We start from the raw sequence: 57,671 nt of genomic DNA, 5'->3' as shown, positions 1-57,671 counted from the left end.
TGCCAAGTTGGGGTTTATGTATCAGCATGCCGAGTCGCAGAAATATCAAAATCTCAGTGGCAACAGTTTGCTTGCCAGCATGGAGATCCCTTGGCAGCAATACAGTTTCAAGGCGCAATATCTGTATGACAACTCAGGCAATGGCAAGGTGGCATCCAGCCTGGCTGATAAAGCCAGTGTGACAGATGCCTCCAGTTGGCAGGCGTCTTTGGGGTTGGACTATCGAGCTTCCAAAAGCACCACGTTCAGCTTGATAACCACCTATCTGGACGGCGATTTTACCGACGCAGGAGGTTATACGGAGTATGACGACAAGCTGGTGACTCTGGCGATGAAACACATGTTCTGAGTCACAGTATTTGTAGCTGGTTTCCGAGCCTTATCGCAGGCTCGGCTGGATCAACTTTTCCCGGTAACGGGATTGCTAAAATACGCCAACCCAAACCGCGGCGATTCCCCTGATGAAGATAACTCTAAAACAACTGCTGGTATTCAAGTGCATACATGCCGAAGGGCAGATCTCCCGTGCTGCCAGGAAGCTGCATATGTCGGTTCCGGCCGTCAGTATGGCGCTGAAAGAGTTGGAGTCAGCGCTGGGGTGCCGCCTGTTTGAACGCAGTGCGACAGGTTTGCTGCTCAACCCGCAGGGGGAGTTGTTGCTGCCATACGCTAACGGGATGTTGGCGTCAGAGCAGCAGGTACAGCAGTTATTTCACGCCAGTGCCAGTGGCGTATGTGGCACACTGACGGTCGGCGCCAGTAAAACTGCGGGAAACTATGTGTTATCGCGGCGCTTGCCTGTGTTCCATCAATGTTTTCCGGCCACAGGAATTCGCTTGATGATCAAAGATTCAAGCCACATAGAGAGGATGGTCTCTGAACGGGAACTGGACCTGGCCTTTGTTGACGCGAAGCCGTCGCTGGCCAATCTCTGCTGTGAGCCTTGGCTCAGAGACAGGATCTGCATTGTTTGCGGCGCCCATAATCCTCTGGCTAAAGAGGTTGTCGATACCGAACGCCTGTCGCGTGAAGTCTGGTATCTGGATGAAAGCGCGACGGTTGCCCGCGTCAGGGCTATGCAGTTACTGCACAGCGTCGGCATTGTGCCATCGCAAACCATCACCATGGGAACTCTGGGAGCTATCAAGCGCGCCACGGCCACTGGCTATGGGGTCAGTATCTTGCCCTTTATGGCGATAGATGCCGAATTGGAGCGTGGCGATCTGGTGGAGTTGGAACTGCCCGGCTGGGACTTTGAACGTAACTATTGGGTGATCCGCCGGGCCGAGGAAGTGCTTGCCCCTTTACCGGCCAATTTTCTGGAATTTATGTTGGATCAACGCGAGTTCGACGAGCAACGGCCGGCATGATCCAAACCGATTTTCAGCTGTTTGGCAGTCTTTGCCTGATCTTGGGAGGCATATTCTACACCAGCGGTCTCAACAGCCCTTTCTGGCGTCGCTGTTATCGGATCTTGCCCGTGATGGTGGCCTGTTATTTCGTGCCATCACTGCTCAACACCATGGGGCTGATTGCGGTAAAAGACTCTCAGTTGCCCAAGTTTGCCGTCGATTACCTTATGCCCATGTGTCTGGTGTTGATGCTGCTGGGGCTGGATATCGGCAGTATTTGGCGCTGTGGCGGTAAGCTGCTGCTACTGTTTTTTATCGGCAGTCTGGGGGTCTTTGTCGGGGGGCCGCTGGCGCTGTGGTTGGTGGGATACATACAGCCTGAGCTCTTGCTGCCGCAGGGGGAGGATAGCCTCTGGCGCGGCATGGCGACCCTGGCAGGTAATTGGGTCGGTGGCACCGCCAATCAGATGGCGATGAAAGAACTGTTCGGTGCCGGTGACAGTAACTTTGCGGTTTTTGTTACTGTGAATGTGGTGCTTTCAGGGATCTGGATGGCAATATTGCTGGCGCTGGCGCCCCACGAGGCCAAAATCAATCGCTGGCTTCGAAGCCGCGAGCCGCAGGCGACTGTGCTGGATACGCCCTTGCCGGAACGGCGTCTGGCACAGAGCCATCACTGGTTATTGATCTTTTGCCTGCCGCTGATGCTGGGCGGCTTGGCACACTGGGGCGCCGATTGGACGGCGGAGCTGATTGTCCGCCACTGGCCTATGGCCAGAGCTTATCACCTGCATACTCCCTTTATCTGGCTGGTGGTCTGGTTAACGACGGCCAGCGTGCTCCTGTCGCTGACACCGGCGCGGCGGCTGGCGGCCTATGGTGCCGACAGAGTCGGTAATGCCTGTCTATATCTGATGTTGGCTATCATGGGGCTGAAGATGGATATCGGTATGCTCTGGTCTTTGCCCTGGTTCTTTGTTATCGGGGCTATCTGGTTGCTGGTGCATGTCTTCTTGTTGCTGCTGGCGGCGAGAGTGTTGAGGCTTCCATTCGGTTATCTCGCCATTGCCAGTCAGTGCAATCTTGGCGGGGCGGCTTCGGCGCCTGTGGTCACCAGCGCCTATCGCCAGGCATTGGTGCCTCTTGCGGTTCTGATCGCGGTATTTGGCTACGCCTGGGCCAACTTTATTGCCTGGGCCTGCGGCCAGTGGTTAAAGCAGATTTGATTCAAGCGCCTTTATTTGGGCCACCAGTTCGCTGTTGATTGGCAGTGTGAGCCCATATTGCTCGGCGCACTGCTGCAGGTAACCGTTGATATAGTCAATTTCCGTCTTGCGGCCGTGCTTGAGGTCCTGATACATGGAGGAGTAGTTGGCGGCGGTTAGCCGTATCACTTCCTTGACTCTGGTGTGCAGCGTATCGAACGTCAGCGCTATGCCTTCCTGCTTGGCTACCTGTAACAGCTCATCGAGAATGGCGCAGATTGTTCCCTCAAACTCGGGGGCGGCCAGGGCACCGTTGTTGACTCTGTGAATGGCAGTCAGCGGATTGATAACGGCATTGACCGCCAGCTTTTGCCACAGGGCTTCGAGAATGGCATCACTCCACTGACTGCCGGGAATGGCATTGAGCAAAACGGTTTTCATCGCCTCTGGCATGGGGGCGCCGATTAGGTCACCTATCTGGGTCAGGCCGCTGCCGGTTTGGCGAATATGATTGCTGCTGAGTTTCAGCGCTCCCTGGCTGGTGGTGCCCAGGCTCAGCGGCCGGCCATTCAGCTTGGCGGCCAGGCTTTGATGGGGACCAAGCCCATTGTGCAGCAGCAGGATGCGGCAATTCGGGTGAAGTTTTGGCAGCAAAGGCTCCAGCGCCGCTTCAACCTGATAGGCTTTGACTGTGACCAGCAAGAGCTCGAGCTGCTTGAGCTTGCTCGAGTCCTGCGCCAGACACAGAAAGGATGTTTGCAGACTCTGGTCGCCAAGCTCCAGGGTATAGACTTGCTTTTCGCCCTGCTCAGCCAATGATGGGGTGTTAGCTCTTGGTAATAACCAAGGTTCAAGCCCGGCTGCGGCCAGTTGCTGTGCCAGCAGTTGTCCTATTGCCCCAATGCCGAGGATCCCCGTCTGCATCCGGGTTACTCCCTCAACATGGCGGCGCGAAAATATCTGCGATAGCCCCAGAGTGAGAAGTAGAAGAGTACGACTCCGGCCATATCGGCGACAAAGTCGGCCACATCTGCGCTGCGGTAGGGCAGACGGGATTGCACCATCTCTATCAGAATGCCGTAGCCGGCCAGGGTAGCAAACATCAAGTACCAGCGGGGGCGGAACGCCAGGTAGGTCAGCCAGGCGAGGGCAAAGAAACTACCTATATGACCCACTTTATCCAGATTAGGGATGCTCTGTGGATAGTTAGGCTTGGAAAAAACCAGGTAGCTGATCACCGCCAGGGCAATCAACAAAGCCATTTTAAACAGCAACTGTCGGTTAATCACAAATCACGCAGGGTTGGAAAGCTTGGCGAACATCATAGTCAAAATAAAGCCTGGCTGTCATCAGCAGACGTGGATTTATTCAGCTCTGCTTCAACTTAGGGTAGACTGGCGCTATTGGTTTGACTGATAAGTAAAAGGCGACGAAATGCCCTCATTCGATATAGTGTCAGAAGTAGATGCCGTTGAACTGCGTAACGCAGTGGATAACAGCAAACGTGAATTGGATACCCGCTTCGATTTCCGCGGGGTGGAATTTGCGGTGGAGTATAAAGACTTTGTAGTGACCCTGTCGGCAGAGTCTGACTTTCAGTGTAATCAGATGGTGGATATTTTAAGAACCCAACTGAGCCGTCGTAATGTGGATCCCAAGGCGATGGAAGTGGATGAGAAAGCGATTCACAGTGGCAAGATGTTTTCTTTGAAGGTCAAGTTCAAACAAGGCATCGAAGCCGATGTGGCCAAGAAGCTGGTAAAACAGATCAAAGACAGCAAGGTAAAGGTGCAGGCGCAAATCCAGGGCGACTCGGTACGGGTCACAGGCAAGAAGCGTGACGACTTGCAGGCCGTGATGGCGCTGGCCCGTAATGCCGAGCTGGGCCAGCCGTTCCAGTTCAATAACTTCCGCGACTAGTCGTTAATCTGCGACTTGAGCGTATCTTGAGCAGTATCGGCCCGCTTCGGCGGGCTGTTTTTTTGCACCAGCCAAATCAGCAGCAGCACGGGCAAGCCTATGATGCTGGCGCTGACAAAGAAATTCACATAGCCAAAGGCGTTGACCCAGGCGCCGGAGAAGCCGGCAATAAACTTGGGAAACAGTAACATCACCGAAGACAGCAGTGCATACTGAGTGGCACTGTAGCCACTGCTGGTGAGGCTGGAGAGGTAGGCGATAAAGGCCGCTGTGGCGATACCGCCGCTGAAGTTGTCCACCGAAATTGCCAGGGTCAGCAGCGGCACGTTGTAGCCCACCATGGCCTGCAGGGCGAACAACAAATTGGTGGTGGCCACCAGGAAGGCGCCGACATAGAGGATTTTTATGGTGCCGAAGCGTGCCAACAACACCCCGCCGAATGCCGAGCCCACCAGGGTCATGATCAGACCATAGACCTTGCTCAGGGTGGCGATCTCTTCCTTGCTGAAGCCCATATCCACATAGAAAACATTGGCCATGATCCCCATGACGATATCCGAGATCCGGTAGCAGGAGATCAGCATAAGGATCAGAATCGCGCTCTTGCCGTAGCGGCGAAAGAAATCGATAAAGGGCAGGGCCACGGCGCTGTAGAGCCAGGAGATAAAGGCGGCCATCCTATCTGTGCCGGCCTGGGTCAACTGCTTGGCTTCCTGCTCTTGAATAGCCCTGTCTTTACTTTTGACGCCGAAGATCAGCAACCAGAGCAGCAGAATGAGCCCCATAGAGGCCAGCGTGACTGCATCTGTATTCAAGGCCTGACTCGGAAAGTAGGATTGCAGTACCTGGGTGAAGGGTTCAGCCAGGCTAAAACAGAAATAAAGCCCCAGCAGCAGGAGTAGCAACTTGCCATGGCGCAGGATAAACAGGTTGGCCGGCGCGGCCCAGACCGAGAGTCTGGGTGCCAGGTTGGCCCTGAGTCTGTCTCTGAGGCTCGCTTCCTCTTCCCCGATAAAGCTGATATCCACCGCCGGCTCTTTGGCAAAAAGTGTCGCCAGTATGCCTATGCTCATCAAACCTGCCATTATCAGATAGGCGGTTTGCCAGCTCTGGAGATCATAGCTTTCCGGCGTGGGAGAAACCCAGGCGGCGATAGTCAGTGAGCCTGCCGTGGCTATGATCATCGCGCTGCGATAGCCCACCTGATAGGCGGCGGCCAGTGCCGCCTGCATTTTTTCCGGCGCCGACTCGATACGAAAGGCATCGACCACTATGTCCTGGGTGGCGGAGGAAAAGGCCACCATCAGCGCAAAGAGTGCCAGATGGGTGAGATCTTCCATGGGGTCACTGCCGGACATTCCCAAAATGGCGGCTATCAGTAAGAGCTGGGAGAACAGCATCCAGCCGCGGCGGCGGCCAAAGAGTTGGCTGAACAAAGGCAGGGGCATGCGATCGACCAGGGGGGACCAGGCCCACTTGAAGGCATAGATCAAGGCCACCCAGCTGAAATAGCCGATGGCGGCCCTGTCTACCCCGGCTTCCCTGAGCCAGAAAGACAGGGTGGAAAATACCAGCATCAGCGGCAGGCCGGCGGAAAAACCGAGCAGCAATAAGATGAGTACCCGTTTGTGGAAATAGATACTCAGGGCGTCTCGGGTGCTGGCAAAAAAAGATTGAGGCATGGCACGGCTTGGTGAGAGTCAAAGGCCTTAGAGTAAAAGCCCGCGCCTGCGACTTCAAGGCGTGCTTAGGTGTTTGCCCAATAAAAAATCCCCGGCAAAGCCGGGGATTGGTCGCCCGTGTCATTAAAGTGTCACCCGGGCGGGGTAGATTAACGTCTGTCTCAGGGCCTGACGCCGATACAGCCTTCGGGTATGGGGCCACCACCGAACAGGTATTCACAGCAGTCGTCCAGTTGCTGGCGCAAAAACTGGTTACCGCGCAATACCCAATCGGGCCATTTATCGAAGGCGTACAACAAGTGCCAAAATACGCGTTCGACATCCGTTTGCGCTTCCCCCTGCAAGTTCAGCTGATGCCATTCTTCCAGGGTATCCCACAGATACAATCTGACTTCATTAAATTCCAGCTTGTCGCTCAAGAATGCTTTGCCGTAATGAGCCAGTTGGGGCGCTTTCACATCGATGAACTCTTCCGGGGTCATCAGATCGCCTCCTTATGTTGCCAGGTTCAGTATAGACAGCTTTTTGATACTGAGCCGGGCCTGGATTAATTTCTTGGCAGAAGTGTGGCTTTCTTCAACAAAACCTGGGTGACAGGCACATCGGGCCAACCCAAGGTGCTGTTGGTGCCTGTCTCTACCAGCGCCATATTCTGCAGAACTTCAAGCCCTTGGCTGACTTCACCGAATACGGCATAGCCCCAGCGCCTGGAGGATGGGTCGAGCTTTTTGTTGTCGGCCACATTGAAGTAAAACTGGCGGGTGGCCGAATGGGGGGCATTCTCTCTGGCCATGGCTATAGTGCCTAGGCTGTTGGACAAGCCGTTGCCCGACTCATTGACTATCGGCTTGTCTGAAGGCAGTTCTTCATACTTGGGGCTGAGGCCGCCGCCCTGAACCACGAAATCGGCAATAATGCGGTGAAACAATGTGTTGTTGTAGTCGCCGCGCACCACATAGGTGAGAAAGTTGTCCACAGTGATGGGCGCCCGGGTGCGATCGAGCTCAACAACGATTTTGCCCATGCTGGTATCAAATTCCACTTGGGGGTAGAGATTGTCTTTTTGTATATCCAATGCCAACGCCAGCTGACTGGTCAGCATCAATACGGCTGCGAGTATCCATCGGCTCATGACCTGATTCCTTATCATAGTGTTGCAGACGGGCCGGCTTGTGAGTCACAGACCGGCCCAATAAATTACTGCTGCAAAAAGCTGTGCAGCTCGGGGTCGTTGAGTATTTCGCCGCTCAACTGGGTGATCAGCTTGTTCATGTCCAGTTCCAGCGAGGCGAAGTCGGCACCGAAAGGACCCTTGAGCAGCCCCTTGGCCTTATAACGCTTGGTCAGGGTATGGCTGCTGTTTTTCGCCAGCAGATTGATGCTGACATTGGTTTTGGCTTCAAAGCCGAAGCTGGATTCATCCACATCTGTGAGCAATTCAATCAGCTGCAACTGTACCTCTTTCCCACTGGCGGGATCGATTCGGTATCCGGCCTTGGCAAAACCTTGACGGAACAGTTGATCCAGTTGGGCCCTAGGGGGCTCGGCCGGGCTGACCAGGCGTGCGGCTTTGCCATCTTCATTGAATCGCACAATAAAGTTGGCGGTGCGGGTATCCAGGGTTTGCAGCGCCAGAGCAGGCTCCAGCGAAGTCTGTGGCGTGACCGCAGGCAGTTCAGGGCTCAGGGCAATAAAGTTGGGGGTATGACTGGCGCAGCCAAAGAGCAGCGCCGACCCCAGCATCAAGGTAGCAAGCCGTTTCATAAAAATCCGAAGCTGTAAAAAAAGGTGGCATCAGGATAACCAGATTTGAGTTTGGCTTCCAGCATCTGGCAATGGCAGATAACCGACTCTGGTTCAGTCAGGGTTCAGACAGCGAAGCGCAATATCCGCGCGTAAAACACTTACAAATCATGGGGGAATCGTATGAAGTACGTTATATTGGCAGCTGTACTGGTGATGCCGACCTTGATGGCACCGGCAGCCAACGCCGCAGAAGGCAAACATGTTATCGGGGGCAGTATAGGCCTTGGAGTGCAGAATGATGATGACATCAGCCGCTTCAATCCCGATGCCGGTAACGCCGAAGACAACGACAGCTCAGACAGCTGGGGCACAGAGCTTTATTATCGCTATCATCTCACGCCAAACTGGGGTGTTGAAGCGGGTTACCTTTGGTCCGACGCCGGTATAGTCCATGCTTTTACCTCCGGCATTACCGAGTTGCAGATGGATAGCTTCGAGGCGGCGAGAGTGTCCCTTTATGGCCGCTGGGGCTTTACCGAGCGCAACAGCTTCTATGCCAAGCTGGGTGCCGCCAGGGTTAAACTCGAATATCAATATACCAAAGACGGCGTCGGCTTCAATGACACTGAAAATGGCCTGCATGCGGCAGCCGGTTGGGAATATCGTTTCCGCAACAATCTGGGCATCAATACAGAATACGTGTATCTGAAGACGGATAACTTCGACTATCAAGGGGTATTCGTCGGCCTCAGTTACCGTTTCTGAATGACACAGTAAACCGGATAAAACCCCGTATAGCGGGGTTTTTTCATTTTTGTAACATTCAAGGCTTCAATCTCCGACGGCGACAGGGTAGAGTCAAGTTATTGCTCTAAAACACCTGTTGGGAATATGTTGGAATTGAAATCCGGGCCTTTGCCGACGACTCAATCCGGGGTTGCAACCCAGGCGGCACCTGACTCTTTGATAGATGTTCACGGCCGGCCTCTGTTTGGTCATTTCGACGGGCCGCCGAAAAGCCTGGGATTGGCAGACTTTCAGCTGTTCAATGAGATGGACCGCAGGGTTTCACGCCTGAAACAGCGTTGCAGTTATAAGCAGTTTGAGTTTATTGGCCTTAACAGCCCCAGATGGATGCTGGGCGTTGCCTTGGCGGATATCGCCTATCTTGGCAGTGGTTTCTGTTATCTGTTTGATGTGCAGAGTCGTCGCATGTATCAGCAGAATCTGCTGCGGCCTCCTGCTGGTTTTAACCTGAGCCGTTCGCCATGGCAGGGGGAGAGCCGTATGGGCGGCATTCACTTTCGGCGTGAGCAGGGACAATGGCAACTGAGTCTGGATCTTAAACTACAGGGAATGCCACTTGAGGGGGAGCTGACCTTGGTTCCCGAACCGCTCAGCTTGCCGATGGCGCTTTGCAGTCCAACCGGTTACAGCGGTTGGACCTATACCCAGAAACACAATGCCCTCAAGGTCTCCGGCCAGTTGTCCTTCAATCATGAACCCCAGCCGCTGCTGCATGCCAGAGCCGGTTATGACTTTTCCGCAGGCTTTATGCGCCGGGAAACCAGTTGGCGCTGGGCCTCTATCAATGCCGATATTGAGGGTAAGGGGTTGGGGCTAAACCTGGCGGCCGGAGTCAACGAAACCGGCTCTTGTGAAAACGTGCTCTGGGTTGATGGTGCCAGGCATTTGCTGTCGCCGGTGCATTTTGAGTTTGACCGCATGGCAGCATCAGGCGGCCAATGGCGAGTTTGGTCTGAGCGCGGCGATCTGGAGTTGGCATTTTCGCCCTTGGGGTGCCGCAGCGAAAGGCTCAACCTGGGGCTGCTTAAAAGCAATTTTCGCCAGTATACCGGGCTGTTTTCCGGTTGGGTCAAAGACTCCCTGGGCAAGCGCCATGAGCTGGTGCAGCAGAGCGGCCTGACAGAAGATCACTTTGCCAAGTGGTGAGCTGGAATAAAAGGAATAAAAATGGATTTCAATTTACTTATTTCCCACCCTGAATGGCTGCTGCTGGTATTGGCGCCGCTGTTCTTCATCTGTATGGCATTGGAGTGGTTTTTCGGTGACCGCCTCAGACGTTTGCCTGAGAATGCCCGCTATCGACCGGCGGAGGTTTTCTGTAACTTTGTGCTGGCTGGCATGCACCAGGGCGCCGATATTCTCACGGGTTTACTGCTGGCCAAACTGTATTTGTGGTTATTCGGCTGGCGTTTGTTCGACATTGAGATGAATGGCTGGACCTTTGTGCTGCTGATGCTGGGGCAGGACTTTTGCTATTACTGGTTCCACCGGGCCAGCCACAGATGCCGCTGGATGTGGGCCGCCCATGTAGTGCACCACAGCTCGGAAAACATGAATTTTTCCACCGCCTTTCGTCAGAGCCTGATGTACCCATTGGCGGGCATGTGGCTGTTTTGGCTGCCCTTGGTGATCATAGGCTTCGATCCCAACTGGGTGGTATTTGTGGTGCTGCTTAATCTGGGACTGCAATTTTTTGTCCATACCCAGGCCATCAAACGTCTTGGGCCCTTGGAGTGGATATTCAACACGCCGTCCCACCACAGGGTGCACCATGGCCGTAATCCTCAGTACATAGATAAGAACTACGCCGGGGTGTTGATCATTTGGGATAGATTATTCGGCAGCTTTGAGCCGGAGCGGGAAACCGTGCGCTATGGTATTACCAAGCCGGTGAACAGCTTTAATCCTGTGACAGTCACCTTTGCCGAGTGGCGCGATATGTTGGCGGAAGTGAGCCGCCCCGGCCTTAGTTTCAGGCAGCGTTGGCGTTTGCTGTTTGCGCCGCCGGCCAGTCAGGAGTTGCCCAGCTCCGGCCTCGGAGGATATGCTGATGGCCCTGACAGTTCCAAGGAAGCTAAGGAGTACTGATGAAGCTTTTTGTGTTTGACCATTGTCCCTATTGCGTCAAGGCTATGATGCTGGTGGGGCTTAAGGCGTTGCCGGTGGAGCGGGTCTATCTGCAAAACCATGATGTGGAGTCCAGAATAGCCATGGTCGGTGCCAATATGGTGCCCATTTTACAAAAAGCCGATGGCAGCTTTATGGCCGAAAGCCTGGATATCGTCAGCTATCTGGATAATCTGGATGGTAAGCCGGTCATTACCCTTGCCAGCCAGGCCGATGCTGTCAGCCAATGGCAGGAGGCATCCGGTTATTTCAGCAGTCGCTTGCTCTATCCCCGCAGTGTGTTGCTCGGTCTGCCCGAATTTGGCAGCCAAGAGGCGATTGCCTGGTTTACCCAAAACAAGAGCGCCATGATAGAGATGTCTTTCGAGCAAGCGCTTGCGCAAACGGCCGATTATCTTGAGGGGCTGGCTAAGTGTTGGCCGCAGCTCGACTGGCTGCAATTGCCGTCGGAGCGGGGCAATAAGTTGAGTATTGATGATATCAACCTGTTCCCCGGTCTGAGAAACCTGACCATGGTCAAGGGGCTGGTATTCCCGGCCAGAGTGCGTGCCTATATCGAAGAAGTGGCAGCGCTGACTCAAATCGACTTGTACGACGACAGAGCCGTCTGAGCGGCTTTATCTGAGTCATACAACTACACCCAAAAAGACAGGCCAGTGCTGGACCTGTCTTTTTCATTCGTTTTCACTTTAGGGCAAGTGCTACTTTAACCCGGCTTTTTCAACGCTCTCTTTGTTGATGCACTGCGCGTTGTCTGTGCTCCTGAGCACGGCTGGGCTGGCGTCGCTCCGCCTGATGGCGCTGTGGCTGAGCTCGCTGCTGATGCTGCACCTTCGATTGACTCTGAGGCTGATAGCGTCTCTGTGGCTGCTGTTGTTTATCTGCCTGTTGCCGGCGCTTTTCAGCTTGTCTATAAGTAGTGTTAGTGTGCCGGTTTGAGGCCTGTTGCAACTGTCTGTCTCTGGCCTGATGTTTAACCCGCATCGTTTTGTCGGCGGCGTTGGCACTGCTATTGGCACTCCTATATGACGGCTGCTGTGACAGCTGGCGAACTTTTTGTGGCTCGCCCTTATGCATCTTTTCCCTCTTGTCACCGGCGCGCCATTCACGGCTATTGTGTTCCCTGCGCTGCTTTAGCTCATGCTGCAACTGCTTTTGTTGCTTGTTTCTGTCCTGATGCAGCCTCTGGCTGTGGTTGAAGCTGCGGGCCTGGGATTCATAACGCTTGTGCGACTTGTTGTATACCGCCTTATTGTAGCGTTGTTGCAGCCCAGGGTGGCGATAATGGGCGCCCCGTCTGTGGTGCGGGTTATGGCTCCAGCGCTGGGCTCCCTGGCTATAGGCCAGTCTTGGCCGGTAGTGATTATAGTGTTTGTGGCGATAATCGACCCAGATCACTCTGTCATGCCAATGAAAGGCGCTGAAGAAGAAGTTAAATGAAATGCTGACCCCGGCACTGCGCCAGTAAAACGGACTGGAGTGGTAGCGTACATATCCGGGGAAAGGGTCCCAATAGATAGGCGGATAGCTGCTCCAGTGCCAGTGACCATAGACACGGCGACTGTCGTAGTAAGGGACATAGATCACCTCGGTGCGGGTCGGTGCTATCACTATCTGACGTTCGTCGCGTCTGGCGTTGAGGTTACCCAGGTCATTTAATGAGTCGGCATCCCAGGCAGCTTGTCTCAGGGTTTGAATCCCATCCATCACCCGGCCTTCATCGGCAATAAAGGCTTCGCCCAAACGGGCGGTCCAGTCCAGATCTGTGCTCATCCTATTCAACACTTCCGGAAAGGCGATAAGCGCCATCACACTGGGATCCCAATCCTGGTTCTCGGCTTCGGCCATCAGGCGTTCATTGCTCCAATGGCTGCGCTGTTTGCGCCAGCGCTGTGCCTGCACCAGTTCCAGTGGATAGGTTGAGGCGATCAGCATATGGGTCAACAAGGTGTCCGGATAGAGAGCGATAGGGGAGAGCAGCTGCATCAGCTCGGGTTCCCGGATATCACTGCCGGATTCGGCGGCCTGCAGCGCCGTAGTTGGCAGGCCAAACAGACACAGGATAAGTACACTGTGCTGCAGCCAGATTTTCAGCTTGTTCATGGTTGCCTCCTTTAGGCCGGTATGGTTACCAGCCTGGCAAGTGAGCTAACTGAGGCCTTGCGATGCAATTCCCCATCAGTGGTTTCAGGATAAGTGGCCTTTGATGAACATAAGCTGAAGGCTTTGGGATGGCTAAATGATCTCCAAGCAACTGCCTGGGGGAAGTGGGTAGTGGAACTGAGTCTTTTGAAATGGCAGGAGTACGGCTATTTCCAGACACAGGCGGAACTGTGACCGTTGAAAACAGGGACGTTTTCGTCGAGGCTACATGGACGTATTCACAACAACATCCCTGTTTAACGGCCAGCTCGTCATCCATGACTCGCGCTCGAAAGCATGTTGCTGCGCAACTCTCGCCGTGTCACAGGATCGTCTGTGCGAAAGGCGCACCGCAGGTGATTGGCGGCTGCTTAGCCAGAAGCTAAGACCTAGTTTATTGGTGAGTTCTGGCTTAAAGCCATGATAGCCGCTGTGCCAGCGGCCTAAGGTCGTGGAGCAAATGCATCCATGCACAACGGCCAGTTCGCCATCCCTGGCTCTCGCTCGTAGCCAGTCGCTACGCGACACTCGCCAAACCACACCGGGCAAGGGGCTTTGCTTGTCCAAAGCCCCTTGCATCCCCAAGGACACCCCGACGTAGCCGAAATCCCCGCTGGCTTATGAAGCAAATTGGCTACACTCAGGACTCGCATCCATGCTCGACCTTCGAGCCTCGACATCCCTGTCTCGGCTACGCCAATTTGCAACAACGCCAGCGGCGGCTCCGAAGGGGGGAATTGGTGCAATTCTGTGAGAACTAACTTGTTTGAAGTTACCTATATGCCCGCAGACATACACCTAATTCCAGGCACAGGCGGAACTGTGACCTTCCGAGCCAGGGATGGCGAGGCAGAGCTTACAGGGACGTACTCGCAGCGTGTCACAGGGTCGCCTGTGTGAAAGACGCACCGCAGGTGATTGGCGGCTGCTTAGCCAGAAGCTAAGACCTAGTTTATTGGTGAGTTTTGGCTTAAAACCATGATAGCCGCTGTGCCAGCGGCCTAAAGTCGTGGAGTTTCGCCCCACACCCGAGGAAGGGGGCTGTATCGACTCGCCCCCTTTCCAAACCCCCAACGACCCGCGACGCAGCGGAAAACCCCTTGTGCTTATGATACCAATTCGCTACCGCGCCAGACGCTCATCCCTGATTCGACTGGCGCTGCTTCGGCATCCATGCCTCGCTACGCGATTGTCATCAACGCCCTGCGGCCGCTTCGAGCGGGGGCGGTGCAATTCTGTTAGTACCGAGTAGCTTGAAATATCTGAAGTGCTTGCAGACATACAGCTCATTTCCAGGCACAGGCGAAACTGTGACCGTCGAAAAAAGGGACGTTTTCGTCGAGGCTACATGGACGTATTCACGCCGTGTCACAGGATCGCCTGTGCGAAAAGCGCACCGCAGGTGATTGGCTACAACTTAGCTAGCCGCTAGGATCAAGTTCATTGGTGAGTTTTGGCTTAAAGCCATGATAGCCGCTGTGCCAGCGGCCTAAAGTCGTGGAGCTTCGCCCCACACCCGAGGAAGGGGGCTGTAGCGACTCGCCCCCTTTCCAAATCCCCAGCGACCTGCGACGCAGCGGAAAACCCCTTGTGCTTATGATACCAATTCGCTACCGCGCCAGACGCTCATCCCTGATTCGACTGGCGCTGCTTCGGCATCCATGCCTCGCTACGCGATTGTCATCAACGCCCTGCGGCCGCTTCGAGCGGGGGCGGTGCAATTCTGTTAGTACCGAGTAGCTTGAAATATCTGAAGTGTCTGCAGACATACTGCTCATTTTCAGGCTTTAGTTCTGGTGGGACTGTGACCGTTGAAAACAGGGAAGAATGCAAACACCCAGTCAATCCTGCTTCAAAAACAACCCAAATCAGGGTTTTGTTGCCTTTGTCAAAACTTGACCTTTGGCTAATTGTTTTCAAATTCAGTACTGGGTATTGTATAACTAATTCAAACGTTTAGCTTTAGCGCTCCCTTAAGCAGAAAGCAGCAACACTTTTCCGTTTTCAGCGGAACGCAGGGACGAACAGAATTTGGACCCGTGCGGTAGCCATGGCTTAACTTAACGCTTTTTGTAGGGCCTGGGCTGTAGGGCCCTTGGTTGTTCGGCTTGAATCGCTCATGACAAGCACCTCAGAACTGATTTTTATACAGTATTATTGACGTTCCAGGAAAAATGCCGGGAATTTGCAGCTAAGTGTGCGCGTTATTTCTGTAACATTTTAGAAAATAGCATCAAATTCATAAAGTTAAAAAATAAAGCTGGTAGATAATAGGTTTGGAAACCGCGCATGCGCGTTTAGCTGCAAGGGATATTTGGACTAAATGGTATTATATCCAGCTAATACAAGCAGATAGCGATGCGCGTTTACACTCCTCTGAGGACTTAAACGCGCATGCGCACTATACAGCTGTTAAGTTTTAATGCATACATCAACATCATATTTAGGAGTAGGTAAGATATGGAAGGTTTTTACTGGCTTTCACTTTCAGAAAGCAAGATAAAGAATGACTTTGACATCATCAAGAATGATGTCATCGAAGATACAGAACTTAAAGGAGTCCTTTCTATCGAAAGTGCAGACGATCTAGTAAGGATCATCAAAGCATTTAAGAAAGCATCTATTAGTAGCTCTGAAGATAAGTATTTTAAGTCAGAAAAGCACAAAATTGGTTTTATGCTTTTAAAGCATGAAGGTTCAGTCTTTGACGAAGAACTTGGTATAAAGAAGAAACATTACCTTAATAAGGAAGTAGCAAAGGAATGGAAGCAGAAATACCAATCAATATACCATCCAGATAAGAATGTTGGCGATAGTTCTATTGATTATGCGGAGGTGACGAGCAAGATCAATAAAATCTATAACCGAATGGTGGGTAAAGCATGACGACTAACATACCATCAGTAATTTATCATCAACTTAATGGAATTGTTGAAAGGCCAGAGTTAAATAATATTGCTAGCATTGCAACAAGTGTCTTAAATCAAGGTCATGTAACTGGAATCATTAACGCGTTTTTTATCAACACTAAAATTTGTGTAAATGGTGTGCCATATATAAAAATTAATGGTCTATCGACAATATTAAGAACTGGTAACTCCGGAGCTGAAAGACCATTGATTTATCAAGGAATGCCGGGAGTTTTATCTGCAGCACAACTTATTGAAATTGATGGAGAAGAACATATATCAGGTCCAACATTGCGAGCACTTATAGATGCTAGAATTGCTTTCACGGATGGAAGAACAAAACAATACTTGCAAATTGCTATGCAGACTTATGAACGCATTATTAATCTTGCCCAAGTTCGAGACCTAAAAGAAGTATTCTTAGATGATATCCGAAATAATAGGCCTTTACTAAAAAGTCAGAGAATTGCCGAATATGGCATTACACATTGTGAGTTCTCTAATCAGCCCTTTGCAAACCGTAGTGATGTTGAATTTGCACATATTGAGAGCGTTGTAACTCAACCATTACTCGCTCTTAATATTAATAACGGCGTAATAATAATGAAAAATATTCATCGTCAACTAACAAGTATGGGTATTCATGGTTATGAAGGAATGTATAACTTTTGTCTCGCCAATGGTTACTCTACAGCTTGGGCAGACTAAAACTTAACAAACTTTTTAAGAGTGATTCGCAACGCGTGGCATTTTTACTGTGCGTTGGTTTTAGTGTTTAAGGTGGTATGCGACAGCTTCGGTATTGCGTTGCTCACACCTTAACAGGGCGTTAGCACTCTACTGAACACGATACTCTGCGACCATTCAAAGTAGGAAACATATAAATTGTTTGAGCATATTAAAAAGAGAATAATAAAAGGGCTAATTGAAGAGGTTGCCTGTTTAGATGAGAGGGGAATAGAACTGGTTGGTCATAATTATATTTCTCAGCGAGAAAACCAACCTCTCATTCACCATGGTCTAAATAAGGATTACATGCCTTCTGGCTATACAGTAGACTCATTCTCTGATGACTCTTTGATTGTTGGGGAATATAGTGCCGAGAAGGGCTACTTCGATTATTCAGGGGACAAAAGCAAACCTATTTATTCGAAAATTAATAAAGATATAGCTCATGCATTGGAGCATAAAGGTGGGTCAGGCCCAGAAAAGATATACCTCATAAGCACCCAAGAAGAAAATGCATCATTTCGTTCGAAGTTTAATTCTACCAAGATTGGGCAACAACACGCTGAGCGTCTAATAATTATTGACGCAAGGGAACTTGCTAAAGGTATATATGAACAATCGATAAGTAATCCGTCTGTTGCCGATTTTTACAAACAGTATTTTCCAGCTTTTTCTCAGAATATGGATAATTTTGAGTACTTTGGAAAATTGCCAAACGCCTGTAATGGATATGTATGCGCTGATGAGATTAGCGATGCCATAAGCTATCACTTTAAAAATGGAAACAGTGTTTGCGTACTCCACGGAATCAGCGGGTCAGGGAAGACTCAGTCGGCTATTGATTTTGTCAGAAGAAATAAAGATGTTTTTCATAATTATATTTGGATTGGAGGTGAGGATTGGAGGCCCGAATCTTCACTTAGTTCTGTTCAAAGAAGCAGGGGCGGTGCACCAGTTAATGTGGCCGGGTTATTCAATTCTGAAAAAACTATCCTTGTAATTGATAATTATGGAGCTGGTCTTGAATGCAGTGACTTTGAAGAATTGAGCTCAGGGTTTGAAAAAGGTGGGGTGGTTCTAATTACATCTCAAATTTCAGTGCCACAGAGTTCGATATATCTCTCTATTCCTCAATTCTCTATAGATAGTGCCCTCGAACTGCTAGGGGAAACAGCATCGTCAGCCTCAGAGTTATGCAGGGAATTTATATCAATATGCCGTTTTTCGCCACTAATTCTATCCATGACTAGAAAGCTATGTCATGACCAAGGAATCGATAGAGAAACCATTTATAGAGAGATTCTAGATGAGCCCGAGTTAGTAGATGATTCTGGCGGCGTTTCAATTGTAAGGAAAATCCTTTCCGGCTTACCTCAAGGCTCTCTTGAAGCGCTAAGAAAAATAGCGAATTCAGGTATAAATTCCCATGATATCGAATTTTTGAGGTACTTCATTGGTGTTCTAAAGTGTAATTCTTTGCAAAAGTTATCAATTCTTGTTCCCGAGAATACAACTGGAGTTCTCCGAGTTCATGACCTTATATCTATTGCTGTCCAGGAGGAACTAGATAGTGCGCCTTTAGTCTCTTCGATTGAAAATTTTATATCACTAAAAGCGGGCGATATGACACCAGGTGTCCTTCGACAGATACACTTATGTTCCGATTTTATATTCGAAGAACATTTACGACGAGGAGCTAGGGATATTGACTGGTTGCATTACTCTCTATTGCAGCTAGAAGGAGATGCAAAATTAGAGCTTAGTAATGAAATCCATGAGACTAAGCTTACCGAGAATGATAGTTTACAAAAAATTAAGAGCGTTATAGACGCAAAAGAAATTCATTCATATACGATTGATGATAACGAGGTGAGAAAAGACTTTTATCGCAACTGTGCCAATCTATATGGCGACCTCCTAAATAAGAATGTGTCAGAAGATATACAGCTAGAACTTCTTCACCATAAAGGTAAGTCTCTTCGACGTTCGGGAATGTATCCTGAAGCCTTAGAGTCATTCAATCAACTTATAGAATTAAAGCCTGAATGGCACGCAACTTATGGGCAAATTGCTCATCTAGGAACTCAAAATGGAGTCAAGCAAGATATAAAAGACGCTGGCGAAAATGCTATGCGTACTTTACTAGGGTTTATTCAAGATGAAGTGTTTTCAGTCCCTCTTCGCGTCTCATTAGCTGCACTGGCCAAGTTAAGATCATATAGAAAAATTGTTCAAGAGATTAATGAACAAAATGATTTGGTAAAAAAATTAGCTGATGTGATATCTATATCGGCCTTAGAAGGCCTAGATCAGTTTTATGAGGCATTTGTCTCTTTTACCTCAATGTTTGGATATAAACATAGCGTTACGTGCGTCAGAATTGCAGAGTCCATACCAGAGTTGATAGCCATCCCGCCGAGTCAAGTTGAGAGGAAGCAATGGGTAAGTGCATGTGAAGCACTTACAAATTCATCAGTGGCCGCCGAAAGGGAAAATAACCAGAGGTTTGCCAAACTATTGATTGATTCGGCTCTATTATTCGCAGACGAAATTAGTAATAGCGAACAGCTTCGCTCATATGATGCAAGATGCATTGCAAAAACATACAATCTAGGGTTTGAGCCAAAAAAATCAATAATGGCAATAATGAAAGTTGCCGAGGAAGAAGTAAATCATTGGTTACTGTACGAGAAAGCTAAAGCATATTTAGGGTTAGGAGAAGGTAACTACGAAGAAGCCTTATCCATTGCTCAAGAGTGTTTTTCTTCGGCGGAAAGTGATGTAAAAGCATCATCAAGAATATCCATCTATCATGACCTACTTAGCACTTGCTATTTGAAACTAGGTGATCATGTAAATGCAATTAGAGAGCTCCAGGAAGCAATTAATAATTGCACCAATGAAAAGTACAGGTCCGAACTGGAGCTTAAGTACAATGAACTCACTAAGTGCTAACAAGGCGCTACTGTCGGACAAATTTTACGCTTCGCTCCAAATTTGCCGCAGAGTGCAGCGTTATTTTTCAAGGAAGATATTATGAGGATTTGGCATGTCGCTTTTTTAAGCCTCCTGTTGCTAGGTTGCTCTTCGACGAATAAAACTACCTATCAACCTGTTTGTTTTCAATCCGTAGAACAAGCAATAAACATGGGTGAATCCCTGATATCTGCGGGATATTTTGAAAAAGTAAGTTACTGGGTTAACGGAGACCCCAGTATACCTGTTCGTGGGTTGGGTTTGGAATGGGATGGATTCGAACATTCAAAGTATTGTCCCAGCGGCGGGTATCCTGTCCTCATCTCTTACCTGGATAAGGATGAACTTGGGAACTCTGAAATAGTAATTAAATGGGCTCAAATAGTTTTTAAAAATATGCTTAAGGAACGAGGCATTGAAACATAACGAGTGACGGTGGCATTCCGTCAATAAGTATTTCACTAATTGTGATAGCTTTCGTCTCATTTGGGTTCGATTTTTCATCATGGTATTGAGCATAACTAACAACTTTCGCATATAGGCTATCAACGCTACTTAGGGCAGCGGTTATTTCCCGAGGAGGGATTGGTACAATTCTGCAAGAATAGTGTTGCTTGAAGTTGCTTATATTCCCGCAGACATACACCTATTTTCAAGGCGCAGGCGGAACTGTGACCTTCCGAGCCAGGGATGGCGAGGCAGAGCTTACAGGGACGTACTCGCAGCGTGTCACAGGATCGCCTGTGCGAAAAGCGCACCGCAGGTGATTGGCCGCTGCTTAACCACGTTATTTGCGCCAACGGCTGTCGGCGACACCGAGGGGGGATTAGTGCAATACTGTTAGTCCTGAGTAGCTTGAAATATCTGAAGTGTTCGCAGACATGCACCTCATTTCTAGGCACAGGCGGAACTGTGACTGTCGAAAACAGGGCCGAATTTTGTTCCCGACAAATTCGGCATTTCCTACGTCCTTGTAGGTCAGACGTTTTCGTCGAGCGCCCAAGGATGGGGAATGAATGTACTATTCCCCAATCTCAACTTCTGGGTAAAAACAGAGTGAAGCGGGCGCCACCCAGGGGAGATTGATCTATTTGCCACAGGCCTTGGTAGCTCTGCAGCAGATCTTTGACTATCGCCAGTCCTATGCCATGACCTTGTTGGTAGTTATCGGCTCTGACACCGCGCTCGAACAGCTGGGTTTTCTGCTGCTCTGTAATGCCCGGGCCATCGTCTTCGATGCAGAGGTTCAGCCCTTTTTCGCTAACCCAGGTTTTGAGGGCGACCTTGCTATTTGCTGCCTTGCAGGCGTTATCCAATAGATTGCCGAGGAGTTCGGCCAGGTCGGCTTCATCGCCGTAAAACAGGGCGTTTGTTGCCAGTTCAGCCTCAAACTTCAGCGCCTTGTCCGCATAAATCTTGCCAAGGGTTCGCAGCAGTTTGTCGGCCACGGTTCTGCTGTTCACCCCTTGGTGCCAAGCGCCGCTGCCGGCACTTTGGGCCCGCTTCAACTGGTGGCCTATGCTGGCGTTGATTTGGCTGATGGGCTCTTGGGCATCGCTCGGCAAAGACTTAAGGCTTTGCAGTACCGCCAGCGGTGTTTTCAGGCTATGGGCCAGATCCGACAAGGCGTTGCGATAACGTTGGCGTTGGCGCTGTTCGTTGCTTATCAGGGCATTGAGCTGGGTCGCGACCTGTTGCAGCTCCTTGGGATAGTCGCTGCCGAGATGTTGCCGTTTGCCTTGCTCAACCGCTTCGAGCTCGGCCCGAAAGCGCGCCAGTGGTTTGAGTGTCCACCAGAGCCAGCCACCTTGTACCAGTAACAGGAACAGCATCAATAGTCCCAGGTATTGCCAGAGCTGGCGGCTGAAGGCGCCTTGGGTTTGCTCAAAGCCGGTCTGATCTTTGATGATGTGTACGGTAAAGGGAATATCCCGGCCGTTATCCGATGCCGAGGCAAAGCTGGCGCTGAAGCTGTAACTGAAGTGAGGCTTGCCCAGGAGAAGCATTTCGCCAAAGCGGCCTTCTCCGAGTGGTGGGCTTGGAAGCTTGCCCGGAGGCGGCATACCGATAAAGGAAGGCGAATGCCATACCAGTTTGCCTTGGCTGCTGACCAGGGCGTAGAGCCCGGATTGATCTATGTTGAACTGTTTGTCCTGTAATTGATCCGGCAGAACCAGTTCGCCCTGTTCCACTTCTGCCAATGCCAATACTCCATAAAGGGCGGCGCTGAGTTCATCTTTTACCGCGTGGGTCAATTGGGCACGAAAGGCATCGCTCAGGGTCACGCCGATAAGCGGCAAGAGTACCAGATTCAACAGCAGGGCGCTGATCACCAGCCGGCCCTTGAGTGAACCGGGCAAAAGCCTGGCAGGCAAGGGTTTCATCAGGGCTTATCTCTGACAGGGAGCGCATTGAGGCGATACCCCTGACCACGCAGGGTTTCAATAAGCCCAAGCGTGCCCTCGGGATCCAGCTTCTTGCGCAAACGGCGAATAAATACCTCAATCACATTAGAGTCAAGATCAAAGTCCTGATCATAGATGTGCTCGATAAGCAGACTCTTGGAAGTGACTTCTCCCTGATGCAGCATCAGATACTCGAGCAATTTGTATTCGGAGGCGCTGAGGCTGACGCTGTGTTTGCCGAGTCGCACTTCACCGCTGCTGGTATTCAGGGTGACAGGGCCACTTTGCAGCAAGGGGCTGGCCTTACCGGCGCTGCGGCGGATTAAAGCCTTGATCCTGGCTGTGAGTTCCATGGGGTGAAAGGGTTTGGTGAGGTAGTCATCACCGCCGGCATCCAAGCCTTCCACCTTGTCTTGCCAGCCATCTCTGGCGGTGAGGATCAGCACAGGGTAATCCAGTCCCTTGGCACGCATCTGTTCAATCAGTGCTATGCCGCTGAGTTTGGGCAGGCCGATATCGATAATGGCGGCATCATAGGGATATTCCGCCGCCAGAAACAGGCCTTCTTCGCCGTCTGACGCCGTATCCAGATTGAAACCTGCCTCTTGCAAATGTTGTTTTAAGTTGGCCTGTAAGGCGGCATCATCTTCTACCAATAACAGTCGCATAAGCTATTTCCTGTCAGTTTGCCTGCAGGCGGCCGCTGCGGGCATCCACAGAGACATAGACAATTCGGCCGCTGTCCTGCAGCAGTTTGACCCGATAACCCGGGTTGCCGTTGACCTTCACAGACTGCACCCTGAGTACCTTACCGCCATAAGCCTGCTTCACCAGTCTGGCGGCTTCATCGCCACTGCGGACTTTCAGCTTGGCCTCCTGGCCCTGAGTCGTTCGTTCCGGCTTGGCAAAGGGGCCGGCATGAAGGGGCTGAGCGAAAGCCAGCGACAGCAATAGCATGCTTGCCGCGATAATTCCGCTTGAGTGATAAGCTTGATGCTTGATTTTACTGCCCCTTTTCATGGTTTTGCCCTTTTGGAAACGCTTGGCCCAGTGTAAAAGATCCCCGCGGTGGATGAAATAGCCAGCCGGGTCTTCACTCTCTATCTGTCCTCCCCCGGTTTTCGCTCAGGCCCGGTCAGTTGTACTCCTTCCAAGATGAACATCGGCTGACAGAAACCGTTCATCTCATGTTCACCCAGGCTGACTTTTAATAATGCTAAGGAAGGTGCGAATAAGTCCTCGTGGCACTCTGGCTTGCACAGCAATTGGCGTTCAAGGCATCTGACTGAAGGCATGCCGGGGCATGTCGAAGTCGGATAACGCAGAGAGCCGGTTGCTGTGAAAGCCCCGAAGGGCGTGGCTTACAGACCTGCCTGCTATGTTGTGCTTCTTGCAAAGGACTAGGGCCATTTGCTGCGAACCACGCCTTGCATCCAGGCCTGTAAGCCGACGCAGAGCACACATGGGACTTGTTCGCACCTTCCCTAAACCCGAATAAGCGCGGGATGCGCTCTGTGGAGAAGCACTATGAAATTATTATCTTACACTGTATTTAGCCTGTCGCTGTTTTTGGCTCTGTTTTGGGGGGCGCCTGCTGCCTATGCCAAGGAGCCTGTCGGCGGACAAGTCTCCATCGGCCAAAAAGCGCAGCAACCGAGCGATGAACAGGATAGCCTAGGCGCCGAGCTAAGGGCGGCACAACACAGGCAGTTGCTCAAGCAACTTCAGCAGGAGTGGCAATTTGCTGGAGCTCAAGTTTCCGGTGAGCGCATGACCCGCGAGCAGATGATCGCCAAGAAACAGAAACTGCCCGAGAGCCAAGCCGCGCCGCAGCGGATGGTCTCCATGGCGGCCCACAGCTATTACCATGAGTTCAGCTTTTATGAGGCGGCCAGCTACCTTTATGACGATTATGACTCTGATGGCTTTTATCGCAGCTTTGCGGTGCGCTTTGATGCCGATGTTTACGGTAATGATCCGGCCGAGTCTGTGCCCGTTTATGCCGAGCTTTATCTAAGCCGCAACGGCGGTGACTGGGAGCATTACTACAGCACTGAGGTGTTCTACATTCAGGGAGACAGTACCCAGGATGACTTTGAAGTGCTCACCACGTTGGAGAGCGGCTACCCCAGCGATCATTATGATGTGCTGATCGACCTCTATGAACCCGGTTACAGTGACATAGTGGCGACCATAAGTTCTTATGAAAGCAATAGCCTCTATGCCTTGCCGCTGGAGAGTCGCGAATGGGACAGAGATGATGGCGCGACCGTGATAGTCGATGCCGGTGGCAGCCTGTCAGTGGTGGCGCTCGCAAGTCTGGTACTGCTTGGCGGTTTGCGTTACAGACGCGGCCAAGTTGCCGCTTGAAATTACAAAATTTAACTACACAGGCCGGGGTCTTTCCCGGCCTGTTTCTTTCCGGGTTCCCAATGGGGGCCGGAATGGGGCAACAAGGTTTACTCTTGTTGGCCTTTTATTTGGAGGCTTGCAGGATCACAAACTTACCATTGGAGGCTATGGTCTTGCAGTTGCCGAACAGGCGCTTGAGCTTGATGTGGTAACCCAGGTGACGGTTGCCGACCACATGCAGTATGCCGCCGTTCACCAGACGCCGTCTGGCATCGAGGAACATCTGCCAGGCAATATGATCTGTGATGGCCTCTCCCTGATGAAACGGCGGGTTACAGAGCACCAGATCCGGTGCGACGCCGGCGCTCAAATGACTCAGACAGTCGTCCCAATAAAAGTGGCCGCGTTCGGCTTCAAAGCCATTGCCCTGCCAGTTGAGCCTGGCACTTTCCACGGCCATATCTGAGTCATCGACAAAGTGAATACTTGCATCGGGATAACGCTTGGCCGCCGCCAGCCCCAAAACGCCATTGCCGCAGCCCAGGTCCACCACAGAGCTAAACTCACCTTCGGGGAGGTTGGCCAACATCAAACGGGCGCCGATATCCAGTTTGCCGGCGGCAAATACATTGCTGAGATTACCGATATTGAGGCCGAATTCGCCAAGGGGCCACTCGCTGGGGGCTGGCAATTCGCGTGCCTGGCCATCGGTGAAGGCGGTAATCACCCGGGTCTTTTTCCATGCCAGACTGGCGCTGGCCTGGCCCAGATGTTTGCCAATCAGGGCCAACAAGGCTTGATTGATGGATTTGGCCTTGGCGCCAATCAATACCCGGGTACCGGCGGGAAGCATATTGGCCAGCATGGTCAGCTGCCAGGCAAAAAAGTTGAGGTTCTTGGGCAGCTTCAGCAATATGGTATCGGGTACACAAGCAGGCATTTCCCGACTGTTTAGCCAGTGAATGTCGGCATCGCTGAGATGGTTTTTCTCAAGATTTTGTCGAGCACCAAGGTGGGAAGTGCGGGCATCCGAGCTCCAGTGAATCTTTGCATCTGGGTAACCTCGGCGAATGGCGCACAGCAGGGCACCAAAACTGTCGTTGATAATAAGCACAGATTGAGGCGCCTCTTCCTCGGCGAGCTGTTTGAGCAGGTGTTCATCGGCGGCATCCCAGGCCTGGAGGTTGGATTCCTGCTCTTCGGGATAGCGGTGCAGAGTGAGCTGAATATCAGCGGCTGAGAACTGGCTGGTCATATAACTGGGCTTAAAGGACGAATTTGCGCGGATTATCGCAAATACTGGCGCTCAAGGCGATATTTGCGAAAGTCTGCCTTGGTCATTATGTAATAGAGAAGGTTTAAGCCCGGCAATAAGCCACAGAGAAACAATGCCATGAAGTTTAAAGATGAGTTCAAATATGAGTTCAAAAGAGATACAGCAGTCCTTGTTTGCGCTTGAGCCTGGGTCATCTGCTGAGTCGGCAACAGGCGTGCAGCGGTTTGAGCAGCCGCCTATGTTGCTGGTGCGCGGTTATCTCAATCCAGCCCAGCAGGATGCCATTTGGCGCGAGGCGGAGCATTATCCCCTGACTCGCCCCGAGCTTGAGATATTCGGTAAGCGTCACGCCATTCCCCGTACTCAGGTGTGGTTTGGCGATCACGGCTGTGATTATCGCTACTCAGGGTTATTGGTCAGGGCGCTTCCCTGGCCCAAATATCTGTTACGGCTAAGGCAAAAGCTGGATCGGGACTGGCAGCTTGGCAGCAACGGCGTGCTGGTAAACCGTTATGCCGATGGCCGCGACGCCATGGGCTGGCACAGCGACGATGAACCTGAGCTGGCAGAGGGGGCCGATATCGCTTCAATCAGTCTGGGCGCCGGGCGCGATTTTGATTTGAGACACAAGCAAAGCGGCGAAAAGCTGCGGCTCAGGCTTAACTCGGGCGATCTCTTGTTGATGCGCTGGCCGATGCAGCAGGAGTGGCAACATGCTTTGCCAAGAAGGCTGAAACTCACAGAGCCCAGGCTCAATCTCACCTATCGGCGGCTCAAACCGGGTTTTCATCCTCCTGGTGGTTGAAAATTGTCGGATTGATCTTTGTTCGCCGACGCAGTAACCTGCCGCCAATCCCAACAGCTTATATCAGGTTTTACCATGTCCGTTGCCCAGACCATAGAGCAGAAGTTGCGCCTTGCCCTGACGCCGAGTCATATAGAAGTCATCAACGAGAGCCACAATCACCATGTGCCGCCTAATTCAGAGACGCACTTCAAGGTGATCATTGTCAGTGAAGCCTTTGATGGCAAGCGCCTGCTGGCTCGCCATAGAGAAGTGAACCAGGCATTGGCGGAAGAACTGGCCAATGGCGTGCACGCGCTGTCCATGCATACTTATACTCAGGCCGAATGGGATGCTCAAAGCGCCGTGCCTGAGTCGCCCAAGTGCCGTGGTTAAAAGTCCTGGCTTGATAAACCGCCTCCAGGGGCTGCATTTGTGTTTTGGCGCTGTAATAATAGCGCTTTGAGACACGAAACCATTTAACAGTGCAAGCCAGCTTGCCATCCAAGGGAGAATACCCATGCCATTGTTAGACAGCTTTACCGTGGACCATACCAAGATGGAGGCACCGGCAGTGCGGGTGGCCAAGACCATGAGCACACCAAAGGGCGATACCATTACGGTATTTGACCTGCGTTTTTGCGCGCCCAACAAGGATATTCTCAGCGAGCGTGGCATTCATACTCTGGAACACCTGTTTGCCGGCTTTATGCGCGATCACCTCAATGGTGACGGAGTGGAGATCATAGATATTTCGCCCATGGGTTGCCGCACCGGCTTTTATATGAGCCTTATCGGGACACCGGCAGAAGGCCGGGTTGCCGATGCCTGGTTGGCAGCCATGGAAGATGTGCTCAAGGTACAGGATCAAAAGGCTATTCCTGAGCTGAACGAATACCAGTGCGGTACCTATCAGATGCATTCTCTGGAGCAGGCGCAGGATATTGCTCGCAATATTATTGCCGCCGGTGTCAGCGTTAACCGCAACGACGATCTCAAGTTGAGTGAGGAACTGCTGAAGCAGCTCTAATCCCACCCGGCTTACCTCGCTCAATCAAGCGGCTTGATATTTACTCAAGTCGCTTTTTTTTTGTCCGCAAATCAGTTAGTTTACAAAAATATAACATCAAATATGCGGTAACTGCTGATAGGGGATTGGGATATGAGTCAGAGGCGTGGCTTGCTTAAGGTGAGTGCAGTGGCCGGTTTGGTGAGCGGGAGTTTGGCCGGGCCGTGGGCACACGCTTCCGAGTCCGCAGCAATCAATGCCATGTACTATGACTCGGCCGAGCGGCAACTGACCGCCGGTGGCGAGCTTATCCCAACCCTGCCTGGCAGTTTCAGTATCCGCGGCGCCGGTGGCAGCGGCCATTCCGGAATGGCGATTATCGAAGACAGGGTCAATCTGGCGCCGGCACCTTATTCTGCGCCTTATCTGTGGCAACTGCCGGATCCCGATACCCTGGTTGCCAGTTCGGCCAATGCCGCCGGTAGCTTGCTCTATGGTGGTAGCGGCAGTTTTGGTGTTTTGGAAACGCAAAGCCTGGGGTTGCATGATACTCCGGGCAAGAGTGTGCGGCTTCAGGGCAATGAGGATAAAGGTTGGGGCGCCGAGGGCCGCGGTTTGATTGATGCCGATGACTATAAGGTATTGCTGCAGGCGAGCCACAGGCGCCAGCAACCCTGGCAGGAGCCGAGAAGCGCCGAGCAGGGGCAAGACGACAGCCAGACCAAGGTCCTTTTCAAGATAGCGGCCAACAGCTTGCCGGGTGCCCGCAGTCGGCAACATACTGAATTCAAGTATCAGTATTCACAGCAGCGGCAGTTTTTGCCGGGAATGGGGCTGACGGCTGCCGATTGGCAACTGAACCCTGAGTTGGTGTATGGCGCTGCCACGCAGGATAGACTCAAGAGCCGCAGTCACAGATATCAGCTGTCACACCGCGTTGAGCCTACTGCCGGCTCCCGGGTGTTTACCGAGCTTTACTACCATAGCCATCATAGCTCGCAGTTGCAGATGAGTTTTGCCAATGGCGCCTTTATTCAAGGTGACGTGCTTGAGCAACTGGCGGCCTTGGATGCCGCTGCTATCGGCGCGGTTTCATTGGTCGACTTTCGCTGTGATGATGACTTCGAGGCTATGGGGCTCCAGACTCAGGCCATTACTCAATATGGTCGCCACAAGGTGAGTTACAGTGCCCGCTGGCACAGAGACAAGGCCGAGCTGGCACCCGGCCTGGGGAGTTGGTTATGGCAGGATGGACTACTGAGTGATACTGCGCAGAGTCTGAGTGTCAGGATTGATGACAAGGCCAGTGTCTGGAGCTCGGCGGTGACGGCTGAACTCAACTGGTCGGCCGTGACTCTGGAGCTCGGCGTCGGCTATGAAGATGTCAGCTTGGAGCGCAGTAGCGAAACAGTGCCGCTTTCAGCCGCGGATTTCTCCGAACGTGAATGGTTACCCACGGCCAAGCTCAGTTGGCGCGGGGAGGCACTGAGCCTGTTCATCAGTGCCGGCAGAGCCTGGGCGGCGGCGAGCCCCGGCAACCTGGGGCAACGCTCCCAGCAAGCCTGGCAATATGAACTCGGTGGCCGCTTTGAGTCAGGTAGGCTGAAAAGTGCACTGAGCCTGTACCAGCGAGACTTCGACAATCTGCATTTTGATTGCACGGCAAATAGCTTCTGCGACCCAGCGCTGCGCCTCAATCAATACAATCTCGGGGAAGTGGATGTCAAAGGCGCCGAACTGGCGCTCGACTACAGCCTGGACTCAGGCACTGTCAATTGGCCCATGGGGCTCAAGTACCATTACACCCAAGCCAATGCGCAGCACTCGGGTTGTCTTATGCTGAGCGGACCTTGCCTCATGGCCGATAAACAGCTGCCCTGGTTGCCCGAGCATGCCTTGAGTCTTCATCTTGGGCTGGAGTGGGACGGCTTTAAGGCCAGGGCTCTGGGGATATATCGTTCAGAAGTGGCAAGCCTTACCCCTCAGGTGACGGCAAAGGACAGCATGCAACTGGATCTGCTGCTGAGTTATGACTTCAACTCAAAACATCAGCTCTATTTTCGCGCCGAGGATCTGCTCGATGACGCGAGCCCGTTACGTGAAGATGACAGTGGCTTATTGGCAAGTGTTGGCAGACGTTTACAGCTGGGCTACCGAATGAAATTTTGAAGCAGAGCCTCCCCGGTAAGGCCGGGGAGGTGAAATAAGTATTTTCGACTATTTGGTTGATTAATTCTTTAAAAATGAAAAGTATAACTTTATGAGTCAGGACAAAATCCTGCCTTTCGCCCGCTTGCCGCTATCTCCGCTTGTTCAACTCCGCTCGATTCTCTCTTGGTCGCTTTGAAAGCAGGTTAAAACACTACAATTTTCGTGGCGATAGCGTTGCAATTGGGGTAAAATGCGCGCGACCAGCGTGATTGCGATCGCATTTCTGTGATAAATCTGCGCTAGCTCAACGCTCGATTTTTTGTGTGAGAGTCGGGGGTTAGCAGGAACGCGGCGCATTGTCTTTCCTTCAAAACGTAGTGCATGTGGATATGATTACAATTAAGAAAGGATTGGATTTGCCTCTAGCAGGCGGACCAAAGCAAGTTATCCATGATGGCCCAGCCATTAAACACGTAGCTACTTTGGGTGAAGAGTATATTGGCTTACGTCCAACGATGAAGATCAAAGTGGGCGATAAAGTGCAAAAAGGTCAGGTGATTTTTGAAGATAAAAAGAATCCTGGCGTCAAATATACGGCTTTGGCCAGTGGCACAATATTAGAAATCAACCGCGGCGCCAAACGTGTTCTGCAGTCAGTCGTCATAGAGATCGAAGGGGACGAAGCCGTCTCTTTTGCCAAGTATGATGCCCAGGCTCTGGATACTCTGGAACCGCAGCAGGTTCGCGACAATCTGATTGAATCAGGTATGTGGACCGCATTGCGCACCCGTCCTTTCAGTAAGGTGCCGGCAGTGGATGCGACAGCAGCGGCTATCTTCGTGACAGCCATGGACACCCAGCCACTGGCAGGTGACCCTCAAGTTGTTATCGCTGAGCATAAAGACGATTTCGTCAACGGCCTAAAAGTACTGGCCCGACTGACAGACAAAGTCTTCGTCTGTAAAGCACCAGGAGCAGACATTCCAGCGGGCAATGCCCAAGTGGAAGAGTTTGCCGGTCCCCATCCAGCGGGTCTGCCTGGAACTCATATCCACTTCTTGATGCCTGCCTCTGCCCGTCGCAGCGTATGGTACCTGGGTTACCAGGACGTCATCGCGATAGGTCAGCTGTTTACCACAGGTGAACTGAACAACCAGCGCGTTGTGGCCATCACTGGCCCTAAAGCCAAGAACCCTCGCTTGGTACGCACTCTGCTGGGTGCCAGCACTCAGGCCCTGACCCAAGACGAAGCCGATGGCCAAGTTCGGGTTATCTCAGGTTCTGTGCTCAACGGCCGTACTGCAACAGGTCCCCATGCTTATATGGGACGCTACTTCCAGCAGTTGACCCTGATTGAAGAAGGCACAGAGAAAGAGTTCTTCGGTTGGGTAATGCCTGGAGCCGATAAATTCTCCATTACCCGTGCTTTCCTGGGTCACTTGAGTCCTTCCCGTCTGTTCAATATGACCAGCAGTACCGGTGGTTCCGAACGGGCCATGGTGCCAATCGGCAACTATGAGCGGGTGATGCCTCTGGATATTCTGCCCACTATGTTGCTGCGTGATCTGATCTCCGGTGATACCGATGGCGCCGTGGCATTGGGTGCGCTGGAGTTGGATGAAGAAGACCTGGCACTGTGTACTTTCGTATGTCCCGGTAAGTATGACTATGGTTCATACCTGCGTGACTGCTTGGAGACCGTCGAGAGGGAAGGCTTATGAGCTTGAAAGATTTTCTTGAGCGTATTGAACCGCAATTTGAAAAGGGCGGTAAATACGAGAAGTGGTATGCGCTCTATGAAGCCGCAGCGACCATTTTTTACACCCCGGGTAAAGTGAACAAGGGCAAGACCCATGTGCGCGATAACCTGGATCTGAAACGCATGATGATTACCGTCTGGGCCTGTACTTTCCCCGCCATGTTTGTCGGGATGTACAACGTGGGTCTGCAGGCACAAATCGCCCTGGCCGCCGGCTTCGGTACTCCCGATGTTTGGCAGGTGGGTCTGTTTGAACTCTTCGGTACTCAGCTGACAGCCGATTCCGGCTGGGCCACCTTGATGTGGTATGGCGCCTGTTTCTTCCTGCCTATATATGCCGTGACCTTCGCGGTCGGTGGTATCTGGGAAGTGCTGTTCGCCTCGGTTCGTGGCCATGAAGTCAACGAAGGCTTCTTCGTGACCTCAGTGCTGTTTGCCCTGACGCTGCCTGCAACTATCCCATTGTGGATGGTGGCACTGGGTATCAGCTTCGGTGTGGTTGTCGCCAAGGAGGTGTTCGGTGGTACCGGACGTAACTTCCTCAACCCAGCACTGGCCGGTCGTGCCTTCCTGTTCTTTGCCTATCCGTTGAACATGTCCGGTGACAACTCCTGGGTGGTTGCCGACGGTTTCTCCGGCGCCACTGCGCTGAGCCAAGCGGCTTCAGGTACCCTGGACTATGCCTTCAACCAGAACTGGTGGGATGCCTTCTTCGGCTTTATTCCTGGTTCTGTCGGTGAAGTTTCCACTCTGGCTATCCTGCTCGGTGGTCTGGTTATCATCTATACCCGTATCGCTTCCTGGCGCATCGTCGGCGGCGTGATGGTTGGTATGATTGCCGTGTCACTGCTGCTGAACCTGGTCGGTTCTGAAACCAACCCCATGTTCGCCATGCCTTGGTACTGGCACCTGGTTCTGGGTGGATTTGCCTTCGGTATGATGTTTATGGCCACTGACCCTGTGTCGGCTTCCTTCACCAACCAGGCCAAATGGGCTTACGGTATCCTGATAGGTGCCATGGCAGTGTTTATCCGTGTTATCAACCCTGCATTCCCAGAGGGCATGATGCTGGCGATTCTGTTTGCCAACCTGTTTGCGCCACTGTTTGACCATTTTGTAGTCCAGGCAAACATCAAGCGGAGGATTGCTCGTGGCTAGTAATAAGGATTCGTTCGGAAGAACGCTATTTGTCGTCGTTGGCCTGTGTCTTATCTGCTCGATTTTCGTATCGACCGCAGCAGTACTGCTCAAGCCAACCCAGCAGGAAAACAAACTGCTGGATAAGCAGAAGTTTATTCTGGAAGCCGCCAACCTGATCGACACCAAATCCGGCAAGGTCAGCAAAGATGTGGTTCTGGAAACTTACAAAAAGTATGTTGAAGCCAAGGTTATCGAGCTGAAAACCGGTGACGAAGTGACCGATATCAACGGCGATACCTATGATCAACAGAAAGCCTCTCGTGATCCAGCCACCTCTGTGGTGCCTGAGCATGACATTGCTTCGGTTAAGCGGATTGCCAAAAATGCCGTGGTTTATCTGGTGCGTGATGATGCCGGTAAAGTGACCAGCGTGATCCTGCCGGTTCATGGCTATGGCCTGTGGTCTACCATGTACGCCTTCCTGGCGCTGGAACCGGACATGAACACCATCCAGAACCTGGTTTATTACAACCAAGGTGAAACCCCTGGACTGGGCGGCGAAGTTGAAAACCCAAGCTGGAAAGCCAAATGGCAGGGCAAGAAGCTGTTTGACGAGCAGGGCAACATAGCTATCACAGTGACTAAAAACCCAGCCGTAGCCGAGACAGACCATGGTGTTGATGCCTTGTCCGGCGCGACCCTGACCAGTAATGGTGTTCAGCACTCGCTGACATTCTGGCTGGGCGATGAAGGTTTTGCTCGCTTTATTGAAAAAGCACGCAATGGAGGATTGAGCTAATGGCCGACAGTAAAGAACTCAAACAGGTTCTCACCGGACCTATAGTCAGCAATAACCCTATTGCGCTGCAGATCCTCGGGGTATGTAGTGCCCTGGCGGTAACCAGTAAGCTGGAAACCGCATTGGTGATGACCATAGCACTGACGGCGGTAACAGCGTTTTCCAACCTGTTTATCTCCATCATACGTAACCATATTCCTGCCAGCGTGCGGATTATTGTGCAGATGACCATTATTGCCTCGCTGGTAATCGTGGTGGATCAGGTGCTGCAGGCATACGCCTACGACATCTCCAAACAGCTGTCGGTATTCGTTGGTTTGATTATTACCAACTGTATCGTGATGGGCCGTGCCGAGGCCTATGCGATGAAGACGCCACCACTGATGAGCTTTATGGATGGTATAGGTAACGGCCTGGGTTATGGTCTGGTGCTGATGAGCGTAGGTTTCGTCCGTGAACTCTTTGGTAACGGTTCGCTGTTTGGTGTTGAGATACTCTCCAAAATCTCAGACGGTGGCTGGTATCAGCCCAACGGCCTGTTACTGCTGCCGCCAAGTGCCTTCTTCCTGATCGGTATTCTGATTTGGATAATCCGCACTTATAAGCCAGAGCAAGTAGAAGCAAAAGGGTAAGCGCGATGGAACATTATATCAGTTTGTTAATTCGCTCTGTTTTCATCGAAAACATGGCACTGGCCTTCTTCCTGGGGATGTGTACCTTCCTGGCCGTTTCCAAGAAAGTGAAGACGGCCATGGGTCTCGGGGTTGCGGTTATCGTGGTACTGACTATTTCAGTACCAGTTAACCAGATGATCTATCAGGGTATCCTGGCTCCTGGTGCATTGGCTTGGGCCGGTGTACCGGATGCCGATCTGAGCTTCCTTAAGTTCATTACCTTTATCGGTGTTATCGCAGCCTTGGTTCAGATCCTGGAAATGGCTCTGGATAAGTACTTCCCGCCACTGTACAACGCCCTGGGGATCTTCCTGCCGCTGATCACTGTAAACTGTGCGATTTTCGGTGCGGTATCCTTCATGGTTGAACGTGACTACAACCTGGGTGAGAGCCTGGTGTTCGGTTTCGGTTCCGGTTTGGGCTGGGCATTAGCTATCGTCCTGTTGGCCGGTATCCGTGAGAAGCTGAAGTATGCTGATGTGCCTAATGGTCTGCGTGGTCTGGGTATTACCTTTATCACTGCGGGTCTGATGGCCTTAGGTTTCATGTCGTTCTCTGGTGTGTCCCTTTAAGGGACACCAAGCGGCTTCCGAAATTGAACCTCTAAGGATAAGTTAATGGATATTCTTGGTATTTTTAAGTCTACTCCACTCGAGGTTTACCTCGGTGTGAGTATGTTTACCGCGATAGTTCTGATCCTGGTATTGGTGATCCTGTTCGCCAAATCCAAGTTGGTCTCCAGCGGTGATATTACTATTGGCATCAACGGTGACCCAGAGAAGGCGATTACCACTGCTGCCGGTGGCAAGTTGCTGGGCGTTTTGGCCAACAACGGTATTTTCGTGTCATCTGCCTGTGGTGGCGGTGGCTCTTGTGGTCAGTGTCGTGTCAACGTTAAGTCCGGTGGCGGTGATATTCTGCCAACCGAACTGGATCACATCAGCAAGGGTGATGCCCGTAAGGGTTGCCGTCTGTCTTGTCAGGTTAACGTCAAGTCAGATATGGAAATTGAGCTGGACGAAGAGATCTTCGGCATCAAGAAGTGGGAATGTACTGTTATCTCCAACGATAACAAGGCGACCTTCATTAAAGAGCTTAAGCTGCAGATCCCTGATGGCGAGTCTGTACCTTTCCGTGCCGGTGGTTATATTCAGATTGAAGCCCCTGCTCACCATGTGAAGTACAAAGACTTCGATATTCCAGCTGAGTATCGTGGTGACTGGGAACATTTTGGCTTCTTCAACCTGGAATCCAAGGTCGATGAAGAAACCATTCGTGCATACTCTATGGCCAACTATCCGGAAGAGTTTGGCATTATCATGCTGAACGTGCGGATTGCCACACCTCCACCACGGAATCTGAGTCTGCCTTGTGGTAAGATGTCGTCTTACATCTGGAGTCTCAAGCCAGGTGATAAAGTCACTATCTCCGGTCCATTCGGTGAGTTCTTTGCCAAAGATACCGATGCTGAAATGGTCTTTATCGGTGGTGGTGCAGGTATGGCGCCTATGCGTTCTCATATCTTCGACCAGCTCAAGCGTCTTAAGTCCAAGCGTAAGATGAGCTTCTGGTACGGTGCCCGTTCCAAGCGCGAAATGTTCTATGTTGAAGATTTCGATGGCCTGGCGGCTGAGAATGATAACTTTGTCTGGCATGTGGCCCTGTCCGATCCTCAGCCTGAGGATAACTGGGATGGCTACACAGGCTTCATTCACAACGTGCTTTATGAGAACTACCTCAAGTCGCACGACGCCCCTGAAGATTGTGAGTTCTACATGTGTGGACCTCCAATGATGAACGCAGCGGTAATTGCTATGCTGAAAGATCTTGGCGTTGAAGATGAAAACATCCTCCTGGATGACTTCGGTGGCTAAGCATTAGTTCATTCCCTGGCACTGCCTTTTGGCAGTGCCAGTTTGTAAGGGAAATTCATAGTATGCAGTTCAAGACCGCTAAGTTTACAACGCTGGCAAATTGGCTGGTCCTTATGGGATTGGCCTTTTTTGTTTCTGGTTGCAGCAGTCAGGATGAAGTGATTGCGCTCTCCGGCAGCACCATGGGCACCACTTATCATATTAAGGTGGTTAACAGCAAAGGTTTGCCGGATGCCCAGTTGTTGCAGGCTGAAATCGATATGGCACTGGAGCAGGTGAACGATCAGATGTCGACCTACAGACCCGACTCCGAGCTTTCGCGTTTCAATCAGCTCAAGCAAGGCCAGAGTTTGACAGTTTCAGCCGATACCATTACCAATATCCGTGAAGGTATCAGGTTATATAAGCTCACTGACGGCGCGCTTGATATCACCTTGGGGCCCTTGGTCAACCTGTGGGGCTTTGGCCCGGACAAACGGCCTCTGGAAGTGCCATCTGCCGAGCAGATAGCCGAGGCCAAGGCGCGGATGGGGATAGATGCCATTCAGATAGAAGGGGACCTGCTCAGCAAGAGTCAGTCCAGCGTCTATGTGGACTTGTCATCCATAGCCAAAGGATTCGGGGTCGATAAAGTGGCTCGTTTGCTGGATAAGTATCAGCCCAAAGGTTATCTGGTGGAGATTGGCGGTGAGATCAGCGTCAAGGGAAGCAAAGGCGATGGCAAACCCTGGCGGGTGGCGATAGAGCAGCCGGCGGATAATGGCCGGGCGGTGCAACAGGTGATAGAGCCGGGCACCATGGCCATGGCTACCTCGGGCGACTATCGCAACTACTATGAGGAGGACGGACAGCGTTTCACTCATATTATCGACCCTCGCAGTGGCTTTCCGGTAGAGCACAGACTGGCCTCTGTCACTGTGTTGCACCCTGAGTGTATGACGGCCGATGGTTTCGCCACTGCCATGATGGTGATGGGCACAGAAGCCTCGCTGGCCCTGGCCGAAAAGGAAAAGCTGGCCATCATGCTGATTGAAAAACAGGATGAAGGGTTTAAGGTATACTATAGCTCTGCGTTTAAAGCCTTCGTCCACTAGACTAATTGGAGCCTTTATGAGTACTTTTATTGCGGCCTTTGTGATTCTGCTGGCGTTTTTCTTGCTGATGTCTGTGGGTTATTTAATCAAGCGCAAGGCAGTACAGGGCAGCTGTGGTGGCCTCGGGGTTTTGGGTATAGAAAAGGCCTGCGACTGTGATGAGCCCTGCGATAAACGCAAGGCCCGTGAAGCGGCTGAAGAAGCCCGGCGCGAGCGTTTAACCAAAGATAGAATTATTTGAAAAAGGGCCTCTTCGGAGGCCTTTTTTTCGTCCGCTCCGCCCGTTAATTCCTGCTGTACTACACTCTGTGGCATGGACAAGCGCTCTGTAGAGGAGATATACCGATGAGCAGGGAGCCGGAAGCTATTCTCGATTCAGTGGTACAGTTGACCGAGCAGCGGCAGTTGGATTCGCTGGCCGAGAGCCTGGTGTCCACAGTATCGCAAATGCTCAGCATTGATGAGGTGTGTATCCTGGATGTGGATAAGCTTACCAAGCGTAAGGGTGGCCTGGATGGTCAGCGCAATGTTAACGGCGCCACCTTGGCTGTATCGGTCAAACTCTGTATCGAACAGCAAAGGGAGATCTGTTTCTCCAACGGTCTGCACCAAGAGTTGGCTGTTCCCATCATCATCAACGATAAACTCACCAAGGTGCTCTTGGTCAGCGCGCCTTTATTGACTGAGCAAGATATGGTTTTGCTCAGAGGTTTTGCCAAAGTCTATGAGAACTATTTCCACATTGTGGTAGAGAGTGAAACCGACAGCCTTACCAATCTATTGAACCGCAAAGCCTTTTTGCCACAGTTATACAGTTCGGTGGAAATTGCCTGTGAACTCAAGCAGGAACAGGCGAGTATGGACGCCGAAGAGGAGCTCAAGCTGTGGATTTGCATCTTCGATATAGACTACTTCAAGAAAATCAACGATACCTTCGGCCACCTCTATGGCGATGAAGTCCTGTTGCAGGTTTCGGCGCTGATGAAGCAGGTGTTTAACCCTCAGGATCTCATGTTCCGTTTTGGCGGTGATGAGTTTGTTATCCTGCCGGCGCCGCGTACCCGCAGTGCCTTGCTTAAGTTGTGTCAGGAGTTTACCCACAGGCTGGCCAAATTGCAGCAGGAGCGGTTGGGCGGGATCCGCATCTCTATGGGCATTGTGGGAATAGATCCCCGGGTTGAGCCCGGAACCTTGCTCAATCAGGCCGACAACGCACTGTATTTTGTCAAAGGCAATGGTCGCAACCAAGTGGCGTTTTATGGGCAACTGTTGGAAGAAGGCAAGCTCCAGGGGCCACAGATAGAAGATGATATCGAGCTTTTTTAATCACTTGTGCTTAAAAGCAGCTTGCTAACCTTAGTTAAAATGATAATGGTTATCTTTTGTAAGTTTGTGAAATTAAAGGTTAATTTGTAATGCGTCCCGCTTTGGGCTAGGCTGGAAACATTGACTTGGATCAAGTTTAATCAAAGCTAAAGGACGAGATAATGAAAGGTCATCCCAAAGTGGTGTCCCAGCTCAACAAGGTGTTGACCTGTGAGCTGACAGCCATCAATCAGTACTTCCTTCATGCCCGCATGTTCAAGAACTGGGGCCTGGAAGGACTCAACCACAAAGCCTACAAGAAATCGATTCAGGATATGAAGCACGCCGACAAGCTTATCGAGCGAGTGTTGTTTCTCGAAGGCCTGCCCAACTTGCAACAGTTGGACAAGTTACGCATAGGTGAACACAGCGAAGAGATGCTGGCTTGTGACAAACAGATGCTGGAAGAGCAACTGACAGTGCTGCGAGATGCCATTGCCCTGTGTGAGACTGAGCGTGATTATGTCAGTCGCGATATCCTCGAGGATCTGCTGGAAGATGAAGAGGAACACCTGGATTGGCTGGAAGCTCAGTTTGAGCTGATAAGCCTGACCGGACTGGCTAACTATCTGCAGTCACAGATTGAGAAAGAATAAGGAGACAGGTATGAAAGGCCATCAGCAAGTCATAGATGTGCTCAACAAGCTGCTGACCGGGGAACTGTCGGCAATGGATCAGTACTTCGTGCATGCCCATATGTATGAAGACTGGGGGCTGAATGAGCTCTATGAGCGGATCAAGCATGAGTCGGACGATGAAAGAGAGCATGCCGCCAAGTTGATTGCACGGATCCTGTTTCTGGAAGGCACTCCGGATGTTGCCAGTCGCGACGCCTTCACCATAGGCAAGAATGTGCAGGAGATGCTGCACAACGACTTGCAATATGAATATAAGGTTGCCGCTAACTTGAGAGAAGCCATCACCTTGTGTGAGCAACTCAAGGACTATCAGAGCCGGGAGTTGTTGGAGCTATTGCTGGAAGAAACCGAAGACGATCACATGTATTGGCTGGAGAAACAGCTGGGCCTTATCGACAAGGTTGGGTTACAGAATTACATCCAGTCCAAGATGTAACGGTATCAAAGCCGTCACGACAGGAGCCGCTATTGCGGCTCTTTTGCTATCTGGTGTTGCATTGAGCCTGAATTAAATTTGAATGCACTTGAGTTGGGCAATAAGGCGCTGAATTGCTTCGGTTTGGTGCAGGGGATTGTTTACATAGAAAATTATATTGTTTCTTGTCATTTAGTATTCAATATTGTTAACAGATTCTGATACATTGCCGGTTTCCTTAAATAAAAATATAACAAATAGGACTCGCAATGGAGCAGATAAGACGTTCTCTCAGTTTGCAACTTGTATTGGCTATCGTTGGTGCCCTGGCGTTGTTGCTGTCTATAGTGGCCGTCGTGATGGTCAAGAGCAGCAGCGACGATACCCGTGCCCGCATAGATCAGGACATATCGGCGCTGATCACCCTCAAGGCCAATGAAATCGGCAATTACTTCTACGCCAAGGGGCAGATTATTCACTCTGTCTTTGCTAACCCTGCCATCAATAACTGGTTTGCCAAATACCATAGCCGTGGCTCAGATCTCAGTCTCGATCCCGGCTATCAACAGCTGGTGGATTACTTCCACTTTTTCTCCGAGCAGGACAAGGAGATCAAGTCGGTGTTCTTCGGCTCGGCCAATACCTTCGAGTACTTTGATCTCAATGGCCGTTACGATGGCGATCCCGACTACTACACCAACAAACGTCCCTGGTGGCAGGAAGCGATAGAAAAAAATGGTTTGTTTGTCGGCGACCCGGCAGTGGATGCCAACGACGGCTCAATCTCGGCCACGGTCAAGACTGTAGTCAAGGATGCCAATGGTCGCCTGATAGGCATAGGTGGTATGGATATTCTCATCGATACCATAGGTAAAAACCTGCTGGCGCCAATCAAATACCGGGGCGAAGGCCAGGCGTTTTTGATGACGGAGCAGGGAAAGCTGGTGTACTTCCCGGGTTTTAACCAGGGGTTTCCCGCCGGCTCTGATGCGGCCGTTATTGACAATCTCAGCGGCGACAATCAGGGCTTCAGTGAACTGAAACGTGAAATGCAAACCCGGGATGCCGGTATTGCCGAAGTCACTTATCAGGGAGAGTTGCAGCGAGTGAGCTACATTGCCATTCGCGGTGATTATCCCAAGGTGCGCTGGTATTTGGGGTTCATGTTGCCCAATGAAGTGTTTCAGGCACCTGTGAAGCAAAGCCTTTGGCAAACCAGCCTGGTCTCAGTGGGGATTATTTTACTGGTGGCGTTAACCGTTTTCCTGATGATGTTGCCGTTTCGGCGTAATCTCAATAGCCTGCTGCACACCATGGAAGATATCGCCGAGGGTGAGGGCGACTTGTCACGCCGCATTGAAATCAACCGCGCCGATGAACTTGGGCGTCTCGGCGCGGCATTCAACCGTTTTGCCGCCAAGGTGCAGAGTCTGTTGCTGGAAACCCGTGAACTCAGTGGTCGGGTGGATAATGGTGTTGCCGCCGCGGCTGAGGTGTGTGACAACGCACTGGCCTCTGTCAGTGCCCAGAAACAGGAAATTGCCTCAGTGGCCACAGCCGCTACCGAAATGGCCCACACAAGCCAGGAGATGGCGACCAGCGCCCAACGAGCCGCCGAGTTTTCCGAGACGGCGTTGTTGCAGTCCAGAAACGGCGCAGATGTGGTGCAGCAGGCCAGTCAGGGAATGCACTCACTTTCCACTCAGGTCAACCAGGCTGCGGGGGTTATTCGGGCGCTCAGAAGCAGCTCAGAGGAGATAGGCGAGGTGCTCAGTGTGATCCGCGCCATTGCCGAACAAACCAATCTGCTGGCACTCAACGCCGCCATTGAAGCGGCTCGCGCCGGCGAGCAGGGAAGGGGCTTTGCGGTTGTGGCCGATGAGGTGCGCACCCTGGCATCCCGCACTCAGGACTCCACGACCAATATTCAGGGTATTATCCAGACTCTGCAGCAACAGGCACAACAAGCCGAACAGGTGATGGAAGCCGGAGTCAGGGAGGCCAACCAGGGCCAAAGCCTGACTCTGGAAGTTGAGCGGGCACTGACAGAAATAACCGCGGCAGTGGATGCCATCCAGCTGCAAACCATGGAGATCACTGCGGCGATAGGCCAGCAGGCTGTGGTGGCCGAAGAAGTGGCCTGCAACATTGAAAATGTTCGTGGCCGCTCCGATGAATCCCTGAGCGCCAGCGAAGAGCTGTCACATCAGATGCAGGCATTCCAACAGTTGGCCACGGCTCTGGGGCGCAACATAGGTCAGTTCCGCATCGATTAAGACGAGCTTTAAATCCATTAAGGAGAGCCCTGGCTCTCCTTTTTTGCTCTCGATTGATCTGCTTTTTCGTTATCCTGGCTTGTTAACTGTGTTTTTATACAGTACTCTGTTTGTGTCCGGCTCGACCGAGCCCTTTGAGATCCGGAAAGCAAGCTTGAGAAAGATCATACATATCGACATGGACTGCTATTTTGCCGCGGTGGAGATGCGTGATTTTCCAGAATATCGTGGCCGACCTCTGGCCGTCGGCGGCAGCAGTGACAGACGCGGGGTGATAAGCACCTGCAATTATGAGGCGCGTAAATTCGGCGTTCGCTCTGCTATGGCCTCGGCCTATGCGTTAAAGCTTTGCCCGGAGCTGCTGCTGATCCCCGGGCGCATGTCTGTGTATAAGGAAGTCTCGGCAGAGATCCGGGCCATCTTCGCCCGCTATACCTCACTGATTGAACCTCTGTCGCTGGATGAAGCCTACCTGGATGTATCCGATAGCTCATTATACCAAGGCTCGGCCACCCTCATTGCCGAGGCTATTCGCGCCGATATCCTGGCGGAAACCGGCCTGACGGCTTCGGCAGGTATCGCCCCGGTCAAGTTTCTCGCCAAGGTGGCATCGGATCTCAACAAGCCCAACGGCCAGTATGTGGTCACGCCACAGGCACTGCCTGAGTTTGTAAAAAACCTGCCGCTTATCAAGATCCCCGGCGTCGGTAAGGTCACCGCTCAGAAGCTGGCCGATATGGGGCTGCATACTTGTGCGGATGTACAAAAGGTGCCGCTGGCCAAGTTGCAACAGCGGTTTGGAAAGTTTGGTACCTTGCTTTATGAAAGGGCTCAGGGGATAGACGAGCGTGAACTGACCATCAACCGAGAGCGCAAGTCTGTTGGGGTAGAAACCACGCTGGCAGAGGATATTCATACCCTGGCCCAGTGTCGCCAGGTAATGCCACAGTTGGTGCAGGAGTTGGCCCGCCGTCTGGAGCGCGGAGCCAAAGACAGGCAAATTCATAAGCTGGTAGTCAAACTCAAGTTCAGTGACTTTAAACAGACCACTATAGAAACCCGCTCGAGTGAGTTATCTGTGCGCCTGCTGGATGAATTGCTGACCCAGGCACTGCAAAGAGCCAACGGCCGAGGCATCCGTCTGCTGGGGGTGGCTGCCGGGCTGGTCAGCCAGGATGACAGCCACTCACCGGCAGAGGAAGCTTTGCAGCAGTTGGACCTGGCTTTCTAATCCCCAATTGACGGTTTGCACTCAGCGAGGGGATAAACAAGCTCCATTTCTGTTCCATATGGGCTCTCTATAGCAGGTTTTCAGCGTATTTCGACTCACAAGCATAGCTGGCGATACCTTGCCACTGTCGCAGTGTAAGTCTTACTGTATATACGTAATTATAAGCTCGATACAAGCTTTCTGTTGAACCCCTACAAATTTCAAATTCTAAAAAACCAAAATCTATTTTTAATAGATTTCTATATTAGAGTTAATGGGCTCTACTTAGTTACGTTTTGAGATCTTTGTAATAAGTTTTAAATCGATTTGATGTGGTGATGGTTTTATAAGAAGCATTTAACTTGCTTGATGGGAAATATTCTTTGAATTTTCGCGTTTTCTTGGTGAGTGTTTCTGTTTGTATCCTTCTTAACTCTTTGAGCTTTCTGAGTAACACCTGAAGATTGGTAATGTAAAAGTTAATTATTTTAATGTTTGGTTTTTGTGGTAGGTTGTTTGGATAACAAAAAGTTTGCTTTAAGTTGGCTTAACCCGTTTTTTTTGGGACTATTGATAATAATTAAAACATGGAGTGTTTTATATGAAGTACGGGCTCCCCATTTCCCTTTTTTTGCTCTCTATTGCTACCCAAAACAATGTATTTGCTTCATCCAGCGTCCCTTTAAGTGGCTCTTTTCGGGTTAGTGAGCAAGGTGCGGCAACATATACCATCCCCATAGATACTCCCGCAGCCAGAGGCAAGTTAAAGCCCGCCGTAGAGCTGAGTTATTCATCAGGTGGCGGAGAAACCATTATGGGATTGGGGTGGGGGCTTCAAGGGCTTTCCGCCATCAGCCGCTGCCCAAAAACCATTGAACAGGATGGCTATTTACAAGGTGTAGAGCTTACCAACAAGGACAGTTACTGCTTTGACGGTGCTCGTCTGGTTTTAACCGCCGGAACCCATAGTCTAAATGGCGCCGAGTACCGTAAGGAGCTGGATGATGCCTCTGTGGTGACTGTGATTGGCCAGGCGCCTGGCGGCGGTCCAGCGGCCTTCAAGGTTGAAACCAAATCGGGAGACACCTATTTCTATGGCGATGTGGATGAGGTTTCCGGGAAGCAGTTTCTGGATGTGAATGGCACCTCATCATCCGGAGATGGTTATCGGTCCGTATCTCAAAACAACAGTGATGTGATTTATCATTGGAGTCTGAAGGCCATTGAGGACTCCGTAGGTAACTACATTAGTTATCACTATGAAAACACCGCTGGTGAGCAATACCTGAAAAGCATCGATTATGCCGGGCACAGCAATGGTGAGGCTCCCTATAATCAGGTCAGATTTATCTATACCCCCCTCAGTTACCCTAAGTATGGTTATTCCTATGGCACCTCTGTTGCGATAAAGCAGCAACTGCAAAAGATTGAGGTGAGGCTGGATGACGAAGTCGACAAAACCTATTACCTGACGTATCACAAGGCGACTTCCAGTGATAAGCATGATTACCTTGAGCAGGTTAAAGCCTGTATTGGTCAAACCCAAACCGACTGCAGTACACCGATAACCTTTGAGTGGGACAGACAGGCGAGTGCGTCTGCTGGCCCTGCTTATCAGCCCTTTTCCGGCAGACGGGCGTTGAGTATTCCGTCCGGTAACAACGACACCGCCAAGTTTTTTGATATGGACGGTGACGGTTTATCAGATATCGTTTATGTACGGGACGGGCGTTGGTACAAGCGTGGTATTCAGTCGGGTATTGAACAGGCGATGGCCTCGACCGGTGCCGGTAAGGCGGCTTATGCCCAAACCATAGACTATGATGGTGATGGCCAGCGTGACTTGCTGGTGGCCAACAGTGAAACCACCAATTGGCAAATTCTGTCTTTTAAACCCTCCACTTATCAGCACACTGTGTGTGAGCCAAATGGCCGTGGTACTCAGCTATGTGAGGATGTTGAGCGTGTGGTGAATTACACGCTCAAGGATTTGGGGCTCAAGGCTATCGGGCTTGAAGGCAAGGCGCTGGTTGCCGATGTTAATGGTGATGCATTGGAGGACATCATCTTCATCGATGGTGGCGCCATCAAGTGGTATCGCAACTTGGGAAATGGAAGTTTTGCTGCGGCGCAAAGTCTTTATAGCTTCCCCAGTACTGAAGTTGGGCACAACACCAGCGTTCACCAGTGGCATTCCAGTCGAGGTTTTGGCAGCTCCTTTATGGATATCAACGGTGATGGACTCACCGACTTTATGTTGGAGGTTAGAGAGCGGGAAGCTGTGTGTATCTCCGGTAGCGGCAAAGTGATTTCGGGAGTGACCGAAAACGAATGCCGGATGGACATCAGAGGTACTTGGTCTGTCAGTGATTACGAGTATTGGAATCTTTATGTCTCGACCGGCTCCAGTTATCAAAGACGGCAGAAAATTTACCGGGGGCCATACAATAATATCAACATCGCCAATACCCTACGCAGTGCCGATTTCAATGGTGATGGCTTGTCGGATATTGCCTATGTCCATAATAATAAATGGTTTATTCAACTGTCAGATGGCAATGGTTTCTTGCCTCGAATCGATACGGGCATTACCACTTCCGATACTCAGAAGTACAAAACCTATTTTATCGATATTGCGGGTGATGGCAGAGCCGAAATGGTGGTTCAGCATACGCTGAATCAGGCACTGGTGTATCACTCCAACCCCGAGTTAACTTCATGGACCACTTATGGCGCAATCAATGACCTGTCCGATCAACCATTAAATTTCGCGGATATTGATGGTCGTGGAAAGCTGGATATTGTCTCTCTCAGTAACGGTCAATGGCAAAGGTTAACCCATAAAAGCCATGCATATCACAATACCATCAAGGGGATTACCGACGGATTTGGAGTCAAGACCAGGGTGACTTACGCGCCGCTGACGGAAAAGTCTGCTGGCGAATACAGTGTCTATAAGACTCAGGCATCCAGTTATCTGGACAACAGTCGTAACTTCTCCCTTATTCCGCCGCAAAAAGTCGTCAAGCAAGTTGCCACCGAAACCGGGGATAGCAGCCAGGTTTCCGTTAACTATGAGTATGGCGGCTTGCTGATTAACCGTTTGGGGCGTGGTCCAGCCGGTTTTGAGTTATTACGCACCATAGACAATCAGACTCAGGTGGTGACCGAGACTATCTATCATCAGTTGTTCCCGCAAATAGGTTTGCCCCTGGCAACCAAACAAACCTATCAGGGAAAAACATTGTACTCGGCAATCAATGAATACAGCTTTCAGCGAGGCAATGACGGCATTTACCGCCGGGTTGAAGAAAACGTAGTGGAGCGCACCTCGCAATATGGCAGCGATGGGGTGGTAAGGGAGTTAACGCAGACAAACACCCAGACTCAGTTCGACGACTGGGGAAATGCCATTGCCATTAAAGTGGATGTAACTGACCTTGAAGCCACTCAATTGGTTTCAAGGGTCGAGACGGTTAACCAGTATGACGGTCATGGTGGCGGCGAAGCCAAGGGGCGACTGAGTCATACCAGGGTGACTAAATCACGCTTTAATCAGCGAGAGCAGGTTCAGGCGATAGTGACCGAGAGCGCATTCAGCTATTACGATAACGGTTTGCTGATGAACTCAACGGTATCACCAAATGACAATCGCTACAAATTGACTACCGGCAAAACCTATGACATTTACGGCAACACCCTGACCGAGCGGGTCACCGGAGGCGTAGATGCCGCCGGCAACACCCAGCAGTCGAGACAGATGAGCTATTTATTCGATGCCAGAGGGCGTCTGCTCAAGACAGTGACCAACGCGGCAGGCGACAGCAGCACCTATACCTACAATGGTCAGTCGGCAGACCAGGTAACGGGTAAAATCACTCAAATTACCGTGACTGATGCCAATGGTCGCAAACTGACCAAAGACCATGACAAGTGGGGAAGGCTGGTGCGGGAAGTCACTCCGGATGGTGTTCCAACAAGCTATCAGTATGCCACCTGTGATGCCGGGTGTTCACCTCTCAGTCATGGCCATTTGGTTACCACCAAGACCAAGGCCGGTGCGCCTCAATCCAAAGTCATCACAGATAAATATGGCCGTGAAGTCGGTAAGCAGAAGCAGGGTTTTGATGGGCAATGGATTGTTACTGCAACTAGCTACGATGCGCAGGGAAGGCCTGTCAGACAATATGAACCCGCTTTTGCCGGTATCAGTGCCTATTACACCGAAATAGAGTACGACCACTTTGGTCGGGTCATCAACCAAACCAATCCCAACGGCGGCGTTTCCAGTATTCAATATCTGGGATTTGAGACGCTGACGATAGACCCCAATGGCAAGCAAAAGCGTGCTATCTCCAATGCCATGGGTGAGCAATTTAAAGTTGTTGATGATATCGGCAACGAACTGGAGTTTGTCTATGATGCCAGTGGCAAGCTGGTGAAAAGTTTTATCACCTCAGCCTCGGGACAAGAGCTGCTGCGCACCGAGGCAAGCTATGATGCCTACGGCCGCAAAATCAGCACCAAGGACATTGATAAGGGACAGTGGCGCTACACTTATAACGCCTTTGGCGAAATGCTGTCACAGACCAATGGTAAATCCCAATCCAGCTTTATCTACTATGACATTCTAGGGCGTAAAGTCAGGCAAACTGAGCCAGATGGCACCTCTTGCTGGACCTATGGTAACAAAGGCAGCAAAACTGCCGGTTTACTTATTACGGAAACCCGTTTCGACACCGTTGTGTCCAATTGCTCTCAAACCGGCTGGGTACACAGCAAGCAGAGCGGGTATGACAGTGCCGGCCGGTTGGCCAGCAGCAAGACAAGCATAACAGGTAGTAGCTATGAGCATCGCTTTAGCTATGACAGCCATGGCAGAGCGGCGACTCAGACATACCCCAATAACTTGCTGACGGTTGTCAACCACTACAACGCTCAGGGATACCTTTTCAAGCGTACCGACCAACAAACAGGTAAGGCATATCAAACTATCACCGAAATGAATGCCCGAGGTCAGGTGGAGCAGGTGCGTTATGGTAATGGTGCCCAGGAATCAACCGTTTTTGATGCAACCACTGGCTGGGTTAGCGGTATCAATTTGACCACTGCTGGAGTAACAGCCCATCAGCTTGACTATCGTTTTGATACCGTGGGTAACCTGGAGTACCGGCAGCACAGCCTGTCTTCGGCTCCGGCCACATTCAGCGAAAACTATCACTATGATGATTTGTATCGCTTGTATGAACGTACCGTCAGCATCCACTCCGGTGGTACGAGTCTGCCATCAGACTTTAAAGCCACCCATGAGATGCAATATGACGATTTGGGCAATATCACCTTTAAAACCGGTGTTGGTGATTACCGCTACGATAGCGCCAACCCCTATCGTCTGGCCTCCATTGCCAACACAAGTACAATTGCGGCCAGCAAATCCTGCCCGGCAGGTTATGCTTTCAACAGCAGCAAAACCAGTTGCCTCAAAACGGAGACAAGAGCGGCCACTGCGGTATGCCCTGTCGGCTATAGCTGGAATGGCAGCAACTGCCAGAAAGCCATCTCATCGCCTGCGACTCCTGTTTGTCAGGCAGGTTATTCCTGGAGTGGTAGTCAATGCCTTAAAACAGTATCCAGTCCGGCAACCGCCGTTTGTGCTGCGGGTTACAACTGGAATGGCAGTACCTGCCAGAAGACTGTGACATCACAGGCAACCGCAACCTGCTCAGCCGGATACACCTACAACAGCACTGCTAAACGCTGTGAGAAGAAGGTGGTTTCCAGTGCTGCCAAGACTTGTCCGGCTGGTTATAGCTATTCCAGTGCACAAGATAAGTGTACTCAAACCAGTACTACCTGGGCTAAATGGGTATGTACGGGAAGTGGTGGAGGAGGTAGAGACCCCAAGAGTACTATCCCTGAGTTCAGTACCCGTGCCCAAGTCTGTGATTGGAAATGCCCTTCGGGTTATAACAATGTGTGGCCTGGTGGAGAGCAGTGTAAGAAAACAGAGCTGGCGAATTATACCTATACCTGTCCAACAGGAAGTACGCTTTCAGGCTCCAGCTGCACCAAATTGCAAACCCAGAGTAATGGCTGGTCATGTCCCGCAGGCAGTACCCTGTCCGGCAGTAGCTGCAACAAAGTAGTGACCCAAAACAACACTTGGTCATGCCCGGCCGGCAGTACCTTATCGGGTAGTGTCTGTAACAAGAATTATACTGCAGCGCCTAGCTGGTCCTGTCCTGCTGGAACTGCGCTGTCAGGAACCAACTGCACAGGTACCCAGACAGCCAGCCCCAGTAGTTGGAGTTGCCCAAGTGGTTGGTCGGTTTCCGGTAGCAGTTGTCGCCGTCAGCTCAGTGCCGCAGTGATCTATTCCTGTCCGGCCAATGGTGTGCTCAATGGTTCAAGTTGCCTGATATCCGATGGGCCATCACATACCATGACCTATGACAATAATGGCAATATCACCCAGGATGGCAGTCGCCGTTTCACTTACAGTTCTTACGATTTGGTCACCAACATTACTCAAGGTGGGGAATCAACCCGCTTTAAGTATGATGCCAACCGGCAACGCTTCGAGCGTTACGACGTTAAAGTTGAAGCGGGAGTGACAAGCTATCTCACCACCTTATATGTCGGGGGGTATGAGAAAGTCACCCGTAGCGGCGGCAACAAACCGGCACTCACCGAGCAAAAATTGTATGTCGGCAATTTGGTGATAACCAAGCGTAGTAATAACACTGTTGACGAGTTTTACCTGCACAAAGATCATCAAGGCTCAACCACGACGATTACCAATAAGTCCGGTAATGTGGTGCAGCAGTTTACCTATGACCCTTGGGGTAAACAAACCGCCGCCTATAGCCATTCACTGTTGAATGATTATATCGCGCCAGCTGCATCCAAAGGTTATACCGGGCATGAAGGTATAGATAACCTGAATCTTATCCATATGAATGGGCGTATCTATGACCCCACCATAGGACGTTTCTTGCAGGCCGATCCGCATATCCAAGCGCCAACCAATACACAAAGCTATAACCGTTATAGTTATGTTTTGAATAACCCGATGAGTTATTCCGATCCGAGTGGGTTCTTCTTTAAGAAGATAGGAGAATTCTTCAAAAAATTCTGGAAACCGATTGTTGCCGTTATTGTGACTGTTGTTACATATGGCGCAGCATCGGGTTGGGTTGCTGGTTGGGGGGCTACTTGGGGGACAGCAGCAACTACAACCAGTGCCGCATCTTTGACAACAGCCGGAGCCGTCGCAACCGGTGCGATAGCGGGAGCAGCCGGAGGGTTTGCTGGAGGAGCGTTTGCAACCGGTAGTTTGAGAGGGGCACTAAAGGGGGCTTTTTCCGGAGCGATAGCCGGAGCAGCAGGAGGATACGCCAACTTTGGGAGTGTTGGTGGCTTTGGCGATGCATTCAACCGTATCGGTGTTGTTGCTTTGGGAGGATGTGCTGCAGGAGCCGCATCAGGTGGGAATTGTAGTCAAGGTGCTAAATTGGCGGTTATAGCTCAAGGCTTGAAAATTGCTATGGATAAGTACTCAGGATATGAATCATCATGGAATACCTCAAAGGAGAACGCTGTTATTAAGCTCGAGGGTACAGGTGTTGAAAATGCCAATGTTAGCAACACTGGAACGTCGGTAGAAGTCAAGGTAGGATCTGATGCTGTGAGGCGTGGGCTTGTGGGATGGGATGTGTCAACACTCAATGCAAAAGACCTTGAGGTATTGAAAAGCTCACTGGCTAAACCTCGAATGGACTTTTTTGACTGGTCACCAGCGGAAAACAGGGTGATATTTGACACTTCTAATGTGAATTACTGGATGTCGGAATATTCACCTGTACTACTATGGTCTTCAGAAAACGTCGGTGGTTTTAGAGCCTTTTCCGTATTCCACGATAAATGGATGGCTAAATGGAATATACAAAATAATCTTATCTTGGCGACAACAATTCCTCCCGCTATAGCCGCTCAGTATTATGCTTTGGGGCTAGAGAATCACCGTTATTATTTGACTAATCAGGAATGAGGGCCGTAATGCGAAATATATTTCTGACTATGTGTTTTCTTATGGGCTATTGGTTACAAGGATGTGCCTATTATGTCTATGATACTCATACCGCTTATGGCCTGAACAGGGTTGATACGGAGGAGTACTTAGGGCCAATAGATACCGGCTACGACTCTCCGATCACCAGCCCGGTACTTAGTTTTGATAATGGTGTGCAAGTTAAGTTCATGATCCCTGGTATATATAATCATCCACGAAAGAAAACGGGTATTGACTATCTGGATGATATTAACATAGAGATTTTTATAACATCACGAAAAGCAGGGATTTCTCTGGATGTACAAAATATGGTGTTGGACCAGTATCGAACCGGCAGAAAGACTCCCCTTCGATTCCTAGAGAAGAAACGTTACCCAAGTTTGGAGAAAGGGAAGGAAGGGGTATTGGTTTGTAGATATTCTGATTCCGAAGAGGCTTTCTCTGATTTTTATCAAGGGGAGCGTATCGAGTTGCCCTATCGAGAGACTGGCTTAAGTCTGGTCAAAGTCGGAGTGCTAATAGTAGACCCTGATATACTCTGTGGTGAATTAGTTGCTATGAATATCAATTTTGTCGGAGATGATGGATACTTCACTATTAATCTGCCATTTATAGATGATTCAGGGAGAAAGGAGTATACGGTGTATTTTTATCCGGTGGGAATACGATACACTATGAAGTAAACCATTATGATTTAGTTTTAGGTAATTAGTTGTCTTTTGAGGTGTAGAATGAAATTTAAGCTGTTATTGATTTTTTGTGTGTCTATGCTGTTTGCTGGATGTGCTTCTGTACCTACTGAAAGTACTGAAGTTACAAATAAAGCTAAACAGTTTACTACTCCTTCTGATGGGCATGCCGGTCTGTATATATATCGGCATGGCAATCTAGGTGGAGCGCTGAAGAAAGATGTTTTTGTTGACGGTGACTGTATTGGCGAAACAGCCCCTAACATTTTCTTCTATCATGAAGTTAAGGGAGGGCAGAAGCACACAATATCCACGGAGTCTGAATTTTCTCCTAACGACTTAGTACTAGAGACAGAGACTGGCAGAAACTATTTCATAAAACAGTATATAAAACTCGGGGTTTTTGTTGGTGGTGCTGGTCTAGAGCATGTTGAAGATAAAAAAGGGAAGGAAGTTGTAACTAAGCTTGACATGGCAAAGAAAGGTCGATGTAGTAAATGATCGCTGAATAGCATGTATGTTAGTTAGGGCAGGAGGCTTATTTTAGCTGAATTTGATATGCTTATTCTAATGGCAGAGTGCTGGGAACATTTTTGTGCATTTTAATAAGTGAAAACAGGACAGCCAGATCTTTTTGATGTTTCGCACAGCCTTGACTAGGCTTTGAAATACCCATCAAAGCTCAGTCAAGGTTGGTTATGACCACAGCCCGTCGCCAGTTGATAGATGCTGAAAGTACGCCCTTTTACCACGTGATTAACCGTTGCGTCCGAAGGGCGTTTTTGTGTGGTGAAGATGCACTGTCGGGGCGCAGTTACGAACATAGGCGTGGCTGGATAGTGGATAAAATCAGGCAGTTGTCGTCAATATTCTGCATCGACGTTTGCGCTTATGCGGTCATGAGTAATCACTACCATTTGGTGCTCAAAATCGACCTTGCTACGCAACAATCGTTGTCGCCATTTGAAGTCATTGAACGTTGGACAGGGCTCTTTAGTGGCAATCCTGTGGCGGCAAAGTTCCTCAAGGGCGATAGTCTCTCAGAAGGTGAGCGAATACTGTTGGATACACTACCCAACAAGGTGTTATAGTCATGCGCTTCTTGTTACTAATTGTTGTTCTTTTGAATCAATTTGCTTGTGTGGCAATTGAAAGCAAGTCAACTTCAGATTTTTTTACGCCATTGATTTTTTCTTGCTTAAATGCATATGCAGCAAGTGGTGATGGGAAGGATATAGAAGAAGTTGATCGTGTATATGTAGTTTATGTTGATAGTGATGAATTTGTAGATGTATTTTTCTCGCATGGAGATACAGGTTCATTTGAAGATAGAAAAGATGATTATAAAGGTATTTTGTCTTGTAGCGGTGTTTTAGATGATGGGTTCAATATTTATCGGCTTCGCAATCCTCATATGTCGGAATATTTTATTGATACACGGGGTGTAGGTAATGGTGTCATCAATGTTGACACTTGTGGAGTCGCTAAGGAGCGCATGTATTTTTTTGAGTCTGGAAAAGTATTCTACCAAGGTGAGAAAATTTTTTATTGCCATTGAAAAATGAAGATACTTAACCTTAATGGCGAATAAAATGGAAAGGAATAAAAATGAGGATACCTAACTTTAATATCGCGTTAGTTAGCCTCCGACTATTGATACAGCGTCTTTACACTTAATGTAGACACCAATTTCGTCTGGATTATGTGGCATTAGCTCACCACAACTAAACAGTAATCCAATGATGATTAAGGGGTATTTTAGAGGTTCCTGGTATTTTATGGTGATAATCTTGAGTTTTGGACATCACTAGCGGCGTTTTTTGGCACCTTTAACGCGGGTTATCATACTCTATAAAAAGGATTATTTTCGTTTGTCTAGCTTTACCGTTAGTTTGGTGATGCATTTGTCCGAATCATTCGTCCAGCCTTGTTTTAAAGCCTTCTCTGTAAGTTCAAGAGCACTTTCAAGCTCCCCTTCCTTTTCAAGAATTATCGCCAGTTGTTTATAGCCAAGATGAGAAGGCATCATTTGCGGAGTGTCATAGCCAACAGGTGTATGGCCTAACAGTTCCTCAAATTTCTTCATGTTCATGCCATGTGGTTTAGGCGGCTTTTTGAAAGCACTCGCAGCTTGGCGTGAAATGGATATTTGTAGCAAACAAAGCTCTTTTGCTTTGTTGTAGTGCGCTGGATTCTGTCGAAGGCGGTAGTGATGTTTAATTAAGCCAGTTAGTGCTAAATGAATGTCTTTGTAATTTTTCCTTGGCTGGCTAAGAGCCTCTTTAACTGCTTGCTCGGTTTTGTCCCTAATGATGTCTTTAGCATCATCTTTAGCTACACATGCCAACACATCCAGAAAACAGCACTTATCTGTTTCACAATACGATTTGCCAACCAGCTTTGCATAGAGATAACGTGCGCCAGACGGGTAACCCATTGGCTGATAGTCGCGTGAGATTTGGTCACGTTGAGCAGGCGTTAGTGCTGTGTTCCACCACTCTTTTAGTTCGTACTTATCGAGAATATCCATATTCGGTTTTACAGTTGGTGACGAGTAGTCAACTATAAGGCATTTATCGATGGGAAGAGAGAGGAAAGGATAGTGATAAAGGCTATATCCCAGAAACAACAAAGGCTTAGCTAAATTGAGTTAGCTAAGCCTTCGAAAAAGTGGTGGCCCCTCCCAGACTCGAACTGGGGACCTAACGATTATGAGTCGTGTGCTCTAACCAACTGAGCTAAGGGGCCAGCTTAAGGTAATCGTCATCACCAGAAGCGGGACAGAGTATACGAAGTTTAATCGTGCTTGTCACCCGTGTTTTGCGCATTATTGATGTCATTGCTTTCAAGTGGTTATCTGTTAATCAGACTCGAGGCATAACGACAATAAAAAACCCCGCGTAGCGGGGTTTTTGTACAAAAGCTTGTTTACTCGTCCAGGAAGGACTTGAGGATTTCCGAGCGGCTCGGGTGACGCAGCTTACGCAGTGCCTTGGCCTCAATCTGACGAATACGTTCACGGGTAACGTCGAACTGCTTGCCCACTTCTTCCAGGGTGTGGTCAGTGTTCATGTCGATACCAAAACGCATTCTGAGGACCTTGGCTTCGCGGGCTGTTAGGCCTGCCAGCACTTCATGAGTGGCACTCTTGAGACTTTCGCTGGTGGCGCTGTCCAGTGGCAACTCGAGGGTAGTATCCTCAATGAAATCCCCCAGATGCGAATCTTCATCGTCCCCGATAGGGGTCTCCATGGAGATAGGCTCTTTGGCGATTTTCAGCACTTTGCGGATCTTGTCTTCCGGCATCATCATCCGCTCGGCCAGCTCTTCCGGAGAAGGCTCGCGTCCCATTTCCTGCAGCATCTGCCGCGAGATACGGTTGAGCTTGTTGATGGTTTCTATCATGTGTACCGGGATACGTATGGTACGGGCCTGGTCCGCGATGGAGCGGGTAATGGCCTGACGGATCCACCAGGTAGCATAGGTAGAGAACTTATATCCACGACGGTATTCAAACTTGTCTACAGCCTTCATCAGGCCTATGTTGCCTTCCTGGATCAGATCCAGGAACTGCAGGCCACGGTTGGTGTATTTCTTGGCGATAGAAATAACCAGACGCAAGTTGGCTTCAACCATTTCCTTCTTGGCACGGCGAGCCTTGGCTTCACCTATGCTCATGCGGCGGTTGATGTCTTTGATTGAGGCGATAGACAGGCCGGTTTCGGCTTCGATGGCTTCCAGCTTGGCGCGGCAACGCAGCACGTCTTCCTCGACCATTTTCAGGCCTTCGGCGTATGGCTTGCCGGAGTTCATCTCGGCGTTGAACCAGCTGATATCGGTTTCGTTGCCGGTGAAGAGCTTAACAAAGTTCTTCTTCGGCATTTTGGCCTGTTCAACACAAAGCTTGAGGATCAGGCGTTCCTGAACCCGCACTTTGTCCATCATGCTGCGCATGCTCTTGACCAGACGGTCAAACTGCTTGGGCACCAGGCGGAACTCTTTGAAAATTTCGCCGATGTGGAACAGAGCCGCGACTGACTCGGGGTGATCGCGCCCCTTGAGTTCGATGAGCTTCAGTGAGTTTTCATAGACGGCACGCAGTTGGCCGAAACGCTCACGGGCTTCTTCCGGATCCGGGCCTTTGGAGCCTTCATCTTCGGAATCGCTGTCGTCATCTTCGTCATCGTCGTCCATATCATCTTCATCATCCAGATCATCATCGGACAATTCAGAACCAATATGGGTGGCGCTTGGGCCTACATCGTCTTCGTCGGGATTGACAAATCCAGAGATAATGTCGGACAGGCGGATCTCTTCGGCCTCGAACTGATCAAACTGTTCGAGGATCATGGCGATCGCCTGTGGGTACTCGGCGACTGAGCTCTGTACCGTGTTGATGCCTTCTTCGATACGCTTGGCGATCTGAATTTCGCCTTCGCGGGTCAGCAGTTCCACTGTGCCCATTTCGCGCATATACATACGCACTGGGTCTGTGGTGCGGCCCAGCTCGCTCTCGACTGAGGCCAGGGCGGCGGCGGCTTCCTCGGCGGCATCTTCATCCGTGCTGTCTTCCGACATCATAATGTCATCGACATCCGGTGCTTCTTCAAACACTCGGATACCCATGTCATTTATCATCTGGATAATATCTTCGATCTGGTCGGAATCGACCATATCTGCAGGCAAGTGGTCATTCACTTCTGCATAGGTTAGGTAACCTTGCTCTTTGCCTTTGGCGAGCAACAGTTTAAGTTGCGACTGCGGAGTTTGATCCATAGATATCATCCAAGTTGGGTAACTGTTACAACGATGGGCAGCGGCCTTGGGCTCTTGCCGCACAAATCGTCAATTATAGCCATGTGCGCATCCCTGTGCTAGTCCGGCGACCGGACCCATAAATTGAGAGAGCTCATTGGCGGCTTTTCATGGCCGCGATTAGCTTCTTAAGCTGTATTTTCTCTTCTTTAGTATGGGTCTGTTTCAGACTTAATTCCTGATAGCGCTGCTCAATGTATTGATTATTCAGCCATACCAGGGATTTTTTGAACTCTTGCTCCAGGTTTTCATCCGCCACTTGATGCTCCCATTGGGCCAGTTTTCTCAGGGCGGAAAATTCGTCCGTATCCCTGAATTGCTCAAGTAGTTGTGCGCTGTTCATCTTCTGGGCACGAGTCAAATCCAGTAATTCGACCAGCAAGTCTATGCCGGCCATCTGTAAATGCTTGAGAGCCGGTTGGGGGATCAAATTCAGCCCCAACTGTGGGTGTTGTACCAGCAAGGCGACGGCGAGTCGCAGCGGTGTACCCCGGCCCTTAAGCGCTTTATGCCGGGTGGGGGCAACCCCTTGGGGGCCCTTGAATCCCAGCTTTTTCTTCAGATCATCTGCGCTGTTCATGCCGAGCCTGTGTGACAGGTCTTCGAGCAACAGATTTTGCAGCACAGTGTCTTGAATCTTTTCAATCAGGGCTATGGCCTGCTTCGCCAGGTTGCCCTTGTCTGTCCCGTATTTAGTGGTCAGGGTATCGAACAGAAACCCTGTCAGTGTTTGCGCTTCATCTATCAAAGCTTCGAAGGCTTCTTTGCCTGTCTTGCGCACCATGGAGTCGGGATCTTCCCCCTGGGGCAAAAACATAAAGCGCACTGTATCGCCGGGCTTCAGCAGTGGCAGGGCGGTTTCCAGTGCGCGCCAGGCGGCTTCTTTACCGGCGTTATCGCCGTCGTAGCAGCAAACCACCTCTTTAGCGCTGCGCAGCAACAACTGAAACTGTTCGGCTGTGGTCGAGGTGCCCAGAGAGGCTACCGCATAATCGACCCCAAATTGAGCCAGCGCCACTACGTCCATATAACCTTCGACAATCAGCACTTGCCGGGGTTCTCTGTGGGCCTGCTTCAGCTCATACAGACCGTAAAGCTCATTACCCTTATGAAATATGGGCGTTTCCGGAGAATTCAAGTATTTGGGGGTACCATCTCCCAACACCCTGCCACCAAAGGCAATCACCCGGCCGCGCCTATCGCGGATCGGGAACATCAATCTGTCACGGAAGCGGTCATAACGCTTGCCGTTGTCGTTGCTGATGATCATCCCCGCAGTC

The 57,671-nt window shown here is 50.7% G+C and carries 48 protein-coding genes, 1 tRNA gene and 1 pseudogene (2 of these 50 running past the window's edge); 35 read left to right on the top strand and 15 right to left on the bottom strand.

Annotation, left to right across the window (positions count from 1 at the left end):
* From ACWAU4_RS16550 to ACWAU4_RS16540, 3 genes are all read left to right on the top strand, one after another.
* Window positions 1–349, top strand: the final stretch of a protein-coding gene (locus ACWAU4_RS16550) for a porin (protein WP_243756793.1). Its footprint begins 668 nt before the window's first position; only the last 349 of its 1,017 coding nucleotides appear in the window; the start codon falls outside the window, past its left edge; it ends in the stop codon at window positions 347–349.
* A gap of 112 nt (window positions 350–461) precedes the next feature.
* The gene (locus ACWAU4_RS16545; protein WP_208125004.1) at window positions 462–1,370 is read left to right on the top strand and encodes a LysR family transcriptional regulator; all 909 of its coding nucleotides are present in this window, start codon (window positions 462–464) and stop codon (window positions 1,368–1,370) included.
* Entirely contained in the window at window positions 1,367–2,578 is a 1,212-nt protein-coding gene (locus ACWAU4_RS16540) for a DUF819 family protein (RefSeq protein ID WP_208125003.1), read from the top strand. The genes ACWAU4_RS16545 and ACWAU4_RS16540 overlap by 4 nt, the downstream gene beginning before the upstream one ends.
* Here ACWAU4_RS16540 and ACWAU4_RS16535 read toward each other — a convergent pair.
* Window positions 2,564–3,481: a ketopantoate reductase family protein gene (locus ACWAU4_RS16535; protein ID WP_062793930.1), complete on the bottom strand. Its 918-nt coding sequence runs from the start codon at window positions 3,479–3,481 to the stop codon at window positions 2,564–2,566. The two genes, ACWAU4_RS16540 and ACWAU4_RS16535, sit on opposite strands and share 15 nt — an antisense overlap.
* A 5-nt stretch (window positions 3,482–3,486) precedes the next feature.
* Window positions 3,487–3,819 (bottom strand): VanZ family protein, encoded by a 333-nt coding sequence (locus ACWAU4_RS16530; RefSeq protein ID WP_210736175.1) that lies wholly within the window; start codon window positions 3,817–3,819, stop codon window positions 3,487–3,489.
* Window positions 3,820–3,991: 172 nt separating this feature from the next.
* On the opposite strand from ACWAU4_RS16530, the gene ACWAU4_RS16525 reads away from it, so the two are divergent.
* Complete coding sequence (locus ACWAU4_RS16525) at window positions 3,992–4,477, top strand: YajQ family cyclic di-GMP-binding protein (protein WP_062793931.1); 486 nt, start codon at window positions 3,992–3,994, stop codon at window positions 4,475–4,477.
* On the opposite strand, the gene ACWAU4_RS16520 is transcribed toward ACWAU4_RS16525, so the two are convergent.
* The 4 genes from ACWAU4_RS16520 to ACWAU4_RS16505 form a co-directional block, all read right to left on the bottom strand.
* A complete protein-coding gene (locus ACWAU4_RS16520) occupies window positions 4,474–6,159 on the bottom strand; it encodes an MFS transporter (RefSeq protein ID WP_454290325.1) in 1,686 nt (561 codons plus the stop codon). The two genes, ACWAU4_RS16525 and ACWAU4_RS16520, sit on opposite strands and share 4 nt — an antisense overlap.
* A gap of 161 nt (window positions 6,160–6,320) precedes the next feature.
* On the bottom strand, window positions 6,321–6,641 hold the full coding sequence (locus ACWAU4_RS16515; protein WP_025011704.1) for a hypothetical protein: 321 nt from the start codon (window positions 6,639–6,641) through the stop codon (window positions 6,321–6,323).
* 65 nt (window positions 6,642–6,706) lie between these two features.
* Window positions 6,707–7,291 (bottom strand): peptidylprolyl isomerase, encoded by a 585-nt coding sequence (locus tag ACWAU4_RS16510; protein WP_028779732.1) that lies wholly within the window; start codon window positions 7,289–7,291, stop codon window positions 6,707–6,709.
* A gap of 65 nt (window positions 7,292–7,356) precedes the next feature.
* Window positions 7,357–7,923: a YajG family lipoprotein gene (locus ACWAU4_RS16505; protein ID WP_025011706.1), complete on the bottom strand. Its 567-nt coding sequence runs from the start codon at window positions 7,921–7,923 to the stop codon at window positions 7,357–7,359.
* A 162-nt stretch (window positions 7,924–8,085) separates the two neighbouring features.
* On the opposite strand from ACWAU4_RS16505, the gene ACWAU4_RS16500 reads away from it, so the two are divergent.
* The 4 genes from ACWAU4_RS16500 to grxB all read left to right on the top strand — a co-directional run bounded on the left by ACWAU4_RS16500 (window position 8,086) and on the right by grxB (window position 11,450).
* Window positions 8,086–8,670, top strand: a complete 585-nt coding sequence (locus tag ACWAU4_RS16500; RefSeq protein ID WP_101060070.1) for a porin family protein — start codon at window positions 8,086–8,088, stop codon at window positions 8,668–8,670.
* Window positions 8,671–8,796: 126 nt separating this feature from the next.
* Window positions 8,797–9,858 carry a DUF2804 domain-containing protein gene (locus ACWAU4_RS16495; protein ID WP_208125001.1) on the top strand — a complete coding sequence of 354 codons (1,062 nt, stop codon included), beginning with the start codon at window positions 8,797–8,799 and terminating at the stop codon, window positions 9,856–9,858.
* 21 nt (window positions 9,859–9,879) lie between these two features.
* The gene (locus ACWAU4_RS16490; RefSeq protein WP_025889931.1) at window positions 9,880–10,800 is read left to right on the top strand and encodes a sterol desaturase family protein; all 921 of its coding nucleotides are present in this window, start codon (window positions 9,880–9,882) and stop codon (window positions 10,798–10,800) included.
* Complete coding sequence (gene grxB / locus ACWAU4_RS16485; protein WP_208125000.1) at window positions 10,800–11,450, top strand: glutaredoxin 2; 651 nt, start codon at window positions 10,800–10,802, stop codon at window positions 11,448–11,450. Before ACWAU4_RS16490 ends, grxB begins: the two co-directional genes overlap by 1 nt.
* Before the next feature lie 109 nt (window positions 11,451–11,559).
* Here grxB and ACWAU4_RS16480 read toward each other — a convergent pair whose 3' ends face one another.
* Window positions 11,560–12,942, bottom strand: coding sequence for a DUF3300 domain-containing protein (locus ACWAU4_RS16480; protein ID WP_208124999.1), 1,383 nt, complete (start codon window positions 12,940–12,942; stop codon window positions 11,560–11,562).
* 2,499 nt (window positions 12,943–15,441) lie between these two features.
* Between ACWAU4_RS16480 and ACWAU4_RS16475 the strand changes: the two genes are divergently transcribed.
* The 4 genes from ACWAU4_RS16475 to ACWAU4_RS16460 all read left to right on the top strand — a co-directional run bounded on the left by ACWAU4_RS16475 (window position 15,442) and on the right by ACWAU4_RS16460 (window position 20,021).
* Complete coding sequence (locus tag ACWAU4_RS16475) at window positions 15,442–15,867, top strand: hypothetical protein (RefSeq protein ID WP_208124998.1); 426 nt, start codon at window positions 15,442–15,444, stop codon at window positions 15,865–15,867.
* Entirely contained in the window at window positions 15,864–16,598 is a 735-nt protein-coding gene (locus tag ACWAU4_RS16470) for a hypothetical protein (protein WP_208124997.1), read from the top strand. The genes ACWAU4_RS16475 and ACWAU4_RS16470 overlap by 4 nt, the downstream gene beginning before the upstream one ends.
* Before the next feature lie 177 nt (window positions 16,599–16,775).
* Complete coding sequence (locus tag ACWAU4_RS16465; RefSeq protein ID WP_208124995.1) at window positions 16,776–19,574, top strand: tetratricopeptide repeat protein; 2,799 nt, start codon at window positions 16,776–16,778, stop codon at window positions 19,572–19,574.
* An 81-nt stretch (window positions 19,575–19,655) separates the two neighbouring features.
* Complete coding sequence (locus ACWAU4_RS16460; RefSeq protein WP_107005931.1) at window positions 19,656–20,021, top strand: hypothetical protein; 366 nt, start codon at window positions 19,656–19,658, stop codon at window positions 20,019–20,021.
* A 608-nt stretch (window positions 20,022–20,629) separates the two neighbouring features.
* Here ACWAU4_RS16460 and ACWAU4_RS16455 read toward each other — a convergent pair.
* From ACWAU4_RS16455 to ACWAU4_RS16445, 3 genes are read right to left on the bottom strand one after another with little or no spacing between them, the layout of a single operon-like run.
* Entirely contained in the window at window positions 20,630–21,979 is a 1,350-nt protein-coding gene (locus tag ACWAU4_RS16455) for an ATP-binding protein (protein WP_208124994.1), read from the bottom strand.
* Entirely contained in the window at window positions 21,979–22,668 is a 690-nt protein-coding gene (locus tag ACWAU4_RS16450; RefSeq protein ID WP_044734983.1) for a response regulator transcription factor, read from the bottom strand. Before ACWAU4_RS16450 ends, ACWAU4_RS16455 begins: the two co-directional genes overlap by 1 nt.
* A gap of 13 nt (window positions 22,669–22,681) precedes the next feature.
* On the bottom strand, window positions 22,682–23,020 hold the full coding sequence (locus tag ACWAU4_RS16445) for a PepSY domain-containing protein (RefSeq protein WP_025011880.1): 339 nt from the start codon (window positions 23,018–23,020) through the stop codon (window positions 22,682–22,684).
* A 507-nt stretch (window positions 23,021–23,527) separates the two neighbouring features.
* On the opposite strand from ACWAU4_RS16445, the gene ACWAU4_RS16440 reads away from it, so the two are divergent.
* The gene (locus ACWAU4_RS16440) at window positions 23,528–24,370 is read left to right on the top strand and encodes a choice-of-anchor H family protein (protein WP_208124993.1); all 843 of its coding nucleotides are present in this window, start codon (window positions 23,528–23,530) and stop codon (window positions 24,368–24,370) included.
* 106 nt (window positions 24,371–24,476) lie between these two features.
* On the opposite strand, the gene ACWAU4_RS16435 is transcribed toward ACWAU4_RS16440, so the two are convergent.
* Window positions 24,477–25,607 (bottom strand): methyltransferase, encoded by a 1,131-nt coding sequence (locus tag ACWAU4_RS16435; protein WP_208124992.1) that lies wholly within the window; start codon window positions 25,605–25,607, stop codon window positions 24,477–24,479.
* Window positions 25,608–25,770: 163 nt separating this feature from the next.
* On the opposite strand from ACWAU4_RS16435, the gene ACWAU4_RS16430 reads away from it, so the two are divergent.
* The 22 genes and pseudogenes from ACWAU4_RS16430 to ACWAU4_RS16325 all read left to right on the top strand — a co-directional run bounded on the left by ACWAU4_RS16430 (window position 25,771) and on the right by ACWAU4_RS16325 (window position 53,134).
* Window positions 25,771–26,433: an alpha-ketoglutarate-dependent dioxygenase AlkB family protein gene (locus ACWAU4_RS16430; RefSeq protein WP_123116760.1), complete on the top strand. Its 663-nt coding sequence runs from the start codon at window positions 25,771–25,773 to the stop codon at window positions 26,431–26,433.
* Between the two features lie 75 nt (window positions 26,434–26,508).
* Window positions 26,509–26,808: a BolA family protein gene (locus ACWAU4_RS16425; protein WP_028779744.1), complete on the top strand. Its 300-nt coding sequence runs from the start codon at window positions 26,509–26,511 to the stop codon at window positions 26,806–26,808.
* A gap of 124 nt (window positions 26,809–26,932) precedes the next feature.
* Window positions 26,933–27,442, top strand: coding sequence for an S-ribosylhomocysteine lyase (luxS, locus tag ACWAU4_RS16420; protein ID WP_025011876.1), 510 nt, complete (start codon window positions 26,933–26,935; stop codon window positions 27,440–27,442).
* 132 nt (window positions 27,443–27,574) lie between these two features.
* Window positions 27,575–29,590: a TonB-dependent receptor gene (locus ACWAU4_RS16415; RefSeq protein WP_208124991.1), complete on the top strand. Its 2,016-nt coding sequence runs from the start codon at window positions 27,575–27,577 to the stop codon at window positions 29,588–29,590.
* Between the two features lie 371 nt (window positions 29,591–29,961).
* A complete protein-coding gene (locus ACWAU4_RS16410) occupies window positions 29,962–31,293 on the top strand; it encodes a Na(+)-translocating NADH-quinone reductase subunit A (RefSeq protein ID WP_044735907.1) in 1,332 nt (443 codons plus the stop codon).
* The gene (locus tag ACWAU4_RS16405; RefSeq protein ID WP_096140833.1) at window positions 31,290–32,489 is read left to right on the top strand and encodes an NADH:ubiquinone reductase (Na(+)-transporting) subunit B; all 1,200 of its coding nucleotides are present in this window, start codon (window positions 31,290–31,292) and stop codon (window positions 32,487–32,489) included. The genes ACWAU4_RS16410 and ACWAU4_RS16405 overlap by 4 nt, the downstream gene beginning before the upstream one ends.
* Window positions 32,482–33,270, top strand: coding sequence for a Na(+)-translocating NADH-quinone reductase subunit C (locus ACWAU4_RS16400; RefSeq protein WP_025011873.1), 789 nt, complete (start codon window positions 32,482–32,484; stop codon window positions 33,268–33,270). The genes ACWAU4_RS16405 and ACWAU4_RS16400 overlap by 8 nt, the downstream gene beginning before the upstream one ends.
* Complete coding sequence (locus tag ACWAU4_RS16395; RefSeq protein WP_025011872.1) at window positions 33,270–33,902, top strand: NADH:ubiquinone reductase (Na(+)-transporting) subunit D; 633 nt, start codon at window positions 33,270–33,272, stop codon at window positions 33,900–33,902. Before ACWAU4_RS16400 ends, ACWAU4_RS16395 begins: the two co-directional genes overlap by 1 nt.
* Window positions 33,903–33,907: 5 nt before the next feature.
* The gene (nqrE, locus tag ACWAU4_RS16390) at window positions 33,908–34,516 is read left to right on the top strand and encodes an NADH:ubiquinone reductase (Na(+)-transporting) subunit E (protein ID WP_025011871.1); all 609 of its coding nucleotides are present in this window, start codon (window positions 33,908–33,910) and stop codon (window positions 34,514–34,516) included.
* Between the two features lie 45 nt (window positions 34,517–34,561).
* Window positions 34,562–35,818, top strand: a complete 1,257-nt coding sequence (nqrF, locus tag ACWAU4_RS16385; RefSeq protein ID WP_025011870.1) for an NADH:ubiquinone reductase (Na(+)-transporting) subunit F — start codon at window positions 34,562–34,564, stop codon at window positions 35,816–35,818.
* A gap of 62 nt (window positions 35,819–35,880) precedes the next feature.
* Entirely contained in the window at window positions 35,881–36,912 is a 1,032-nt protein-coding gene (locus ACWAU4_RS16380) for an FAD:protein FMN transferase (RefSeq protein WP_144165632.1), read from the top strand.
* Between the two features lie 16 nt (window positions 36,913–36,928).
* A complete protein-coding gene (nqrM, locus tag ACWAU4_RS16375; RefSeq protein ID WP_025011868.1) occupies window positions 36,929–37,153 on the top strand; it encodes a (Na+)-NQR maturation NqrM in 225 nt (74 codons plus the stop codon).
* A 104-nt stretch (window positions 37,154–37,257) separates the two neighbouring features.
* Window positions 37,258–38,238, top strand: coding sequence for a GGDEF domain-containing protein (locus tag ACWAU4_RS16370; protein WP_025887793.1), 981 nt, complete (start codon window positions 37,258–37,260; stop codon window positions 38,236–38,238).
* A 161-nt stretch (window positions 38,239–38,399) separates the two neighbouring features.
* Window positions 38,400–38,873 carry a bacterioferritin gene (gene bfr / locus ACWAU4_RS16365; protein WP_025011866.1) on the top strand — a complete coding sequence of 158 codons (474 nt, stop codon included), beginning with the start codon at window positions 38,400–38,402 and terminating at the stop codon, window positions 38,871–38,873.
* Window positions 38,874–38,883: 10 nt separating this feature from the next.
* Window positions 38,884–39,351, top strand: a complete 468-nt coding sequence (gene bfr / locus ACWAU4_RS16360) for a bacterioferritin (RefSeq protein ID WP_025887795.1) — start codon at window positions 38,884–38,886, stop codon at window positions 39,349–39,351.
* 248 nt (window positions 39,352–39,599) lie between these two features.
* Entirely contained in the window at window positions 39,600–41,606 is a 2,007-nt protein-coding gene (locus ACWAU4_RS16355; RefSeq protein ID WP_208124990.1) for a methyl-accepting chemotaxis protein, read from the top strand.
* Between the two features lie 154 nt (window positions 41,607–41,760).
* Window positions 41,761–42,837 (top strand): DNA polymerase IV, encoded by a 1,077-nt coding sequence (gene dinB / locus ACWAU4_RS16350; RefSeq protein ID WP_144221344.1) that lies wholly within the window; start codon window positions 41,761–41,763, stop codon window positions 42,835–42,837.
* A 580-nt stretch (window positions 42,838–43,417) separates the two neighbouring features.
* Entirely contained in the window at window positions 43,418–50,866 is a 7,449-nt protein-coding gene (locus ACWAU4_RS16345; protein ID WP_208124989.1) for an FG-GAP-like repeat-containing protein, read from the top strand.
* Window positions 50,867–50,874: 8 nt separating this feature from the next.
* Window positions 50,875–51,570, top strand: a complete 696-nt coding sequence (locus ACWAU4_RS16340; RefSeq protein WP_025011862.1) for a hypothetical protein — start codon at window positions 50,875–50,877, stop codon at window positions 51,568–51,570.
* Between the two features lie 48 nt (window positions 51,571–51,618).
* A complete protein-coding gene (locus ACWAU4_RS16335; RefSeq protein WP_025011861.1) occupies window positions 51,619–52,077 on the top strand; it encodes a DUF2846 domain-containing protein in 459 nt (152 codons plus the stop codon).
* A gap of 197 nt (window positions 52,078–52,274) precedes the next feature.
* A pseudogene (locus tag ACWAU4_RS16330) lies at window positions 52,275–52,515 on the top strand (transposase); the annotation flags it as partial.
* A gap of 154 nt (window positions 52,516–52,669) precedes the next feature.
* Window positions 52,670–53,134, top strand: coding sequence for a hypothetical protein (locus ACWAU4_RS16325; protein ID WP_054744327.1), 465 nt, complete (start codon window positions 52,670–52,672; stop codon window positions 53,132–53,134).
* A gap of 303 nt (window positions 53,135–53,437) precedes the next feature.
* Here ACWAU4_RS16325 and ACWAU4_RS16320 read toward each other — a convergent pair whose 3' ends face one another.
* From ACWAU4_RS16320 to dnaG, 4 genes are all read right to left on the bottom strand, one after another.
* Window positions 53,438–54,106: a hypothetical protein gene (locus ACWAU4_RS16320; protein WP_025010512.1), complete on the bottom strand. Its 669-nt coding sequence runs from the start codon at window positions 54,104–54,106 to the stop codon at window positions 53,438–53,440.
* Window positions 54,107–54,247: 141 nt separating this feature from the next.
* Window positions 54,248–54,324, bottom strand: a tRNA-Ile gene (locus ACWAU4_RS16315).
* 180 nt (window positions 54,325–54,504) lie between these two features.
* Window positions 54,505–56,352, bottom strand: a complete 1,848-nt coding sequence (gene rpoD / locus ACWAU4_RS16310; RefSeq protein ID WP_101059504.1) for an RNA polymerase sigma factor RpoD — start codon at window positions 56,350–56,352, stop codon at window positions 54,505–54,507.
* 133 nt (window positions 56,353–56,485) lie between these two features.
* A protein-coding gene (gene dnaG / locus ACWAU4_RS16305; RefSeq protein WP_071238292.1) for a DNA primase crosses the window boundary here: on the bottom strand, window positions 56,486–57,671 show its 3' portion. It continues 542 nt past the right edge of the window; 1,186 of the gene's 1,728 nt are visible here — the last part of the coding sequence; its start codon lies beyond the right edge, outside the window — the gene reads right to left on this strand; it ends in the stop codon at window positions 56,486–56,488.

It is taken from the genome of Shewanella sp. FeAMO, from assembly GCF_053653955.1.
This window is presented reverse-complemented; position numbering and strand designations above follow the sequence as displayed.

Excerpts from the sequence above, each read along its gene's own strand:
- ACWAU4_RS16545 (WP_208125004.1), top strand. The coding sequence starts at position 462 with ATGAAGATAACTCTAAAACAACTGCTGGTATTCAAGTGCATACATGCC.
- ACWAU4_RS16335 (WP_025011861.1), top strand. The coding sequence starts at position 51,619 with ATGAAATTTAAGCTGTTATTGATTTTTTGTGTGTCTATGCTGTTTGCT.
- ACWAU4_RS16505 (WP_025011706.1), bottom strand. The coding sequence starts at position 7,923 with ATGAAACGGCTTGCTACCTTGATGCTGGGGTCGGCGCTGCTCTTTGGC.
- ACWAU4_RS16475 (WP_208124998.1), top strand. The coding sequence starts at position 15,442 with ATGGAAGGTTTTTACTGGCTTTCACTTTCAGAAAGCAAGATAAAGAAT.
- ACWAU4_RS16440 (WP_208124993.1), top strand. The coding sequence starts at position 23,528 with ATGAAATTATTATCTTACACTGTATTTAGCCTGTCGCTGTTTTTGGCT.
- ACWAU4_RS16520 (WP_454290325.1), bottom strand. The coding sequence starts at position 6,159 with ATGCCTCAATCTTTTTTTGCCAGCACCCGAGACGCCCTGAGTATCTAT.
- ACWAU4_RS16525 (WP_062793931.1), top strand. The coding sequence starts at position 3,992 with ATGCCCTCATTCGATATAGTGTCAGAAGTAGATGCCGTTGAACTGCGT.
- grxB (WP_208125000.1), top strand. The coding sequence starts at position 10,800 with ATGAAGCTTTTTGTGTTTGACCATTGTCCCTATTGCGTCAAGGCTATG.
- ACWAU4_RS16500 (WP_101060070.1), top strand. The coding sequence starts at position 8,086 with ATGAAGTACGTTATATTGGCAGCTGTACTGGTGATGCCGACCTTGATG.
- ACWAU4_RS16325 (WP_054744327.1), top strand. The coding sequence starts at position 52,670 with ATGCGCTTCTTGTTACTAATTGTTGTTCTTTTGAATCAATTTGCTTGT.
- nqrM (WP_025011868.1), top strand. The coding sequence starts at position 36,929 with ATGAGTACTTTTATTGCGGCCTTTGTGATTCTGCTGGCGTTTTTCTTG.
- ACWAU4_RS16395 (WP_025011872.1), top strand. The coding sequence starts at position 33,270 with ATGGCCGACAGTAAAGAACTCAAACAGGTTCTCACCGGACCTATAGTC.
- luxS (WP_025011876.1), top strand. The coding sequence starts at position 26,933 with ATGCCATTGTTAGACAGCTTTACCGTGGACCATACCAAGATGGAGGCA.
- ACWAU4_RS16415 (WP_208124991.1), top strand. The coding sequence starts at position 27,575 with ATGAGTCAGAGGCGTGGCTTGCTTAAGGTGAGTGCAGTGGCCGGTTTG.
- ACWAU4_RS16355 (WP_208124990.1), top strand. The coding sequence starts at position 39,600 with ATGGAGCAGATAAGACGTTCTCTCAGTTTGCAACTTGTATTGGCTATC.
- ACWAU4_RS16345 (WP_208124989.1), top strand. The coding sequence starts at position 43,418 with ATGAAGTACGGGCTCCCCATTTCCCTTTTTTTGCTCTCTATTGCTACC.
- nqrF (WP_025011870.1), top strand. The coding sequence starts at position 34,562 with ATGGATATTCTTGGTATTTTTAAGTCTACTCCACTCGAGGTTTACCTC.
- ACWAU4_RS16460 (WP_107005931.1), top strand. The coding sequence starts at position 19,656 with ATGAGGATTTGGCATGTCGCTTTTTTAAGCCTCCTGTTGCTAGGTTGC.
- ACWAU4_RS16495 (WP_208125001.1), top strand. The coding sequence starts at position 8,797 with ATGTTGGAATTGAAATCCGGGCCTTTGCCGACGACTCAATCCGGGGTT.
- ACWAU4_RS16380 (WP_144165632.1), top strand. The coding sequence starts at position 35,881 with ATGCAGTTCAAGACCGCTAAGTTTACAACGCTGGCAAATTGGCTGGTC.
- ACWAU4_RS16515 (WP_025011704.1), bottom strand. The coding sequence starts at position 6,641 with ATGACCCCGGAAGAGTTCATCGATGTGAAAGCGCCCCAACTGGCTCAT.
- ACWAU4_RS16480 (WP_208124999.1), bottom strand. The coding sequence starts at position 12,942 with ATGAACAAGCTGAAAATCTGGCTGCAGCACAGTGTACTTATCCTGTGT.
- ACWAU4_RS16320 (WP_025010512.1), bottom strand. The coding sequence starts at position 54,106 with ATGGATATTCTCGATAAGTACGAACTAAAAGAGTGGTGGAACACAGCA.
- ACWAU4_RS16535 (WP_062793930.1), bottom strand. The coding sequence starts at position 3,481 with ATGCAGACGGGGATCCTCGGCATTGGGGCAATAGGACAACTGCTGGCA.
- ACWAU4_RS16405 (WP_096140833.1), top strand. The coding sequence starts at position 31,290 with ATGAGCTTGAAAGATTTTCTTGAGCGTATTGAACCGCAATTTGAAAAG.
- ACWAU4_RS16450 (WP_044734983.1), bottom strand. The coding sequence starts at position 22,668 with ATGCGACTGTTATTGGTAGAAGATGATGCCGCCTTACAGGCCAACTTA.
- ACWAU4_RS16530 (WP_210736175.1), bottom strand. The coding sequence starts at position 3,819 with ATGGCTTTGTTGATTGCCCTGGCGGTGATCAGCTACCTGGTTTTTTCC.
- ACWAU4_RS16490 (WP_025889931.1), top strand. The coding sequence starts at position 9,880 with ATGGATTTCAATTTACTTATTTCCCACCCTGAATGGCTGCTGCTGGTA.
- ACWAU4_RS16425 (WP_028779744.1), top strand. The coding sequence starts at position 26,509 with ATGTCCGTTGCCCAGACCATAGAGCAGAAGTTGCGCCTTGCCCTGACG.
- nqrE (WP_025011871.1), top strand. The coding sequence starts at position 33,908 with ATGGAACATTATATCAGTTTGTTAATTCGCTCTGTTTTCATCGAAAAC.
- ACWAU4_RS16340 (WP_025011862.1), top strand. The coding sequence starts at position 50,875 with ATGCGAAATATATTTCTGACTATGTGTTTTCTTATGGGCTATTGGTTA.
- ACWAU4_RS16470 (WP_208124997.1), top strand. The coding sequence starts at position 15,864 with ATGACGACTAACATACCATCAGTAATTTATCATCAACTTAATGGAATT.
- ACWAU4_RS16445 (WP_025011880.1), bottom strand. The coding sequence starts at position 23,020 with ATGAAAAGGGGCAGTAAAATCAAGCATCAAGCTTATCACTCAAGCGGA.
- bfr (WP_025011866.1), top strand. The coding sequence starts at position 38,400 with ATGAAAGGTCATCCCAAAGTGGTGTCCCAGCTCAACAAGGTGTTGACC.
- ACWAU4_RS16430 (WP_123116760.1), top strand. The coding sequence starts at position 25,771 with ATGAGTTCAAAAGAGATACAGCAGTCCTTGTTTGCGCTTGAGCCTGGG.
- rpoD (WP_101059504.1), bottom strand. The coding sequence starts at position 56,352 with ATGGATCAAACTCCGCAGTCGCAACTTAAACTGTTGCTCGCCAAAGGC.
- ACWAU4_RS16455 (WP_208124994.1), bottom strand. The coding sequence starts at position 21,979 with ATGAAACCCTTGCCTGCCAGGCTTTTGCCCGGTTCACTCAAGGGCCGG.
- ACWAU4_RS16370 (WP_025887793.1), top strand. The coding sequence starts at position 37,258 with ATGAGCAGGGAGCCGGAAGCTATTCTCGATTCAGTGGTACAGTTGACC.
- ACWAU4_RS16410 (WP_044735907.1), top strand. The coding sequence starts at position 29,962 with ATGATTACAATTAAGAAAGGATTGGATTTGCCTCTAGCAGGCGGACCA.
- ACWAU4_RS16435 (WP_208124992.1), bottom strand. The coding sequence starts at position 25,607 with ATGACCAGCCAGTTCTCAGCCGCTGATATTCAGCTCACTCTGCACCGC.
- ACWAU4_RS16540 (WP_208125003.1), top strand. The coding sequence starts at position 1,367 with ATGATCCAAACCGATTTTCAGCTGTTTGGCAGTCTTTGCCTGATCTTG.
- bfr (WP_025887795.1), top strand. The coding sequence starts at position 38,884 with ATGAAAGGCCATCAGCAAGTCATAGATGTGCTCAACAAGCTGCTGACC.
- ACWAU4_RS16510 (WP_028779732.1), bottom strand. The coding sequence starts at position 7,291 with ATGAGCCGATGGATACTCGCAGCCGTATTGATGCTGACCAGTCAGCTG.